At 60.0% G+C, this 57,671-nt stretch carries 48 protein-coding genes and 1 pseudogene (1 of these 49 cut by a window edge); 35 read left to right on the top strand and 14 right to left on the bottom strand.

The window, feature by feature from the left end; all coding sequences use genetic code 11:
• Together DOU54_RS28185 and DOU54_RS16340 are read left to right on the top strand one after the other, a co-directional pair.
• Positions 1–345: pseudogene (locus tag DOU54_RS28185) on the top strand (type I secretion system permease/ATPase); the annotation flags it as partial.
• On the top strand, positions 332–1,645 hold the full coding sequence (locus DOU54_RS16340) for an HlyD family type I secretion periplasmic adaptor subunit (protein WP_113731643.1): 1,314 nt from the start codon (positions 332–334) through the stop codon (positions 1,643–1,645). The pseudogene DOU54_RS28185 and the gene DOU54_RS16340, both read left to right, overlap by 14 nt.
• Positions 1,646–1,669: 24 nt before the next feature.
• On the opposite strand, the gene DOU54_RS16345 is transcribed toward DOU54_RS16340, so the two are convergent.
• Complete coding sequence (locus DOU54_RS16345) at positions 1,670–2,590, bottom strand: SMP-30/gluconolactonase/LRE family protein (RefSeq protein WP_193603378.1); 921 nt, start codon at positions 2,588–2,590, stop codon at positions 1,670–1,672.
• A gap of 33 nt (positions 2,591–2,623) precedes the next feature.
• Positions 2,624–3,337, bottom strand: coding sequence for a GntR family transcriptional regulator (locus tag DOU54_RS16350; protein WP_162701986.1), 714 nt, complete (start codon positions 3,335–3,337; stop codon positions 2,624–2,626).
• A gap of 103 nt (positions 3,338–3,440) precedes the next feature.
• Here DOU54_RS16350 and DOU54_RS16355 point away from each other — a divergent pair, with 103 nt between their 5' ends.
• From DOU54_RS16355 to DOU54_RS16400, 10 genes are read left to right on the top strand one after another with little or no spacing between them, the layout of a single operon-like run.
• Entirely contained in the window at positions 3,441–4,493 is a 1,053-nt protein-coding gene (locus tag DOU54_RS16355) for a Gfo/Idh/MocA family protein (protein ID WP_034498323.1), read from the top strand.
• Entirely contained in the window at positions 4,486–5,502 is a 1,017-nt protein-coding gene (locus tag DOU54_RS16360; protein ID WP_034498321.1) for a Gfo/Idh/MocA family protein, read from the top strand. Before DOU54_RS16355 ends, DOU54_RS16360 begins: the two co-directional genes overlap by 8 nt.
• Complete coding sequence (locus DOU54_RS16365) at positions 5,499–6,572, top strand: Gfo/Idh/MocA family protein (RefSeq protein ID WP_113731644.1); 1,074 nt, start codon at positions 5,499–5,501, stop codon at positions 6,570–6,572. Before DOU54_RS16360 ends, DOU54_RS16365 begins: the two co-directional genes overlap by 4 nt.
• Before the next feature lie 22 nt (positions 6,573–6,594).
• Positions 6,595–7,866 carry an ABC transporter substrate-binding protein gene (locus tag DOU54_RS16370; RefSeq protein WP_004438356.1) on the top strand — a complete coding sequence of 424 codons (1,272 nt, stop codon included), beginning with the start codon at positions 6,595–6,597 and terminating at the stop codon, positions 7,864–7,866.
• A gap of 57 nt (positions 7,867–7,923) precedes the next feature.
• On the top strand, positions 7,924–8,892 hold the full coding sequence (locus DOU54_RS16375) for a carbohydrate ABC transporter permease (RefSeq protein WP_004438359.1): 969 nt from the start codon (positions 7,924–7,926) through the stop codon (positions 8,890–8,892).
• Positions 8,885–9,928, top strand: coding sequence for a carbohydrate ABC transporter permease (locus DOU54_RS16380; RefSeq protein ID WP_035208507.1), 1,044 nt, complete (start codon positions 8,885–8,887; stop codon positions 9,926–9,928). The genes DOU54_RS16375 and DOU54_RS16380 overlap by 8 nt, the downstream gene beginning before the upstream one ends.
• A gap of 22 nt (positions 9,929–9,950) precedes the next feature.
• Positions 9,951–11,030, top strand: coding sequence for an ABC transporter ATP-binding protein (locus DOU54_RS16385; RefSeq protein WP_113731645.1), 1,080 nt, complete (start codon positions 9,951–9,953; stop codon positions 11,028–11,030).
• A gap of 37 nt (positions 11,031–11,067) precedes the next feature.
• Positions 11,068–12,792: an L-arabinonate dehydratase gene (gene araD, locus DOU54_RS16390; RefSeq protein ID WP_113731646.1), complete on the top strand. Its 1,725-nt coding sequence runs from the start codon at positions 11,068–11,070 to the stop codon at positions 12,790–12,792.
• 11 nt (positions 12,793–12,803) lie between these two features.
• Positions 12,804–13,601, top strand: coding sequence for an NAD-dependent epimerase/dehydratase family protein (locus DOU54_RS16395; RefSeq protein WP_113731647.1), 798 nt, complete (start codon positions 12,804–12,806; stop codon positions 13,599–13,601).
• Between the two features lie 34 nt (positions 13,602–13,635).
• On the top strand, positions 13,636–14,346 hold the full coding sequence (locus DOU54_RS16400) for a ribonuclease activity regulator RraA (RefSeq protein ID WP_113731648.1): 711 nt from the start codon (positions 13,636–13,638) through the stop codon (positions 14,344–14,346).
• Positions 14,347–14,349: 3 nt separating this feature from the next.
• Here DOU54_RS16400 and DOU54_RS16405 read toward each other — a convergent pair whose 3' ends face one another.
• Positions 14,350–16,701 (bottom strand): helix-turn-helix transcriptional regulator, encoded by a 2,352-nt coding sequence (locus DOU54_RS16405; RefSeq protein WP_193603386.1) that lies wholly within the window; start codon positions 16,699–16,701, stop codon positions 14,350–14,352.
• A 135-nt stretch (positions 16,702–16,836) separates the two neighbouring features.
• Here DOU54_RS16405 and DOU54_RS16410 point away from each other — a divergent pair, with 135 nt between their 5' ends.
• The 19 genes from DOU54_RS16410 to DOU54_RS16505 all read left to right on the top strand — a co-directional run bounded on the left by DOU54_RS16410 (position 16,837) and on the right by DOU54_RS16505 (position 41,311).
• Entirely contained in the window at positions 16,837–17,865 is a 1,029-nt protein-coding gene (locus DOU54_RS16410) for an ABC transporter permease (protein WP_113731649.1), read from the top strand.
• Positions 17,865–18,746 (top strand): ABC transporter permease, encoded by an 882-nt coding sequence (locus DOU54_RS16415; RefSeq protein ID WP_004438385.1) that lies wholly within the window; start codon positions 17,865–17,867, stop codon positions 18,744–18,746. Before DOU54_RS16410 ends, DOU54_RS16415 begins: the two co-directional genes overlap by 1 nt.
• 4 nt (positions 18,747–18,750) lie before the next feature.
• Positions 18,751–20,397 carry an ATP-binding cassette domain-containing protein gene (locus DOU54_RS16420; protein WP_113731650.1) on the top strand — a complete coding sequence of 549 codons (1,647 nt, stop codon included), beginning with the start codon at positions 18,751–18,753 and terminating at the stop codon, positions 20,395–20,397.
• A gap of 17 nt (positions 20,398–20,414) precedes the next feature.
• Complete coding sequence (locus DOU54_RS16425; protein WP_113731696.1) at positions 20,415–21,971, top strand: hydantoinase/oxoprolinase N-terminal domain-containing protein; 1,557 nt, start codon at positions 20,415–20,417, stop codon at positions 21,969–21,971.
• A complete protein-coding gene (locus tag DOU54_RS16430) occupies positions 21,964–23,097 on the top strand; it encodes an S-methyl thiohydantoin desulfurase family protein (protein WP_113731651.1) in 1,134 nt (377 codons plus the stop codon). Before DOU54_RS16425 ends, DOU54_RS16430 begins: the two co-directional genes overlap by 8 nt.
• A 43-nt stretch (positions 23,098–23,140) precedes the next feature.
• A complete protein-coding gene (locus DOU54_RS16435; protein WP_193603379.1) occupies positions 23,141–24,736 on the top strand; it encodes an ABC transporter substrate-binding protein in 1,596 nt (531 codons plus the stop codon).
• Positions 24,737–24,853: 117 nt separating this feature from the next.
• On the top strand, positions 24,854–25,930 hold the full coding sequence (locus DOU54_RS16440) for an S-methyl thiohydantoin desulfurase family protein (RefSeq protein ID WP_113731653.1): 1,077 nt from the start codon (positions 24,854–24,856) through the stop codon (positions 25,928–25,930).
• Positions 25,927–27,465, top strand: coding sequence for a hydantoinase/oxoprolinase N-terminal domain-containing protein (locus DOU54_RS16445; protein WP_113731654.1), 1,539 nt, complete (start codon positions 25,927–25,929; stop codon positions 27,463–27,465). The genes DOU54_RS16440 and DOU54_RS16445 overlap by 4 nt, the downstream gene beginning before the upstream one ends.
• Positions 27,466–27,509: 44 nt before the next feature.
• Positions 27,510–28,454, top strand: a complete 945-nt coding sequence (locus DOU54_RS16450; RefSeq protein WP_113731655.1) for an isoaspartyl peptidase/L-asparaginase family protein — start codon at positions 27,510–27,512, stop codon at positions 28,452–28,454.
• Positions 28,455–28,559: 105 nt separating this feature from the next.
• Positions 28,560–29,465 carry a LysR family transcriptional regulator gene (locus DOU54_RS16455; RefSeq protein WP_004438405.1) on the top strand — a complete coding sequence of 302 codons (906 nt, stop codon included), beginning with the start codon at positions 28,560–28,562 and terminating at the stop codon, positions 29,463–29,465.
• A 178-nt stretch (positions 29,466–29,643) separates the two neighbouring features.
• Positions 29,644–30,588, top strand: a complete 945-nt coding sequence (locus DOU54_RS16460; RefSeq protein ID WP_004438407.1) for an ABC transporter permease — start codon at positions 29,644–29,646, stop codon at positions 30,586–30,588.
• On the top strand, positions 30,585–31,403 hold the full coding sequence (locus DOU54_RS16465) for an ABC transporter permease (RefSeq protein WP_004438408.1): 819 nt from the start codon (positions 30,585–30,587) through the stop codon (positions 31,401–31,403). Before DOU54_RS16460 ends, DOU54_RS16465 begins: the two co-directional genes overlap by 4 nt.
• Positions 31,400–33,034 carry an ABC transporter ATP-binding protein gene (locus tag DOU54_RS16470; RefSeq protein WP_113731656.1) on the top strand — a complete coding sequence of 545 codons (1,635 nt, stop codon included), beginning with the start codon at positions 31,400–31,402 and terminating at the stop codon, positions 33,032–33,034. Before DOU54_RS16465 ends, DOU54_RS16470 begins: the two co-directional genes overlap by 4 nt.
• Positions 33,035–33,047: 13 nt before the next feature.
• Positions 33,048–33,890, top strand: coding sequence for a serine hydrolase (locus tag DOU54_RS16475; protein ID WP_035208527.1), 843 nt, complete (start codon positions 33,048–33,050; stop codon positions 33,888–33,890).
• A gap of 29 nt (positions 33,891–33,919) precedes the next feature.
• Entirely contained in the window at positions 33,920–35,464 is a 1,545-nt protein-coding gene (locus tag DOU54_RS16480; RefSeq protein ID WP_193603380.1) for an ABC transporter substrate-binding protein, read from the top strand.
• Between the two features lie 127 nt (positions 35,465–35,591).
• On the top strand, positions 35,592–37,034 hold the full coding sequence (locus DOU54_RS16485; protein ID WP_113731657.1) for a M20 family metallopeptidase: 1,443 nt from the start codon (positions 35,592–35,594) through the stop codon (positions 37,032–37,034).
• Positions 37,035–37,538: 504 nt separating this feature from the next.
• Complete coding sequence (locus DOU54_RS16495) at positions 37,539–38,468, top strand: sugar ABC transporter substrate-binding protein (RefSeq protein ID WP_004438419.1); 930 nt, start codon at positions 37,539–37,541, stop codon at positions 38,466–38,468.
• A 237-nt stretch (positions 38,469–38,705) separates the two neighbouring features.
• On the top strand, positions 38,706–40,247 hold the full coding sequence (locus DOU54_RS16500) for a sugar ABC transporter ATP-binding protein (protein ID WP_113731658.1): 1,542 nt from the start codon (positions 38,706–38,708) through the stop codon (positions 40,245–40,247).
• 32 nt (positions 40,248–40,279) lie between these two features.
• A complete protein-coding gene (locus tag DOU54_RS16505) occupies positions 40,280–41,311 on the top strand; it encodes an ABC transporter permease (protein ID WP_022563607.1) in 1,032 nt (343 codons plus the stop codon).
• Between the two features lie 81 nt (positions 41,312–41,392).
• Here the strand turns inward: DOU54_RS16505 and DOU54_RS16510 are convergent, their stop codons facing one another.
• The gene (locus DOU54_RS16510) at positions 41,393–42,148 is read right to left on the bottom strand and encodes a gamma-glutamyl-gamma-aminobutyrate hydrolase family protein (protein WP_004438429.1); all 756 of its coding nucleotides are present in this window, start codon (positions 42,146–42,148) and stop codon (positions 41,393–41,395) included.
• Between the two features lie 293 nt (positions 42,149–42,441).
• Here DOU54_RS16510 and DOU54_RS16515 point away from each other — a divergent pair, with 293 nt between their 5' ends.
• Positions 42,442–43,539 carry a TRAP transporter substrate-binding protein gene (locus tag DOU54_RS16515; protein WP_003510333.1) on the top strand — a complete coding sequence of 366 codons (1,098 nt, stop codon included), beginning with the start codon at positions 42,442–42,444 and terminating at the stop codon, positions 43,537–43,539.
• 370 nt (positions 43,540–43,909) lie between these two features.
• On the opposite strand, the gene DOU54_RS16520 is transcribed toward DOU54_RS16515, so the two are convergent.
• Together DOU54_RS16520 and DOU54_RS16525 are read right to left on the bottom strand one after the other, a co-directional pair.
• Positions 43,910–45,391, bottom strand: a complete 1,482-nt coding sequence (locus tag DOU54_RS16520) for a TRAP transporter large permease (RefSeq protein ID WP_004438436.1) — start codon at positions 45,389–45,391, stop codon at positions 43,910–43,912.
• Between the two features lie 31 nt (positions 45,392–45,422).
• On the bottom strand, positions 45,423–45,962 hold the full coding sequence (locus tag DOU54_RS16525) for a TRAP transporter small permease subunit (protein WP_113731659.1): 540 nt from the start codon (positions 45,960–45,962) through the stop codon (positions 45,423–45,425).
• A gap of 413 nt (positions 45,963–46,375) precedes the next feature.
• Between DOU54_RS16525 and DOU54_RS16535 the strand changes: the two genes are divergently transcribed.
• Both DOU54_RS16535 and DOU54_RS16540 read left to right on the top strand, forming a co-directional pair.
• Entirely contained in the window at positions 46,376–46,600 is a 225-nt protein-coding gene (locus DOU54_RS16535; RefSeq protein ID WP_004438441.1) for an aa3-type cytochrome c oxidase subunit IV, read from the top strand.
• A 66-nt stretch (positions 46,601–46,666) separates the two neighbouring features.
• Entirely contained in the window at positions 46,667–47,200 is a 534-nt protein-coding gene (locus DOU54_RS16540) for a hypothetical protein (RefSeq protein ID WP_113731660.1), read from the top strand.
• A gap of 50 nt (positions 47,201–47,250) precedes the next feature.
• On the opposite strand, the gene DOU54_RS16545 is transcribed toward DOU54_RS16540, so the two are convergent.
• Positions 47,251–48,504, bottom strand: a complete 1,254-nt coding sequence (locus tag DOU54_RS16545; RefSeq protein WP_113731661.1) for an NAD(P)/FAD-dependent oxidoreductase — start codon at positions 48,502–48,504, stop codon at positions 47,251–47,253.
• A 317-nt stretch (positions 48,505–48,821) separates the two neighbouring features.
• Here DOU54_RS16545 and DOU54_RS16550 point away from each other — a divergent pair, with 317 nt between their 5' ends.
• Positions 48,822–50,558 (top strand): methyl-accepting chemotaxis protein, encoded by a 1,737-nt coding sequence (locus tag DOU54_RS16550; RefSeq protein WP_113731662.1) that lies wholly within the window; start codon positions 48,822–48,824, stop codon positions 50,556–50,558.
• An 80-nt stretch (positions 50,559–50,638) separates the two neighbouring features.
• Here the strand turns inward: DOU54_RS16550 and DOU54_RS16555 are convergent, their stop codons facing one another.
• The 7 genes from DOU54_RS16555 to DOU54_RS16585 all read right to left on the bottom strand — a co-directional run.
• Positions 50,639–51,958, bottom strand: coding sequence for an LLM class flavin-dependent oxidoreductase (locus tag DOU54_RS16555; protein WP_193603382.1), 1,320 nt, complete (start codon positions 51,956–51,958; stop codon positions 50,639–50,641).
• A 9-nt stretch (positions 51,959–51,967) separates the two neighbouring features.
• Positions 51,968–53,323 carry an MmgE/PrpD family protein gene (locus DOU54_RS16560; RefSeq protein WP_113731699.1) on the bottom strand — a complete coding sequence of 452 codons (1,356 nt, stop codon included), beginning with the start codon at positions 53,321–53,323 and terminating at the stop codon, positions 51,968–51,970.
• 4 nt (positions 53,324–53,327) lie between these two features.
• Complete coding sequence (locus tag DOU54_RS16565) at positions 53,328–54,125, bottom strand: amino acid ABC transporter ATP-binding protein (RefSeq protein ID WP_006698608.1); 798 nt, start codon at positions 54,123–54,125, stop codon at positions 53,328–53,330.
• A gap of 12 nt (positions 54,126–54,137) precedes the next feature.
• Positions 54,138–54,920, bottom strand: a complete 783-nt coding sequence (locus tag DOU54_RS16570) for an amino acid ABC transporter permease (protein ID WP_006698607.1) — start codon at positions 54,918–54,920, stop codon at positions 54,138–54,140.
• Positions 54,917–55,660 (bottom strand): amino acid ABC transporter permease, encoded by a 744-nt coding sequence (locus tag DOU54_RS16575; RefSeq protein WP_113731663.1) that lies wholly within the window; start codon positions 55,658–55,660, stop codon positions 54,917–54,919. Before DOU54_RS16575 ends, DOU54_RS16570 begins: the two co-directional genes overlap by 4 nt.
• Positions 55,661–55,846: 186 nt before the next feature.
• Positions 55,847–56,686, bottom strand: coding sequence for a transporter substrate-binding domain-containing protein (locus tag DOU54_RS16580; protein WP_113731664.1), 840 nt, complete (start codon positions 56,684–56,686; stop codon positions 55,847–55,849).
• A gap of 224 nt (positions 56,687–56,910) precedes the next feature.
• Positions 56,911–57,671, bottom strand: the 3' end of a protein-coding gene (locus tag DOU54_RS16585) for an NADP-dependent malic enzyme (RefSeq protein WP_034498268.1). Its footprint extends 1,528 nt past the window's final position; the window shows 761 of its 2,289 coding nt (coding positions 1,529–2,289); its start codon lies beyond the right edge, outside the window; its stop codon occupies positions 56,911–56,913.

Consider the following 57,671-nt stretch of genomic DNA (forward strand, 5'->3'; position numbering starts at 1 on the left):
GCCAATCTTGACGCGGAAGGCGAGGCGGCAGTGGTCCGGTCGATTGCCTCCGTCAAGGCGCGCGGTGGTATTGCCGTTGTCGTCGCCCATCGGCCAAGTGCCATCGGTGCGGTGGATTTCATCCTGATGATGGAAGAGGGAAGGATGAAGGCCTTTGGCCCGCGCGACGAGGTGCTTTCCAAGGTGCTGCGTGTTCCGCAGGGGCAGGGCGGCAAAGGTTTCACCGCCTCCGCGCAAACGGTCTCACCGCTGCGCGTCGTGGCCAATACCCAGGCCCGGCCCGCCGGGCTGGAAGACGGCCGTGAAGAGAACAGCCGGAAGGGAGAGACGGATGTCAAAGATTGATCAGCGCAGCAGCGTTTCCCGCTCCATCCGCAAGCATCTCTTTGCGGGACTTGCCGCAAGCATTGCGCTTCTGGCCGGTGTCGGCGGCTGGGCCGCGACGACCCGTCTTGCCGGTGCAGTCGTCGCCTCCGGTCATCTGGTTGTGGATTCGTACACGAAAAAGGTCCAGCATCCGAGCGGCGGTGTCGTCGGTGAAATTCTTGTGAATGAGGGCGAGAGGGTGAAGGCCGGCGATGTGGTCATGCGTCTCGATGCGACGCAGACCCGTGCCAATCTCGCCATCGTGACCAAGCGCCTGGACGAACTGACTGCACGCATGGCCCGACTGGAAGCCGAGCGGGACGATTTGCCTGAACTCGCCTTTCCGCGGACTCTGATCGCGCGCATGGATGACCCGAATGTCGCTTCTGCCATGCGCAGTGAAACGAAGCTGTTCGAATTCCGCAAGTCCTATCGAGAGGGCAGGAAAGCGCAGCTGTCCGAGCGCATCACCCAGTTCGAACATGAGATCGAAGGTCTGAAGGCGCAGGAAGTGGCCTATGATAACGGGCTTGCGGTGTTGCAGGCTGAAATTGCCTCGCAGAAATCGCTGCGCGAACAGGGCGTCGTCTCCGTGCAGCGGCTGAACAGCCTGCAGACTCAGGCCGCGACATTCGGCGGGGAGCGCGGCGAAAAAATCGCCTATCAGGCACAGACTGCGGGGCGCATCACCGAAACCAAGCTGCAGATCCTTCAGATCGATCAGGAATTGCGGACCGAGGTCGGGAGGGAACTGCGCGAAATACAGGCCCAGATGGGCGAATTCGTCGAGCGCAAGGTTGCCGCCGAAGATCAATTGAAACGCATTGATATCGTCGCGCCGCAATCCGGGACGGTGCATGAAATGGCTGTGCATACGGTGGGGGGCGTCGTAACGCCGGCCGATCCGATCATGCTGATCGTACCTGACGGAGATGACCTTGCGCTCGAGGTGCAGATCCTGCCGAAAGATATCGACCAGCTTCAGGTGGGGCAAAAGGCCATGCTGCGCATGACCGCCTTCAACCAGCGCGTCACGCCGGAGCTGGAAGGTCATGTCAGCCGCATTGCGGCGGATATCACGACAGATCAGCGCACCGGGCTCTCCTATTATCTGGCACGGATTTCCGTCCCGGTTACCGAGCGGAAGAAGCTGAACAATGCGCCGCTGATGCCGGGCATGCCCGCCGAGGCCTTTATCCAGACCAGCGAAAGAACGGCACTGTCCTACATCGCCAAACCGCTGACGGACCAGATCAGCCGCGCCTTCCGGGAGGATTAGGAATTCGAACCCGACCTGAGGGCGTTATCCACCTTCGCCAAAACGGAAGCCGGCGAACCCTCTCGTTTGCGTCGGGATAGCCCAGACGCCGCCCGAGAATGGCGCTTTCTCAAGCCGGTCTTCGGACATGTTGTGGCGGTGTGATGTCAGGAAAAGGATGCTGAAATCAGGCCCTCCGAAGCAGGCCATCGTGGGGTGAGGGACAGGAGCCGCGATCACGTTCGTCAGCTTGCCATCGGGCGAGAAAATGTTCAACACGCCAGCGGAAACGCCCGCGCTGTAGTAGTTGCCGCTGCTATCGAGACAGCCGCCATCGGGTCTTCCTGTTTCTTCGGTCATCCGGGCCACCTGTACGCCCTCATCGAAGGTGCCGTTCAGGCGGTCGAATTTTCGCCGGCGTATCCATTTCTGGACGGAATCGCTTTGCCACATGATTGATCCATCGGCAGAAAAAGCGAGGCCGTTCGGGCATGTCAGCCCGGTCTGCATGCGCTCGGCGCTTTTTTCGGTGATCCGCCAAAGCTCGCCATGGGGCTCCATGTCCGAAAGCGGCACATTGTGCATTGTTCCCACCCAGAAAGCGCCGTCCGGGCCGATCCGTCCGTCATTCAGCCGGCAGGGGATGCCTTCGGGTGCCGGAATGGAATGGAGGAGACGCGTTTTGCCGCTGTCCGGATCGAGGATGACGATGTCCATGCCACAAGCGACGATGAGTTCGCCGTTCTGGCAAAGGCCGAGACTTGAAACCGTCCTGGGGAACGGCCATTCTTGATAGACGCCGGGCTCAAGACCTGCGCACCGCACGGTCTTTCCGAGAATATCGCACCAGAAAAGCACCTGTCGCCGCTCGTCCCAGACAGGGGATTCCGCCAGTGTACTCATCGTGTCGCACAGAAGTTTCGTTTGCGACATGGCAAGCGCTTGTCCGGGATTTGCCGTATTCATGATGTTCGAACCGTTGAAAAAGATGCCGCAGAATTACTCGAAATAGTCCTGGTGGTTCTCGAAGACTTGCGAAAGAATGCCGAGGACACGTCTCAGATGTTTGCGCAAATTATCGGTCGCGCGGACTTCGTCTCCTGCCCTGATTGCGTCATATACCGCCTCATGTTCGGAAAGCAGGCGTGCCATATGCGCTTCGTCGGTTATGGCGAGTGCGCGCAGGCGATCCAGCCCCGCCTTCTCGCGGATCAGCAGGGATTCCAGTCTTTCAAGCCCCGTCGCGGCGGCAAGCGCGCTGTGGAATTGGTCGTCATGAACGCGGAAAGCCTTTCTGTCTCCATTGCGCATTGCTGTCCGCTGGCCGTTCAGGGCGTGTTCGATCTCCTGTTCCGCTTCCGCAGTCAGGCCGATCTGGCACAGCCTGCACACTGCCGCCACCTCAAGTGCCTCGCGGATGAATTGCGCGCTGCGGATGTTCTTTTCCGATAATCTCGAAACATAGGTGCCGCGGCTTGGAAGCGTCACGATCAAACCATCGTCGCGCAGACGGCTCAGCGCCTCCCGCACCGGGGTTCGGCTGGAATTGAACGATTGTCCGATTTCGTTTTCCGAGACTGCCTGACCGGGAAAAAGCTCCCGCGAAAGGATGGCGGATTTCAGCGCGGAATAAATCTGGTCCACGACCGGACGGTTAAGGTCCAGTCGCTCCATTGTCGGCACGGTGCCGCCTGTCACGGGAATTTTCGGCATATACCCTCCAGCGTTCTCATAACCGGTATACCGGAACACAAGTCTGTTGACAACCGGCATACCGGTATGCAAATGATTGCGCATTGGGAAGGAGGCTCCCGAAATGCAAAATATCAAGACCTGCGTCATCGTTGGTGCCGGAATGGTAGCGAAGACGCATGTGCTTGCCTGCGCGGCAAGCCCTGAAAAAATTCGCCTGAAAGGCATAGTCGACGGTGGCTCCGGCCGCGCCAAGGCGCTGGCCGCCGAAGCCTCGAAACACACCGGATATGAAGTTGCGGTTTATTCCTCAGTCGAGGAGGCGGCGCGCGATACGGATGTCGATTTCGCCATCATCGCAACACCGCCAAATGCCCGTATTGATATCGTCGGGAAACTGGCGAAAGCCGGCAAGCACATCCTGATGGAGAAGCCCGTCGCTCGCAATACGCAGGAAGCAGACGGTCTCGTTGCCCTTTGTCGCGAGGCAGGTGTTACTCTCGGCATCATCTTCCAGCACCGCATGCGGGCTGCATCGCAAAAAGCCCGTGAGCTCGTTGATGGCGGCACGCTCGGCGCGCTAGGCCTCTGCGAAATCTCCGTGCCCTGGTGGCGGGCGCAATCCTATTACGACGAACCGGGTCGCGGCACGCTGGCGCGCGATGGCGGCGGCGTCCTGATCTCCCAGGCAATTCATACGATCGATCTGGCATTGAGCCTGACGGGGCCAGTGGCCCGTGTTCAGGCCATGGCTGCGACGACGCGGTTCCATCGCATGGAAACCGAAGATTATGTTTCTGCCGGGCTGCGCTTCAAGAATGGTGCCGTTGGCTCGCTCGTTGCAAGTACCGCAAGTTTCCCCGGCGCTGCGGAATCGATCCTGCTGCATTTCGACAATGCCAGCCTTCGGCTTGCTTCGGGTCTGTTGCATCTCGACTGGCGCGATGGCCGGCAGGAGACTTTTGGCGGCGCTGCCGCTGGCACGGGCGGCGGCGCCGACCCCATGGCTTTCACGCATGAATGGCATCAGGGCGTCTTCGATGATTTCGCAGACGCCATCTCTTCAGGACGCCCGCCGGTCGTCACCGGTGAAGCGGCTCTTTTGTCTCACAGATTGATCGACGCGATCATCAACTCGGCCGACACCGGCAAGGAAGTGGAACTGCAGGATGAGTAAAGCAATCAAGTTCGTCGCTCTCGGGATTGAGCACCGGCACATTTTCGGCATGGCCCAGAACCTGCTGGATGCTGGCGCCGAATTTGCCGGCTGGTGGACGGAAGGCGAGCCCGATGTCGTGGAAGGCTTCGTCAAGCGCTTCCCGGATGTGCCGCGCGCAGCATCGAAAGAGGCGCTGCTGGCTGACGGCACCGTCGATCTCGTCGTGATCGCCGATATTCCCTCCAAGCGCGCCGATCTAGCGATCGCAGCGATGGAAGCCGGCAAGGATGTCATGTCGGACAAGCCGGGCTGCACCACCTTCGAACAGCTCGACCGCCTGCGCCAGACAGTCGCAAAGACCAAGCGCATCTGGACCGTGGATTTCTCCGAGCGCTTCGAAGTCCCAAGCGTGACCAAGGCTGCTGAACTCGTTGCGCAGGGCGCCATCGGCCGCGTCATCCAGACTGTCGGCCTTGGCCCGCACCGCCTGAACCGCCAGATTCGCCCGAAGTGGTTCTTCGAGCGCGAAGCCTACGGTGGTATCATCACCGACATTGCCAGCCACCAGATCGACCAGTTCATGTTCTTCACGGGTTCGACCGAGGTTGAGATCGTGTCCGCCACCGTTGCCAATTACGCCAACCCGCACGATCCTGGCCTTCAGGATTTTGGCGAGGTCGTGCTGCGCGGCGACAAGGGCCACGGCTATATCCGCGTCGACTGGTATACACCGGATGCGTTGCCGACCTGGGGTGACGGTCGTCTGACCATTCTCGGCACCGAGGGCTACATCGAGCTGCGTAAATATGTTGACGTCGGCAACACCGAAGGCACCGACCGCCTCGTTCTCGTGAATGGTGACCGCTGCGAGTATATCGATGCTTCCGGTGCTGGCCTGCCCTATTTCGCTCGCATCTGCGACGATATCCGCAACCGCACGGAAACGGCAATGACGCAGGAACACGTCTTCAAGGTCTGCGACCTGTCGCTGCAGGCACAGGCCAAGGCTGAGGGAGCCTCGAAATGATTGGTGTTGCCATCATCGGCGCCGGCATCGGCGCCCAGCATCTGAGCGGCTATCGGGCGCTACCCAATCGCTTCGTCGTCAAGGCGATCTGCGATCTCGATCTGGAGCGCGCCCGCTCCGTCGCCGGCGGTGATACCTCCATTCATCTCACCACCGATCTCGATGAGGTTCTGGCCGATGAGAGCATCCAGCTGATCGACGTCTGCCTGCCGCCGCACCTGCATTTTCCGGTGACGCTGAAGGCGCATGCGGCGGGCAAGGATGTGGTCTGCGAAAAGCCGCTGGTCCGCTCTCTGGAAGAAGCCAATGCGCTGATCGACTCCGTCAAGAAGACCGGTCGCGGCGTGTTTCCCGTGTTCCAGTACCGCTTCGGACACGCCATGCGGCAGATGCGCGCGCTCATCGATGCCGGTCTTGCCGGCAAGGCCTTTGTCGCGAGCTCGGAAGTCCATTGGAACCGTGGTGCCAGCTATTACGACATTCCCTGGCGCGGCACCTGGAAGGGTGAGTGCGGCGGTGCAATCCTTGGTCATGCCATTCATGCCCATGATCTTCTCTGCCACGTCCTCGGTCCGGTCGAGGAAGTTTTCGCCATGGCCGATACGCGGGTCAACAAAATCGAAACCGAAGATTGCGCAGCACTCAGCTTCCGCATGAAAAGCGGTGCGCTCGCAACAAGCTCGGTCACGCTCGGCGCGGCCGAAGACACCTCGCGCCTGCGTTTCTGCTTCGAGGGCTTCACGGCGGAAAGCGGCACCTTGCCGTATCGTCCGGCAGAAGACACCTGGCGTTTCATCGCCCGCGCCCCGACGACACAGGATCAGATCGACGCCGTTCTGGCGACCGTAGCGGATGGCGAAAACGGCTTTGCCGGTTTTGTCGAAGCCATTGCCGACGCGATGGAAGGACGCGGCGGCAAGGAAGTGACGGTTCATGACGGCTTGCAGTCCATTGAACTCGTGACAGCCATCTACCGATCGGTCCGGGAAGGAAAGCCGGTTCGTCTGTCCGACGCCGCCGAAGGTGAGTGGATCAAGGGCTGGGCTCCGAGCGCATCCGCAAAAGCATAATCATCTAACGGGAGGAAACCAGATGACCAGAAAATACAGCATGGCACTGGCGCTCGCCATTGGCGCGGCGTCCTTTGCCGGTGCCGCGCAGGCGGCCCAGGAAGTGCGCTTCACCTGCGCTTATGACGGTAACGGCTGCGAAATCCTGAAGGATATTCTTGCACGTTACGAAAAGCAGCATCCTGATGTGAAGATCGTCACCGATGTCGTGCCCTACAAGGCGCTGCTGGAAGGTCTGCCCGTGCAGCTCGCCGGCGGCAGCGGTCCTGACTTCGCAACCGTGACCGATCTTGGCGGTCTCAACCGCTATTATCTCGATCTGACGCCCTATGTGGACGCGAAATATTGGGAGGATAATTTCTCCAACGTGCTGAAATGGTACCGCAGCGGCCCTGACGACAAGGGCATCTACGGCATGCACACGCAGCTCACCATCACCGGCGCCTTCATCAATCGCACCCTTTTCGATCAGGCAAACGTCGCCGTTCCCGGCAAGGATGCGACGCTGGACGACTGGGCGAAGGCCGCCAATGCCGTCGCCAAGGCAACCGGCACGCCTTACCCGATGGCGATCGACCGTTCCGGCCACCGCATCGCCGGCCCGGCCATTTCGTACGGCGCGAAGATTTTCGACGCCGACGGCAAGCCGATCCTCGTCGATGAAGGCTTCACCACGTTCGTGAAGAAGTTCGTGGAGTGGAACAAGGACGGCACCATGGCGCGTGACGTCTGGGCTGGTCAGGGCGGCAATACCTACCGTGACGCCGCGCAGGAATTCATCAACGGCCAGCTGGTCTATTATTATTCCGGCAGCTGGCAGACGGCGCGCTTCGACAGCCAGGTCGGCGATGCCTTTGACTGGGAAGTCGTGCCGCAGCCCTGCGGTGGCGCAGCCTGCACCGGCATGCCTGGCGGCACCGGCATCGTCGGTTTCAAGCAGACCAAAAACCCGAAGATCGTCGCCGACATCCTGAACTTCCTTGCTCAGGACGAGAACTATCTCGACTTTACGGTGCGTACCCGCAACGTTCCGGCGAACAAGTCGGTGGCGGACAAGGGCGTGACCTATACCGGCGCGACGCCTGCGACGCAGAAGGCCATGAATGCCTGGCTCGACCAGATCCCCGGTCTCAGCCCGATTGCCTACGCCTACCAGGGCTACAAGAACAACCGCGCCATGTTCAACATCTCAGTCCAGCGCATCACGCAGGCTATCGTCGGTGAAAGCACCGTTGATGAGGCCATGGCCCGTGCGAAGACGGACCTTGAGGAAGCGTTGAAACAGGCGAAGTGATCCATCGCCTTCCGGCGCGGCGCATGCCGCGCCGCGCCGGATCGAAGGAGGACCCTCATGTATAAATTTCTTGCGCCCGTCATGGGCATCGTTGAATTGCCCTTTTCCTTTCTGCAGAAGGTTCTTGGCCACAGGCGGATTGCGTGGGTGTTTCTGACACCCAACCTGATCCTGTTTGCGGTCTTCGCCTTCCTGCCGATCCTGCTGAACATGGCCTACTCCGTGACCGGCAGCGAACACATATTGCTTTCCGAGCGCCCTTCGGTGGGCGGCGAAAACTTTTCGGTCCTTCTTTCCTGTCAGAATTATCTCGATCCCAATTCCTGTGCGCGCGATCTCTTCTGGCGTTCCGTCTGGAACACGCTGTTCTTCGTCGTGCTGCAGGTGGGTTTCATGGTCGGCTTTTCGCTGATCACGGCCATCGTGCTGAACCGCGATATCCGGGCGCGCGGCTTTTTCCGTGCGGTGTTCTTCTTCCCTGTTTTGCTGTCGCCTGTCGTCGTGGCCTTGATCTGGAAGTGGATACTCCAGCGTTTCGGCGTTCTCAATGCGGCGATGGAAGGCCTGGGCCTCGGTTCGGTGGACTGGTTGCTCGAAGCCAATCTTGCCTTCGGTTGGTCGGTCTTCCTGTCGGTCTGGGCGCATATGGGTTTTTACACGCTCATTCTCCTCGCCGGCCTTCAGGCGATCCCGCGCGATGTCTACGAGGCGGCGCAGCTGGACAAGGCAAGCCCATGGCGCATCTTCCGGCGCATCACCCTGCCGCTGCTTGCGCCCACCATGCTCGTCGTTCTCGTCCTGTCGGTCATCAAGGGCGTGCAAACTTTCGATGAAGTCTTTGCCTTTACCGGCGGTGGCCCGGGTTCGGCGACGACCTTCATCATTCAATTCATCTATCAGACCGGCTTTGCCGGGACGCCCCGGAATTTCGGACTTGCGGCCGCCGCTTCGCTGCTGCTCGCCGTGGTGCTCGTGGTGCTGACCGCGCTGCAATTCCGGGCAAACAGGAGCAAGGTCGATGGCTAGGATTGGCGCATTTCTGACCCGTACCCGCGGCCGTAACGGCAAGCTGCATTGGACCGACTGGCTGTCCTACGCCTATCTCGGCGTGGCCGTGCTGATGATGTTCGGTCCTGTCGTTTGGCTGGTGCTCTCGTCGTTCAAGACGGAAGCCGATCTCCAGCGCTTTCCGCCACGGCTGCTGCCCTATAGCCAGGAAACCATGGTGGTGGACGGGCAGCCAAATCCGCTGCCGGCCTATGTCGACAAGGATGGCCGCAAGCTCGGCATGATCAGGCGTATCGGCCTCGTGGCGCAGGTGGTTGATCCCGCCAAGCCGGCGGAAGTGCTGAAGATGCAGTTCAACGAGCTGAAGCCGGCTGAAAAGGTGGCGCTCGCGACGGAAAACTACACCGAGCTTTTCCAGCGCTTCAATTTCCCGCTCTATTTCTGGAACTCGACCTTCATCACGGTCACCTCGACCATCATCATGCTGATCGTCAATTCCATGGCGGCCTTCGCGCTCTCGAAATATCAGTTCAAGGGCAGGGGCGCCGTGCTGGCGCTGGTGGTCGGTACGCTTATGATCCCGCAGACCGTCGTGCTTGTGCCGCTGTTTCTCATCACCAGCCAGCTCGGTTTGATCAACAGTCTGTGGGGCGTCATCATTCCCGGTGCGGCGACACCCACGGGCGTCTTCCTGCTGCGGCAATACATGCTCACGATACCGGACGAGATCCTCGATGCGGCGCGCATGGACAAGGCCAGCGAGTGGAAAATCTACTGGCGCATCATCCTGCCGCTCTCGGCACCCGCGCTCGCGGTTCTAGCGATCCTTGCGATCATGTGGCGCTGGAACGACTTCCTCTGGCCGCTGATCGTGCTGACCCGCAACGACAACTTCACCCTACAGCTGGCGCTCAACTCCTTCCAGGGCGAGATGACGACGGAGTGGAGCAATCTTCTGGCCATGACGGTGCTGACACTCGCCCCGATCGCGCTGGTCTTCATGTTCCTGCAAAAATATATCGCCACCGGCATTGCGTCGACAGGCGGCAAATAATCCTCAGGGAGGAAATACGACAATGGCAAGTATAGAGCTTCGTCAGGTCAAAAAAACATATGGCGCCCTCGATGTGATCAAAGGCGTTGATCTCGATATCAAGCACGGCGAATTCTGCGTGTTCGTCGGCCCTTCCGGCTGTGGCAAGTCGACGCTGCTGCGCATGATCTCGGGCCTGGAAGAGTTGAGCGGCGGCGATATCGTCATCGGCGGCGATGTGGTCAATACGGTGCCCGCTGCGGATCGCGGCCTTGCAATGGTGTTCCAGTCCTACGCGCTTTATCCGCATATGACGGTCCGCGAAAACCTCTCTTTCGGTCTTGAGAACATCGGCACGCCGAAGAAGGAGATCGCCGAGAAGATCGCGCAGGTCGCCAAGATGCTGCAGATCGATCAGCTTCTCGAGCGTCGTCCCAAGGATTTGTCGGGTGGGCAGCGCCAGCGCGTCGCCATCGGCCGCGCCGTGGTGCGGGAACCTCGCGTGTTCCTCTTCGACGAACCGCTTTCCAACCTCGATGCGGAACTGCGCGTCGATATGCGCGGCGAAATTTCCAGTCTGCACCGGCGTCTCGGCAACACCATGATCTACGTCACGCATGATCAGGTGGAAGCGATGACCATGGCCGACAAGATCGCCGTTTTGCGGGCTGGTAAACTCGAACAATTTGGCGTGCCGCTCGACCTCTACAACCGCCCGGCCAATCTCTTCGTGGCAGGCTTTATCGGCTCGCCGAAAATGAACTTTTTCGCAGGCGAAGTGTCTTCGGACGCGACACCTGCGCTTAAAATCGCGACGGGCGAGACTATCCCGCTGCCACAGACCGGCTTTGCCTATAAGCCCGGCCAGAAGGTGACGCTCGGCATCCGTCCGAACCATGTGGAGCCGGGCGAGGGCGGCGCGTTGACCATGTCGGTGCGCACGGCGGAACAGCTGGGCGGCGAGTCCTATCTCTACGGTAATCTCGGTGACGGCACTCCTGTAACGCTGCATCTTTCCGGCCAGACCTCGACATCGGCGGGCGAAGTCATCCGCCTGTCGGCGCCACTTCAACACGTCCACCTTTTCGACACGACGAGCGGGCTGACGCTCCGGCAGGACTGACAGCCTTAGGCACCACCCGCAACGTAGGACCAATGACATGACCGATAAAAAACTCCGCTCCGACCGCTGGTTCGCTCCCGACGACCTGCGCAGCTTCGGCCACCGCTCGCGCATGATGCAGCTGGGCTATGCGGAGGAGGATTTTATCGGCAAACCCGTCATCGGCATCCTCAACACCTGGTCGGAGCTCAACACCTGTCATTCGCACTTTCCGGAGCGCGTGCAGGATGTGAAACGCGGCGTGTTGCAGGCTGGCGGCTTCCCCGTCGAAATGCCGTCGCTTTCCGTGGATGAGAGCTTCACCAAGCCGACATCGATGCTTTACCGCAACATGCTGGCGATGGAGACGGAAGAAATGATCCGCTCGCATCCGCTGGATGGTGTGGTGCTGATGGGCGGTTGCGACAAGACGACGCCGGGCCTCGTCATGGGTGCGATCTCGGCCGGTGTGCCGATGATCTATCTGCCCGCCGGCCCGATGCTGAGCGGAAATTACGCCGGCAAGGTGCTGGGCTCGGGTTCGGACGCCTGGAAATATTGGGATGAGCGCCGCGCAGGCAATGTTACGGACGAGGAATGGCGTGGCGTGCAGGGCGGCATCGCCCGTTCTGCCGGTGTGTGCATGACGATGGGCACGGCCTCGACCATGACGGCCATTGCCGACGCGCTCGGCATCACCCTGCCGGGGGCCTCCTCCATTCCGGCAGTCGATTCCGAACATCAGCGCATGTCCGCAGCCTGTGGCCGCCGCGTTGTCGAGATGGTGTCGGAAGACCTGACACCGAACCGCATCCTTACGGCGGCAGCTTTCCGCAACGCTGCCATCGTCGCCATGGCGACAGGTTGTTCCACCAATGCCGTCGTCCACCTCATCGCCATGGCGCGCCGCGCCGGCGTGCCGATGACGCTGGATGAGCTGGACGAACTTGGCCGCGTTACACCGCTCATCGCCAATGTCCGCCCCTCCGGCAAGAACTATCTGATGCAGGACTTCTTTTACGCCGGTGGCCTGAGGGCGCTGATGAAGCAGCTGGAAAGTCGTCTCGACTGTTCCGTGCTGACAGTGACTGGCCGCAGCATGGGCGAAAACCTTGAGGGTGCAAAGGTCTACAACGACGACGTCATCCGCTCGCTGGACAATCCCGTCTATGCGGAAGGCTCTCTTGCCGTGCTGCGCGGCAATCTCTGCCCTGACGGTGCCGTCATAAAACCCGCCGCCTGCGATCCCAAACTCCATATACATCAGGGTCCGGCGCTGGTGTTTGACAGCTACCCTGAAATGAAAGCCGCCATCGACGATGAAAATCTCGATGTGACGCCCGATCATGTGCTGGTGCTGCGCAATGCCGGTCCGCTCGGCGGCCCCGGCTTCCCGGAATGGGGCATGTTGCCCATTCCAAAGGCGCTGATCAAAAAGGGCCATCGCGATATGCTGCGCATCTCGGACGCCCGCATGTCCGGCACGTCCTACGGTGCCTGCGTACTGCATGTCGCACCGGAAAGCTTCGTTGGCGGCCCGCTGGCGCTGCTGAAAAACGGCGATATCGTCCGCCTCGACCTGCCGCAGCGTCGTCTCGACATGCTGGTCAGCGAAGAGGAAATCGCTCAGCGCCGGGCGGCATGGCAAGCGCCTGCGCCGCGTTATGAACGTGGGTACGGTTATCTCTTCTCCAAGCACGTGACGCAGGCCGACCAGGGTTGCGACTTCGACTTCTTGCAGACAGATTTCGGCCGTTCCGCCGGCGAGCCCGATATTTTCTAAGAGGCCCCATCATGTTGAAGCGATTGCTCATCACCGGTGCCGGCGGCAAGCTGGGCAGCATGTTGCGCGGGCGGCTTGGCCATGTTGCCGAAACCCTCCGTCTTTCTGATGTGGTTGATCTCGGTTCGCCAGCGCCTCATGAAGAGTTCGTCCGCTGCGCGCTGGAGGACGAGCAGGCAGTTTACGATCTGGTCAAGGATTGCGACGGTATCGTCCATCTCGGCGGCATTTCCGTCGAGAGGGCTTTTGACCCGATCGAGGCTGCCAATCTGCGTGGTGTTTACAATCTTTACGAGGCGGCCAGAGCACACGGCAATCCCCGCATCCTTTTCGCCTCCAGCAACCACACGATCGGTTATTATCCGCAGGGCCAGCAACTTAGCCCTGAGACGCCTTTTCTGCCTGATGGCCTCTATGGGGTTTCGAAGATTTTCGGCGAGGCCATGGCAAGCCTCTACCATTCCAAATTCGGACAGGAGACGGCTATCGTGCGTATCGGCTCCTGTGACGAGAAACCCACGAACTGGCGCATGTTGTCGACCTGGCTCAGCTACGGTGACTTCGTCTCTCTGATAGAGGCGACCTTCCGCGTGCCGAAACTCTGCTGCCCGGTTATCTGGGGCGTTTCAGCCAATGACGACAGCTGGTGGGATAATTCCCATGTCGATTTTCTCGGCTGGCAGCCGCGCGACAATGCCGCGCGTTACCGGGCGGAAATCGAGCGCGACGTCCCGCGCCCCGGCCCCGAGGCAGCGATCGCAAAATATCAGGGCGGCATTTTTATCGATGAGCCCATTCACAGGACTTGAAACACATCCATCCGGCCATTGCGAGGAAACAGACATGAATAATGAAACGCGCGAAAAACTGATGACGATTTCCGTCGCCACGCTAGCGACAGCGCTTTACAAGCGCGGCTTGCGAAACCAGGTCATTCAGGGCGTTCGCCCGCTGGGCTACAAGGGCAAGAACATGGTGGGCCCGGCCTTTACCCTGCGCTACATGCCGGCCCGCGAGGATCGCAACCAGCTCGTAGAATTCCGCAATCCCGCCCATCCGCAGCGTGTTGCCATCGAAACCTGCCCGCCGGGCCACGTGCTTGTCATGGACAGCCGCAAGGACGCCTCTGCCGCCTCGGCCGGCGATATTCTGGTGACGCGTCTGATGGTTCGCGGTGGTGCGGGCATCGTTTCCGATGGCGGTTTCCGGGATGCGGCCACCATTGCCGAACTGGAGATTCCGGCCTACCACACCCGCCCTTCGAGCCCCACCAATCTGACCAAACACGAGGCCATCGAGATCAACGGCCCCATCGGCTGCGGCGATGCACCGGTGTTTCCCGGCGACATCATCGTGGGTGATGCCGATTGCGTCATCGTCATCCCCGCCGGCATTGCTGATGAAGTGGCGACGGAGGCGGTTGAAATGACAGCCTATGAGGATTTCGTGGTAGAGCAGGTCAAGGCCGGCCAGACGATCATCGGCCTTTACCCCTGCACCAAGGAAGAGCACCAGACGGCCTTTGCCGAATGGCGCAAGAAGAATAACCGCTGAGCCTCATAACCAGCCCAGTGCTTTCGCCGCGCGGATCGCCTCCGCGCGGCGTTTGCAATCCAGCTTGCGGAACAGGTTGCCAAGGTGAAACTTCACCGTCACTTCCGAGATGTTGAGCGTCTGAGCAATCTTCTTGTTCGACATGCCGCTGGCCAATAGTTGCAGCATCTGTGCTTCCCGTTGAGAAAGGCCGCCATGCAGCGCCCGAGCCTGCGGTGAGTTCACCGAGGCGGCGAAAATAGACAGCGCGGTGCGGACATCGGATGAGGTTTCGATGAAACTGCGGATGCGGCGATTGTTGAGAAGCGGCGAAAGGAAGACGCGCTCTTCCGACAGCACACCGTTGCAGCCAAGGCGGGTCGCCGATTCGAGCGCGGTGATTATATGCGCGCGGGCGGCGGCGTTGTCACGGCGCTGGTGCGCGGCATAGCTCTGCCAGATTCTCAATGCGACCTTCTCGCGATTGGTGACCTTTGGATTGGCGATCATCGCATCGATCTGCCGGGAGAGATAGGCGCGGGGTGTGAACAGGTGCACCGCATCGCGCAGCCAGGCCATGACATAGGCGATTTCATCACGACGTGTCAGGCGGGAGAGGTCTTCGTGGGCGCTCTCCACCCAGTTACGGCCCATGGGCATGCGAACTGCTGAAAGCGTCGCTGCGGCATCTGCCCAACGGTTGGCGTTCTGATAGGCGATGGCCGTTCTGATCTCCATCATCGCATGAAACTGCAACCCCTCCGACAGATGAATCCAGAGTCCGTCCAGAAAACCCGGGCGAACGGTCATCGGAAAATGGTCGATCAGCACCTGCGAGGCGTAATGCAGTGCAAACTGCATCAGACTCGGCCAGATTTCGGCGGCGGCGAAATGATCAAAATCATGTTCGACGAAATGCAGCAGGTCGCGCGGTTTTCCGGCCTCATAGGCAAGGCAGGCTTCCGCCAGTCGCAGCATCCGGAACTCCTGCATGGCATCATGCGGCACCTGTTCCAGCCGTGCGCGCGCCTCCTGCGCCGCCCGGCGCGCCAGAAGCACATCGCCGCTCATCAGCCGCAGCACGATCTGGTGCAGATGGATGAAGAATTCGAGCAGAGGCTGCCCGCCCATCTTGCGCAGATAGATAAGCGCGCGGGCGGCGGCCGCCTCTGCCTCGCGGAAATTGCGACGGCGGATTTCGAATTCAAGCAGCGCATTGTAATAGGCCGCCCATTTCCCGTGATCGTCCATGGGGTAATCCGCCATGAACTCGCCAAGCCGCGTTATCACCGCGTCATTGGGCGTCAGGTCCTCGGCGATCATCAGGTTCAGCCGGAAGGTGCGGGCTGCGAAGGAAAACCGCGAGCCGCGGGCTAGCACCTTCAGCGGGTCAAGGTAATCCGAGCCGAGGCTTTTGCCGAGCAGATGGCGCACGCGCTGCAATTCGCCCTGTTTCAGCAAGGCGCGGGTAACCGCGAAAAGGACGGTTTCATTGGAGGTGATCATATCCTGCGAAAACCGCATGATGATTTCGCGAAACCTGTCGACGCTGCTTCGGTAGATCAGTTCCCGCCCATGGGCGCGTTCGAGGATTTGCGCGGCATGGGTCTCGTAACCGCGATCGAGCAGCATCGCCATGGCTGCGAGCGAATGCCCTGCCTTTTCGAAGGCCGAGGCGACCTCCACCACGGCGCTGCCGGCCTGCAAGGTGGCGAGGCGTTCTCTTGCCGCGACCGTTAGGAGCCGTATCAGTGTGTGGTGATTGTCGGGTTTTCCCGTCAGAAAGGGCGGCAGAAGCATGGCCCAGTCAGCATCTGGGGCGGCGGAAGGGTTTTCGAGCCAAAAGGAAAGTTCGACGGTCTGGGCGGGCGTGAGATGGGGCAGATAGCTTTCGCGCAGATAGTCGGCGCATAACGTGTCATCCGGCAGGCGCGCCAGCGAAAGAAAGGCCGGCCATCCCGCGTAATCCTCGAGTGCCAGCCGTCGTTGCCCGGGTGGAAGGTCGTCCACCTCATCTGGCCGCAAGGCGAGTTCTTCCGGTCCTATGGTGAGCGAGCCGTGATGCAGGATGTGACGCGCCATGCCGCTGATCCTCTGGTCTGGCCGGCAGGCGATGACGACGAAACGCACCGACTCCAGAATGGGGGCTGGCATGCGTACCGCCCTTGCAAAAACTGGAATGTCCCACAGCAGGTTGCCACTGACCGCGTCATCGCTTTGCGGCTGGTGCGTGCGGCATATCTGAGCTCCGAGCTCCTTTGCCAGCGTCTCCAGCAATACGCTTTTTCCCGCACCCGCCGGTGCGCGCAGAAACACGACGCCCGCGGTTTCGCTGGCGATGCGATTGCAGAGGTGGGTCCGGGGCAGAAGCGTCATAGGAAAGGGATAGGATATCAGTTTCAAAAAACCTATACTCATTCTTTAAAAAACTATACCTTTCAGCGATTGTTCGAATGGCCATGTGGTGAAAACTTGTGCTCAGGCAACCGATGCACAAGGAACGTTCCACCGATGCAGCAACATCCGCTGGTCGCGATTTTGAACAGGCTCGGCACCTTCGTGCTGGTCATGATCGCCCTGTCCATCATGATTTTCGTGCTGGCCCGCGTGGTGCCGGGAGATCCCGCCCGCATGGCGCTGGGGCCGGCGGCAACGCAGGAGCAGGTGGATGCGTTGCGCGGGCAGATGGGCCTCGACAAGCCGCTCGCCGTTCAATATCTCGATTATATCGGCAATGCATTGCATGGTGATCTGGGCTTCTCGCTGGTTTCGCAGCGCCCCGTTACAACCGATCTGGCGCAGACTGTTCCTGCGACCGTCGAACTGGTGCTGGTCTCGGTCATTTTCATGTTCCTCGTCGCCATCCCGCTCGGCGTCATCACGGCGCATTATCGCAACCGGCCGCTGGATCACATCGGTCGCATCCTGTCGCTTACCGGGGTCACGATCCCAAGCTTTCTCTTCGCCATCACGCTGCAATTGCTGGCAGCGCGCTTTCTCTCCGGCTGGCCGATCATCGGCAGGCTCGATCATTCGCTTGGTTGGCAGGGCGGCCCCACCGGTTTCATCCTTGTCGACGGCATGCTGGCCGGACGTTTCGACGTCGTGCTCGATGCGTTGAAGCATCTCGCGCTTCCGGCCTTTGCGCTTTCCATGGCCGGCATCGGCCAGATCACCCGCATCACGCGCTCCTCTATGATCGAGAACCAGCGCAAGGACCATGTGCTGACCCTGCAAAGCTTCGGCGTGCCGGAGCGGGTCATCATCTTCCGTTACCTGCTGAAGCTCTCTTCCATCGCGCCGCTGACGATCATGGGTCTCGAATTCGCGTCGCTGATCGGCAATGCCTTCGTGATCGAGATGGTCTTCGCCTGGGGTGGTTTTGCTTCCTACGGGCTCAACGCCATCCTGCAGAAAGACCTCAACGCCGTGACCGCCGTGGTGCTGGTGGCCGGCCTGTTCTTCATCGTTGCGAACCTGATCGTGGATGTTCTGATCTCGATCATCGACCCGCGTCTGCGCCGCAAGGAGGCTCGCTGATGGCCGATATGAAAATGCTCGAACCCACCGATCGGGGCTTAAGCGCCGGTTACATGATGTGGTATCGCTTCAGTCGCAATCCGGCGGCGGTCATCGGCTCGTTGATCCTTCTGTCGGTGCTTATACTGGCGGTCTTCGCACCCTGGCTTACGCCCTATCCGAAACATATCGGCGCGGTTGTCGATTTCCGCGCCCGCCATATGCCGCCGGATCTGGAACACTGGTTCGGCACCGACAAGGCCGGTCGCGATATCTTTTCCCGTACCATCTTCGGGCTGCGTGTCTCGCTGCTTCTCGTCATCGGCGTGCTCGGTATTTCGGTTCCAGTCGGAACTGTGCTCGGCCTGATCGCCGGTTATTTCGGCGGCTGGACGGAAAAACTCATCAGCGGCCTGACGAATGTGATGCTGGCCATGCCGCCACTCGTCATGGCGCTCGCGGTCTCCAACCTGCTGGAACCGACACTGATGAACGCCATGATCGCGATCACGCTGCTATGGTGGACCTGGCATGCGCGGCTGATCTATTCGGTATCGAAGTCCATCGCTTCGGAAGATTACATCGAGGCGGCGCGTCTTGCCGGTGCCGGCCCGTTGCACATCCTCTTCCGCGAAATACTGCCCAACTGCGTTTCGGTCATTTCGGTCAAGACGACGCTCGATGCCGCCTTCGTCATTCTGTTCGGCGCGACGCTGAGCTTCCTGGGTTTCGGCGTCAAGCCGCCCACGCCTGACCTTGGATCGATGGTCGCCGACGGGCGCCAGTTCATGCCGGATTTCTGGTGGGAAGTGCTCTGCCCCGGCGCGGCCGTGCTTTACGTGACGCTGGGTTTCAATCTGCTGGGCGACGGCCTGCGCGACATGTTCGACGTGGAAAGCTAAGGCCATGACTGAACCGCTTCTCAAGGTCGAAAACCTCAACGTCACCTTCACCAATTACGGCCGCACCCGGCAGGTGCTGCGCGATGTCGCCTTCACGGTTGCCGCCGGCGAACGCGTGGCGTTGATCGGCGAAACCGGGTCGGGCAAATCCGTCACGGCGAAGGCAATCATCGGTACCCTGCCGAAAAACGCCGCGATCACATCAGGTGCCATCGTCATCGATGGCCGGGATGTGCTGTCCATGCCACGCAGGGAGCGTGAGGCCCTGAAGGGGACCGCGTTTTCACTGATCATGCAGGACCCGCTCTCCTCCTTCAATCCGGTCTTCAAGATCGGCACGCATCTGGATGATGTCATGCGCTTCGCCGACAAGCGCGATGGAATCAACTCGTCCAAGGCCGGGCGTCGCAATCGCATTGCTGCCGTTCTGCGCCGGGTGCAGCTTGCCGACACCGAGCGGGTGATGAACGCCTATCCGTCCGAACTTTCGGGCGGCATGCGCCAGCGCGTGTTGATCGGGCTTGCCTTGCTGCATCAGCCGAAGCTCCTGATCGCGGACGAGCCGGGCACGGCGCTAGACGTGACCACGCAGGATGAAATCCTCAATCTCATCAACCAGCTGGTCGCCGAAGAAAACATGGCGCTCTTGATGATCACCCACAATCTCGGCGTCGTGCGCAAGGTGGCGGATCGGGTCGTGGTTATGCATCACGGCGATATCGTCGAGACCGGACCCTGCGCGCAAATCCTCCATAGCCCTGCCAAGGATTATACGCGCTCGCTTCTGGATGCCGTGCCTCCGCTTTATGGCCCGCGCGTCACCGATCTGGCGCAGAGCACACGTTCGCCCATCGTCACCATCGAAGGGCTGAACAAGATTTATGGTCGGCGCAACGGTTATCACGCCGTGCGGGATGTGAATCTGACGCTGAAGGAAGGCGAGGTATTCGGCCTGGCCGGTGAATCCGGCTCCGGCAAAACTTCCGTCGCCCGTATGATCATGGGCCTTTCGCGCCCTACCTCCGGCAATCTTGTCATTGACGCTCCCGCGCCTGCGCGCGGCAAGCGATTGACGCAGATCGTCTATCAAAACCCGGGCACCTCGCTTAATCCGAAGCGCACGGTGAAACAGACGCTTGCCCTGCCGCTGAAATCCATCGGCATGGATGGGCAGGCGCGGGAAAACCGCATGCAGGAACTGATGGGGCTGGTGCGGCTGCCGCAATCCTATCTCGGCAAATATCCGCATGAGCTGTCCGGCGGCCAGAAGCAGCGTGTGGCGATTGCCCGGGCGTTGGCGGCCGAGCCGAAAATTCTCATCCTCGATGAGCCAACGGCCGCACTCGATGTGTCCGTGCAGAAGACGGTTATCGACCTTCTGCTGCAGCTGCGTGAGGAGCTTGGCCTGACCTATCTGATGATCTCGCACGACCTGTCGCTGATGCGCAATTTCTGTTCGCGCATCGCCATCATGCTGCGGGGCGAGATTGTCGAAGAGGGCGTGACGTCGGCGGTCTTTGCCGAACCGGCCCATCCCTATACCCGCGCCCTGATCGCGGCCATCCCCGTCGTCACCGACGAGGAAGAACGTCTCAAACCCACGGTGACCGAGGAGGAGCGCATGCGCTTCCTCGTCAAAACGACCGATTGATGAAAGAGGAGCCTGACGTGTATCGCGTTGGAATTGACGTCGGCGGCACGAATACCGATGCCGTTGTGTTGCAGGATAAGACCGTTCTGGCGGGGGTGAAGGCCTCCACGACAGAGGATGTGACGTCAGGCGTCATCGAAGCCCTTGAAAAGGTCATCGAGGCATCGGGCATAGACAGGGCGCGCATCGGTGCCGTGATGATCGGCACCACGCATTTCACCAATGCGGTGATCGAGCGCCGGCATATGGACGAGGTTGCAGCCATCCGGCTCGGCCTGCCGTCCGGTGCCGGCCTGCCGCCCATGGTCGACTGGCCGGATGATCTCAAAGAAATCGTCGGCAACCACGGTTATCAGGTGCGCGGCGGTTATGAATTCGACGGCCGCGAAATTTCACCGCTCGATGAGGACGAAATCGTCCGCATCGCCGCCGATATTCGTGCCAAGGGCCTGAAGGCCGCCGCCGTGACCTGCGTTTTCAGCGGCATCAACGATGCGATGGAACTTCGGGCGAAGGAAATCCTGCAGGAACGCTGCCCCGGTCTGCCGGTGGTGATGTCCAAGGATATCGGCCGCCATGGCCTGCTTGCACGGGAAAGTGCGGCAATCATGAATGCCAGCCTGCTGTCGCTCGCCGACCGCACGGTTGCGGCTTTCGGCGAAGCGCTGAAGGCTGCGGGCATCGCCTGCCCTTTCTATATTACTCAGAACGACGGTACGCTGATGGCGGCTGATGTGGTGCGCGGTTTCCCCGTGCTCACCTTTGCCTCCGGTCCGACGAACTCCATGCGTGGTGCTGCCTTCCTCACCGGCCTCAAGGATGCCGTGGTCGTGGATGTCGGCGGCACCACGTCGGACGTCGGCTCGCTTTCACACGGCTTCCCGCGTCAGGCCTCGACCACGGTGGATATTGGCGGCGTGCGCACCAATTTCCGCATGCCTGACGTTTTCTCCATCGGTCTCGGCGGCGGTTCCCTCGTGGTCAATGGCGACCATGGCCTGACTGTCGGGCCGAAATCCGTTGGTTACCGCGTCCGCCGCGAGGCGCTCTGCTTCGGTGGCTCGACCCTGACGGCGACGGATATCGCGGTTGCCTCCGGCAAGGCGGATGTTGGCGAGAAAAAGCTGGTTTCCAGCCTCGACAAAAAGCTCGTGGATGCGGCCGTCAACAAGATCAACGACATGCTTGAAGCCTGCGTGGAGCGCAGCCGCATCTCATCGTCACCAGTGCCGGTTATCGCCGTTGGCGGCGGTTCCATCCTGATGCCGGACCGCATCGGTGATCTTGAGGTTATCCGGCCTGAGAATTTCGCGGTGGCCAATGCCGTTGGCGCGGCCATTGCGCAGATCAGCGGTGAGACCGACCGGGTCTTCTCACTCGTCGATGGACGCACGCGCGAGAGCGCACTGGCCGAGGCAGAAGCGGAGGCCCGCGAAAAGGCGGTTGCCGCCGGCGCGATTGCCGCGACGCTCGAAGTAATCGAGCGCGAGGATATGCCGCTGGCTTACCTGCCCGGCAACGCCACCCGCATTCATGTGAAAGTTGTTGGAGAAATGGGAGCCAATCATGGCTGAGACACGCAAGCTGAAATATGACGAGGCGGCATTGCGGACGCTGACGCGTGAAGATCTCGACGCACTGGAAATCGGCGCAGGCATTCTCGGCACGGGCGGCGGCGGCAATCCGTATCTCGGGAAGCTTCTGGCGCTGGAGGCCATGAAGGCCGGCTATGAGATGAAGATTCTCGCAACCGACGCGATCGAGCCGGACGCGCTCTGCATGTCCATCGGCGGTATCGGCGCGCCTGTCGTCGGCGTCGAGCGCATTCGAGAAGGTCGCGAAGGCCTGCGCTGCCTGCGCGCGATGGAAGAGCTGATCCGCACGCCCGTCGACGCGATCGTCTGCGAGGAAATCGGCGGTTCCAATTCCATGAACCCGCTGGTGACGGCGGCGCTCGGCGGCCTGCCGATCCTCGATTGCGATGGGATGGGTCGAGCATTCCCGGAAATGCAGATGACCACCTTCTCCATCTATGGCCATAGTTCCACGCCGTCGGTGATGTGCGATCTGCACGGTAATGCCGTCATCTTCAGCCACGCCGTTTCCGAGGTCTGGCACGAGCGCATGGCGCGCGCCTGCGTCGTCTCGCAGGGCGGCGGCGCGATGCTGGCGACCGCGCCGATGCAGGCGCACTACGTGCACCAGTATAGCATTCCGAAAACCTACACCAAGGCCATTGCCATCGGTGAGGCGGTGATCCGTGCCCGCAAGCAGCAGGAAGACCCTATTGCTGCAGTCTGCGCGCTCGAAGGCGGGCGGCGCATCTTCAACGGCAAGATCACCGATCTGAAGCGCCATCTTCGCGGCGGTTTCGCCGTCGGCGATCTTACGCTCTCCGGCTTCGACGATTGCGCCGGCCAGACGGCGGGCGTCGCCATCCAGAACGAATTCCTGCTGTTTTCCCGTGACGGCAAGGTGGAAGTGACGGTTCCCGATCTGATCGTCCTGCTCGATGTCGACACCGGTTATCCGATCACCACCGAAGTGCTGCGCTACGGCCAGCGCGTGGCCGTCATCGCCATTCCCTGTCACGACCTGCTGCGCAGCGCCCGCGCGCTTGAGGTCGTTGGCCCGGCGGCCTTCGGCTATCCGGACATTCCTTTCTCACCGCTGCCCGTTCCGGTCAGCAAGGCTGCCTAACCATAAGCGGGCCCGATGACCCGCAATAAAGAGGAGAACGATAATGAAAATGCCTGTAGTTTCTTCCCGTCTCGCCGCACTGGCGCTCGGCACGGCGCTCGCGTTGCCGGTCCTGTCTTCTGCGGCCCTTGCGGAAGACAAGGTGTCGGTCGCGGTCAACACCATGCAGATATTCAGCTCGCTCGACCCGGCGAAAGTGACTGACTACACCGGCTACATGGCCATCGTGAACATGTATGACGGACTTACCACGGTGAACGCCAAGGGCGAAATCGTGCCGCATCTGGCGAAATCCTGGGAGATTTCCGCGGACGGCCTGACCTACACCTTCCACCTGCGCGACGATGCGAAGTTCCAGGACGGTACGGCAGTGAAGGCGGCCGATCTTGCCTGGTCGATCCAGCGCCTGCTCGGCATCAACAAGGGCCCGTCGAACCTCATCGTCGGCGTGCTGAAGCCCGAAAACGTTACCGCGCCTGACGATGCCACGCTGGTCATGAAGATCGAACGCCAGTTCTCGCCCTTCATGGCGGCGACGCCGCTGATGATGGCAATGAACAAGACGCTGATCGAAGCCAATGCCAAGCCCGAAGACAAATGGGGTGAGGCTTATGTCGGCGAACATTCCGCCGGTTCCGGCCCCTACAAGTTGGTCAGCTACAACCGCTCGGCCGACATGGTCATCGCCCGTAACGCCGATTATTTCCTCGGCTGGACCAAGGGCAAGCCGATCGATGAGGTACGCTTCGTGCAGACCAGCGACGACGCCACCGTCAAGGCGTTGGCGGAAAAGGGCGAGCTCGGCCTTTCCTCGCACGGGCTCGGCAACGACACCTATGAATCCATCGGCCGGATGAAGGGTTACAAGCTGATCCAGACCCGCACCGCCGGCGGTTTCGTCATCAAGCTCAACACCAAGGTCTATCCGACCGACGACGTCCACGTTCGTCGCGCCATCGCCTATGCGACCGACTACAAGACGATCCAGGAAGTGATCTATCCGGGCTTCGATATGAAGGGACCGCTCTCTGACGCGTTCAAGGACGCGCATAATGGTGATATCCAGCCCGGTATCTACGATCTGGAAAAAGCCAAGGAAGAGCTGGCGAAGTCGAAATATGCCGGCCAGAAGATCACGCTCGTCAACAGCTATGTCGCGTCGCTCGCCTTTGAGGCGGAAGTGGCGCTGCTTCTGCAGTCGAGCCTCGAGCAGATCGGCATCACGCTCGATATCAAGCCTGAGCCGTGGAACCGTATCGTCGAGCTTTCTTCCAAGCCCGAAACAACGCCGGCATCGACGCAGGTGAACATCTCGCCGACCTATCCGTCGCCGGATTCGATGTTCTACAACCAGTATCATTCCAAGGCATCCGGCACCTGGATGTCGATGGAATGGCTGCAGAACGCGGAAATCGACGGCTTGATCGACAAGGTTCGCTCCACCACCGACGTCAACGAGCAGAACGCCACCTACAAGGAACTGCAGACGAAGATCGTCGATCTTCAGCCTGACGTCTGGGCGGTTGCGCCGAACCGCCGTTATGCGGCGAACAAGTGCCTTCAGGGTTACGAATTCATTCCCATGCAGAGCTGGGATCTGAACTTTTCAAACTTCCATTGGGACTGCAAAGCGGAGTGATCTTCACTTCATGAAAACCGGCCCCGCCACAAAGGCGGGGCCTGCCAGACTTGGAACTTCAAAGGGAAGGAGCATCGCCTGCGGCCGGAAAGGCTGCGGCATGCCCGAGGATGACGCATGATCCAGGAATTTTCCGAAGACGATATCGAACCTCTGGCCACCGGCGCCTGGATCCTGGGAACGGGTGGCGGCGGCAATCCCTATATCTCGACGCTCAATCTGCGGCGTCTCTATGCCGAGGGGCGACGGGTCAAGGTCATGGATCCCATGGCGCTTGCCGATGACGACATGGTCGCCGTCGTGTCCAAGATGGGTGCCCCGCTTGTCGGTCAGGAACGGCTGGGAGACCCCGTGCATCTTGCCCGCGCTGTCGAGGTCATGGAGGATTATCTCGGCAAGCCGTTCCGGGCGATCATGAGTGTGGAGATCGGCGGCTCCAACGCGCTCTCGTCTTTCCTCGCTGCCGCCGTCCTCGACCGGCCGGTCGTCAATGCCGACGCCATGGGACGTGCCTATCCGGAAGCGCAGATGACATCCTTCGCCATCGGCAACCTGCCGATGTTTCCGCTGTCGCTGGTCGATGTGCGCGACAATGAGGTGATCGTAACGCGGGCTGCCTCATGGAAATGGATGGAGCGTATCTCGCGTAAGGTCTGCACCGAAGTGGGCTCCACCGCCGCCACCTGCAAGGCGCCGCGCACCGGCAAGGAAGTGAAGGAGTGGGGTATTCATTACACCGTCACCAAGGCGACCGAACTCGGGCGCGCCGTGATGGAGGCGCGTGCGCGCCATGACGATCCCGTTCAGGCGGTTCTCGACCACGAAGGCGGCAAGCAGCTGTTTCGCGGCAAGGTGGTGGACGTGGCCCGCGAGACCACGGGTGGTTTCCTGCGCGGCAGCACCACCATTGAAGGCATTGATGCCGACCGTGGCTCGCGCATGGAGCTCGCATTCCAGAATGAGTGGGCCGTTGCCTTCCGCGATGGCCAGCCAGTCGCCATGACGCCGGACCTTCTTTGCCTTCTCGATACGGTTTCCGGCGGCGCCATCGGTACGGAATCGGTGCGTTACGGCCAGCGCGTGACGGTTGTCGCCCTGCCGGCACCCGAGCTTTTGAGGACGCCTGCCGGCATCGCCGCCGTCGGCCCGCGCGCCTTCGGTTATGACATTGACTTCAGATCGGTATTCCCATGAAACGCATCGGTATTGACGTTGGCGGCACCAATACGGATGCCGTTTTGATCGATGGAGACACCATTGTCGCTTCCATCAAGGTTCCGACCACGCAGGATGTCCTGTCGGGCGTAAAAGCAGCGCTCGCCCATGTGTCCGGCCATGTCGGCGCGACGGATCGACCGATCGACGCGGTGATGATCGGCACCACCCATTTCACCAATGCAGTGGTGGAGCGCGCCCGGCTGGAACGGGTTGCAGCCATCCGCATCGCTCTGCCGACCGGTTCTTCGCTGCCGCCCATGTGCGACTGGCCAAAAGATTTGTACGATGCTGTCGATCCGTTGATTTTCATGGTCCATGGTGGCCATGAATATGATGGCAGCCCGCTGGTGCCGATGATTCCCGATGAAATTCGGGAGGCGGCGATGAAAATCCGCGATGCGGGCATCACTTCCATCGCCATTTCGGCAACCTTCTCGCCGTTGACAACGGAATGCGAAGTGCGGGCGGCGGAAATCGTCCGTTCGGTCATTCCCGATGCACGCATCACGCTTTCCCATACGCTTGGCCGCATCGGGCTTCTGGAGCGGGAAAACGTCGCCCTGCTGAACGCGGCACTGCAAACCCTTGGCAGGACAACCGTTCAGGCATTTTCGGATGCGTTGCGCGAAGCAGGTGTGAAGGCGCCATTCTATCTGACCCAGAATGACGGCACGGTGGCGCTCGCGGATGTCGCCGCTGCCAACCCGGTGCACAGCTTCGCTTCCGGCCCGACGAACTCAATGCGGGGTGCTGCCTTCCTCACCGGGCTAACCGATGCCATGGTGGTGGATGTCGGCGGCACGACTTCCGATATTGGCTGCCTTGTCGGCGGTTTTCCGCGGGAAGCGAACAATATCGTCCATATTGGCGGGGTGCGCACGCTCTTCCGCATGCCCGATCTTCTGCCGATTGCGCTCGGCGGCGGCACGATCGTTGATCCTGAGACGGGCAAGATCGGTCCACGCTCGGTCGGTTATCGCATCCTGACGCAGGCCCGTGTTTTCGGCGGCGATACGCTCACGACCTCGGATATTGCCGTTGCCGCGGGGCTGATCGAGATGGGTGACCGCGACCGTGTCAAAGGCCTCGATCCGGCTTTCGTGCAGGCCACACTCCAACGCATCCGTGACATGGTGGCCGACAGTTTCGACCAGATGAAGACCTCGGCGGAAGATGTGCCGCTCGTTGCCGTCGGCGGCGGGGCGTTTTTGATTCCCGAGACGGTTCCGGGTGCGTCGGAAGTGCTGCGTGTGGAAAATGCCGGCGTTGCCAATGCGCTGGGCGCGGCGATGGCGCAGGTTTCCGGCGAGGTTGACCAGGTCTTTTCCGGCCTGAGCCGCGAGGAGGCCCTTGCGAAAGCAGAGACCGAGGCGCAGAACGCGGCGATTGCTTCTGGAGCGGATCGAGCGAGCCTGAAGACGCTTGAGGTGGAAGATATCCCGATTGCCTATCTGCCTGGCGGCGCGCGGCGGGTTCACGTGCGGGTCATCGGCGATATCGCCTTTCATTGATGGTAAGAGGCCCTGCGGTGAGCGGGGCGACGAGGGGAGAGAACATGACGAAGATCGCACTGGCCATTCACGGTGGTTGCGGCGTTATGCCGGAAGACAGCATGACTTCAGAGGAGTGGACCGCTGCGCGCGATGATCTGGCAGCGGCGCTGCGTGCCGGTTATGGCGTATTGAAGGCTGGCGGAACCGCGCTTGAGGCGGTCGAGGCGGCGGTCGTTGTCATGGAGGACAGCCCGCATTTTAACGCAGGGCATGGTGCCGCACTGAACGAGAACGGCATCCACGAACTCGATGCCTCGATCATGGATGGTGCCACATTGGCAGCGGGCGCGATCAGCGCGTCCCGCGCCATTCGCAATCCGGTGAAAGCCGCCCGCGCACTGATGGCGGATGATCGTGCCGTCTATCTGACGGGGGAGGCGGCCGACCGCTTTGCGGAGGAAAAGGGGCTCGCGACCGAGCCGCAATCCTATTTCACGACTCAAAAGCGCCGTGAAGCACTGGCGGCGATGAAGCGCCATGCCGCCGCTGGCACGGAAGCGACGGAAAACGAGAAACACGGAACCGTGGGTGCGGTGGCGCTCGATGGGGCGGGCCATCTTGCCGCGGCCACCTCGACAGGTGGCTACACCAACAAGCCCGATGGCCGGGTGGGTGACAGCCCAGTGATCGGGGCAGGCACCTATGCACGGGATGGGGCCTGCGCGGTTTCCGGCACCGGCAAGGGCGAATTTTTCATCCGCTACGTCGTTGGTCACGAGATCGCATCCCGCGTCGCCTATCTCGGGCAGGATCTGGAGACGGCTGCTGGCAATCTCGTCCATAAGGATCTGGCGCCCTACGATATTGGCGCGGGTCTTGTGGCTATCGATGCCGAAGGCGAGATTGCAGCGCCCTACAATACCCCCGGCATGTTCCGCGGTTGGGTTACCTCCACGGGTGATGCTTGCGTGGCCACCCATGACACCGTGTATTCGGTGGAACTGTAGGCAGTTGCCGCGTGCGAGATAAAAAAACCGGTGACATGAAGCGTTATCGGCGGCAAAACCTCAGAACCGAAACCGGCTTGTCTCTTCATCCATGGTGATGGCCTCATGAACATCAAGCAGCTCGAAGTTCTTCGCACGCTTCTTTCCACCGGCTCGACCATCGCCACGGCCAAGGCAATGGGGCTTAGCCAATCCGGCATCAGCCGGCTTCTGGCGCAGCTTGAGGCCGACCTGTCTCTGACGCTGTTTGCCCGCGACAAAGGGCGGCTCATTCCGACACCGGAGGCGGTGCTGCTTGCGCGGGATGCGGAAAACGTGCTGCTTGCGGTCGACCGCATGTCCGGTCATGCGGAAGATTTGCGGAATGGTGCGGCTGGTCCGGAAATCGTGCGCATCGGGCTGCCGAGCAGTATGTGGGAAAATTTCGCGCCCGCCATGCTGATCGACTATGTCCGGGATTTTCCCGGCGTTCGCATCGAGACTTTTTTCGAGACGACGACCGCCATCAACAAGCTTGTCGGCGAGCGGGTGATTGATCTCGGTTTCCTGCGGATGGAAGGTGAGATCGGGCCGGGCATCGACGTCGAGCGTGTCGCGACCGGCAAGAGTGTGTGCGTGGTCCGGGAGGATCATCCGCTGGCAGCGCTTGACGAAATTACCGTGAAGGACCTGCGCAACATTCCGCTCATCCTGATCGGCCGCCAGCGGCCAAATCGCATGGCGCTCGATCAGGTGTTCAAAAAGGCTGGCGTCAAACCGATGGTGAAGATCGAGACTCACACCAACAGTTCCGCCTGCGCCTATGTGGCGCACGGGTTGGGGGTAACGATCATCAGCAGTTTTTATGCCAACCTCTATCGGCACCTGCCCGTTGTCGCGCGGCCGTTCGTCCCGCAGGCGACGCAGGAGTTCGGTCTTGCCCGCGCCTCCGGGGCACCGCTCTCCATCGCTGCGCAGGCGCTGAGCGATGCCTTGAAGCGGGAAATCCAGCTCTCGCAAAAGATCGTCTGAAGCGGGATTTTGGGCGGAAGATATCCTTGTCCTCATCAGGATGACCGCGCCGTCATTCTGCATAGATGTATGACGTTTATGCATAATATTGCGCGATATTTCTCAATCCGTCATAGTCGCCAGCAATGAAACCGATAGAGGCGGGCTGTCATTACCTGCCATCAATCGTGGGGAACCGATGATAAGATTCATACTGAGCCGTCTTTTGATGGCGCTGCCGACGATCGCATTCGTGTCGATCACGGTGTTCGCGCTCATCCGCTTCATTCCCGGCGATCCGGCCGCCCTGATGCTGGGCGACATGGCGCAACCGGAACAGATCGAAGCCATGAGGACCGAGCTCGGCCTCGACAAGTCCATGCCGCAACAGTTCGTCATCTGGGCCGGCAATGTGGTGCAGGGCGATTTCGGTCGCTCCATCGTCAATGACGAGCCGGTGCTGCCGCTGGTCGTCTCGCGCTTTCTCGTCAGCGCCGAGATCGTCGTGGTCGCGGTGCTTCTCGCCAGCCTGATTGCGGTTCCGGCAGGCGTGATCGCCGCCTGGAAACAGAACAGCCTGACTGATCTCGCGCTGGTCGGAACGGCGACGCTGCTTCTGTCCATTCCCACGTTCTGGCTTGGCCTTCTGCTCCTTCTGTTTTTCGGCCTGAAACTCGGCTGGCTGCCGGTGCTCGGATATGTGTCGATCAGCGACAATCTCGTCGGCGGCATGCTTTATCTCGTCCTGCCCGTCATGACGCTGGTAATCCACGAAATGGGTGTTCTGATCCGCATGGCGCGCGCCTCGACGCTGGAGGTTCTGCGGCTGGATTACATCACCCACGCCCGCGCCAAGGGCCTTTCGGAAAGCGCCGTTCTCTGGCGGCACGCCTTCAAGAATGCCTTCGGTCCGACCTGGACAATGATCGGCCTCATCCTTGGCAATCTTCTCGGCGGCATCGCCGTCATCGAAACGGTGTTCACCATTCCGGGTCTCGGACGGTTGATGGTCGACAGTATTTTTGCCCGCGACTATCCGGTCATACAGGGCTGTCTGCTGTTCGTCTCGCTCTCCTATGTTCTGGTCAACCTGTTCGTCGACCTTCTCTATCCCCTCTTCGATCCGCGCGTGGTTGCCGAATGAAAAAGTTCACACTCAACGGGCTTATCGGCGGCTTTCTCATCGCCCTCCTGCTCATTACCGCCGCAACCGGCCTGTTCTGGACACCTTATGATCCAATGAAGCTCGGTTTCGCCTCGCGTCTGGCCAGTCCAAGCGCCAGCCATCTTCTCGGCACCGACGAATTCGGGCGCGATGTTTTGAGCCGCCTGATGGTCGGCGCACGTGCCAGCGTCTGGATCGGCTTCCTGACGGTCAGCTTCGCGACGATCTGCGGCACGCTGATCGGCCTTGTCAGCGGTTATGCGCGGGGCTGGGTGGATGGCGTCATCATGGCCATCAACAATGCGCTTCTCGCCTTTCCCGGCATTCTGCTGGCGCTGGGCCTGCTCGCGGTGTTCGGCGCAAACCAGTATGGCATCATCTTCGCTCTAGGTATCGCTTATACGCCATCCATGGCCCGCGTGGTGCGCGGTGCCGTGCTTTCTCTGCGTGAGCGTGAATTCATCGAGGCGTCGCTGGTGATGGGCAATGGTGAAATCTACACCATGTTCCGCCACATCCTGCCCAATTGCATCGCGCCGATCACGGTTCTTGCCACTTCCATGTTTGGCTGGGCCATTCTGTCGGAAAGCGCGCTCTCCTTCCTTGGCCTTGGTGTGCCGCCGCCGGCCCCCACCTGGGGCAACATGCTGGCCGCCGGCCGACCCTTCATCCAGCAGGCCGTGTGGCTGGGTCTTTTCCCCGGTCTCTGCATCGCGCTGACGCTGCTCGGCATCAATCTTTTGGGCGATGCCCTCCGCGACAGGCTTGACCCGCGCATGAGAGGTCTCAAATGACTGGTAATACACTTCTCACCGTCCGGGGCCTTTCGCTCGAAGTCGCCAGAACCGGCCATCGGGTGGTCAAGGATGTTTCCTTCGATATAGCCGCGGGCGAAATCTTCGGCATCGTCGGTGAAAGCGGTTCGGGTAAAACGCTCGCCACCCGCGCGCTCATCTCGCTTCTGCCACCGGCCATCGCTGTCACCGGCGGATCGATCGTCTACAAGGGGCAGGATGTGATGTCCCTGCCGGTGAAGGCGCTTCGAAATCTGCGCGGCGCGGAGATCGGCGTGGTGTTTCAGGAGCCGATGACCTCCCTCAATCCATCAATGACGATAGGCCGGCAGCTGGAAGAGGGGCTGATCCTTCACACGAAACTGTCGGGAGAAGACCGCCGCGCGAGAATTCTCGACATGCTGAGCCGGGTCGGCATCCGCGATCCCGAAGGCGCGTTGACGGCCTATCCGCATGAGTTTTCCGGCGGCATGCGCCAGCGCATCATGCTGGCCTCGGTCATGCTGTTGAAACCCGCATTGCTGATTGCCGACGAGCCGACGACGGCACTTGACGCTGTCATCCAGCGCGATGTCATGGAACTGATGGTGGAGCTGACACGTGCGGAAGGCACCGCCGTTTTGCTCATCAGCCATGATCTGCCGATGGTGGCGCGTTATACCAGCCGCATCGTGGTCATGGAAAAAGGCGCGATTGTCGAGCAGGGCCGTACCGAGGACCTGCTGGACGCGCCGCAGCACCCATATACCAAGAAGCTGCTTTCCTCTCTGCCGTTCCGTGGCGAGCCGCGCCGTATCGCCACCTCCAAGGCGCCGATGGTTTCGGCCCGCGATATCGTTGTGGATTATGCCGGTCGCAAATCCCTGCTGAAGAAAGCCAAGCCAAAGCGCGCGCTGCATGGCGTCAGCATCGATATTCATGAGGGAGAGGTCGTGGCGCTGGTTGGCGGCTCCGGTTCCGGCAAGACGACGCTCGGCCGCACCATCGCCGGTCTCGTCAAGGAAAGCGAAGGGCATATCCGCTTTCAGGGCCGCGAGCGCAACGAGGACTGGAAGGATTATCGCCTGAACTGCCAGATGGTGTTTCAGGATCCCTATTCCTCGCTTGATCCGCGCATGACCATTCAGGCGCTGGTGGAGGAGGCATTGCGCCTCGTGCCTGACCTCGATCAGGCCGCCAAGCGCAAGCGGGCGCTGGAAACACTGGAGGAAGTGGGGCTCGGCGCTGACTACGCCGCCCGTTATCCGCACGAACTCTCCGGCGGCCAGCGCCAGCGCGTGGCGATTGCCCGCGCCATTGCCCGCCGTCCGCGGTTCCTGATCGCCGACGAACCGGTCTCGGCACTCGACGTGACGGTGCGGGCGCAGGTGCTCGATCTCTTTTCCGAGTTGCAGAAACGTTACGGCTTTTCCTGCCTGTTCATCAGCCACGATCTCGGTGTGGTGGAGCAGGTGGCCGACCGTGTCGTCGTCATGCAGGACGGTCGCATCATCGAAGAGGGTGACCGCGACACGATTTTCGACAGTCCGAAGGAAGCCTATACGCGCCGGCTGCTCTCGGCCATTCCCGCCCTCGACCAGAATGAAAAGGGCGGCGTGACACTGAAATGGCGTCTGGAAGATGAAGTTTAACAGGAAGATGACAATGACAGTGGCTGCCCAATTAAATGCGATCTGTGATGCACAGCCTTTCGTGACGCGCTTCATGGTGCGCAATCTCCTGACCGGTGAAGAGATCGGCCGGGGAGAAAACGAGGAGACGCCATCGGGCAGCACCCGCAAGACGTCGATCATGATGGCAGTGCTCAAGGCCGCCAGCGAAGGGCGGATCGATCTCGACCAGCCCGTCATCTACGAAAAGCGGCTGGCGGAAGAGGTGGCGAGCGGCATGTTCCGCTACATGACCCCGGGCATCGTGATTTCGCTACGCGATGCCGTCGCCGGCATGATGGTGCTGAGCGATAATGTCTGCACCAAGATGGTGCTGGAGAGGCTGACGCTGGAAGAGGTGGACGGCTATTGCAAATCGCTCGGTATGTCCAACACCCATCATCGTTTTCTCATTCCGCCATTGGCACTGGCGGCGGACCATCCGCTTAAAACCGTCACCACAACGTCGGCGGCGGACCAGGTGTTGCTGTTGCAGACCATTCTCGATGCCCAGTCCTCGCGGCAAGCGCAGGCGAAGCTCGGATGCAGTCCGCAATTGTGCGAATGGGCGATGCAGACGCTGAAGAACCAGATTTTGCGTTATGGAATTCGCTCCCGCCTGCCGTTCGAGGCCGTGGTGGCGAGCAAGAGCGGTCGCGGCAAACGTGGTCGCATGGATGCGGGCATCGTCTACAGAAACGGCGCGCCGTCCTTCATCATCACCGCCTATACCGATGAGGTGCCGCAAACCATGCCTGACGGCACGCCGGGATACACCATCGCGCTCGAAACGATCGGCCGGCTGGCGCAGGCGTGCTGGGATGGCTTTCATCAATAACAATCAACGACAACAAAGAGGGTAGAACAGTGAAAAAACTTCTTCTCGCAGGCGTTGCCCTGCTCGTAACGGCCAACATAACCGCAGCGCGCGACATCACCATTGCGCAGAGCTCGGATCTGCGCAGCAACAACCCGGGGGTGAACCGCGATGGCAATACGGATGGGGTCATCCTGCATATCGTTGAGGGTCTCGTCGGCTATAACAATGCCGGTGAGGTGAAGCCGCTTCTCGCAGAAAGCGTCGAGGTTGCCCCTGATGGCCTGACCTATACGTTCAAGCTGCGCAAGGACGTGAAATTCCACAACGGCAAGCCGCTCACCGCAGAGGATGTCGTCTGGAACTGGACGCGTTACCTGAAGCCGGAAACCAAATGGGCCTGCCTCAACGATTTCGTCGAGGGCGGCGCAGCACACGTCACTGGCGTCAAGGCCACGGATGCTTCCACTGTCGAGATCACCCTGGAAAAACCATCCGGCGTTTTCCTGGGCCTCATGTCACGGCCGGAATGCGGTTATACGGGCATGATCTCACAGGAATCGGTTGCCTCCGATGGCAGTTTCGTCAAGCCGATCGGCACGGGGCCCTTTCAGTGGGACGAGTGGAAGAAGGGCGAGTATATCCGTCTCGCCAAGTTTGCCGACTACGTTTCGCCGGCAAATGACGGCAAGCCTGACGGCATGGTCGGCTCCAAGCGGCCGCTGGCCGATGGCGTCAAGTTCATGGTCATCCCTGATGCCTCGACCGTGAAGGCGGGTCTTGAATCCGGCGTGCTCGATACGGCCGAGATTTCCCCCGATCTCATTCCGGAGTTCAAGACCAACGAAAAGATGCAGCTCATTGTTTCCCGCAACAACGGCAAGAACCTGTTCTACATCCAGACCCGTGACAAGGTGCTGAGCAATCCCGGCGTGCGTCGCGCCATGGCGATGGCACTCGATCTTGATGAACTGGTTGCCGCCGCATCCAACGGCACGGGCGAGGCCAACGGTTCGATGGTTTCGCAGGATTCTGTCTATTATGGTGAGACCCAGAAGAAGCGTCCGGCCTATGACGTCGAGGCCGCCAAGAAGGAGCTTGAGGCGGCCGGTTACAAGGGCGAACCAATCTCGATCATCGCCAACAAGCGTGGCAACGTGCCGAGCTTCCCGGCCGCCGTCATGGCGCAGGCGATGATGCAGCAGGCGGGCCTCAACGTGCAGATCGAGGTGCTGGACTATGCCACCCAGGTGGATCGCCGCCGCTCCGGCAATTATCAGGTGATCTCGCAGTCGGTCGCTCCGCGCCTCGACCCGGCGCTGATGTATGCCTTTTATGTCGGCAACAAGGACAAGAACGCTTCCCTGATGTGGGATGATCCGAAGGCGATCGAGCTGATGAAGGCCGCCTATGTTGAGGCCGACCAGACGAAACGCCAGAAGATTTTCGATGAGTTCCATGAGCTGATGCTGAAGGAAATGCCGGGTATCTTCCTCTATGACATGGTCGATGTCTGGGGCGCGACGAAGAAGCTGAAGGGCCAGCCTGTCTGGCAGTCGAACGCTCGCCTCTGGGAGGTCTCGGTCGACAACTGACCCACCCTTGCCCGCGCCGGCGGCTGACCCTGGCGCGGGCTTTCCATTATTAAGCGCGGTAATTTGGCGGTGCCTCTGCCGAAGCGCCTGCGCGTGCCCGAAAAGGGCGGAAATGCGAGGAAAAGCCATGAACCGTGATGCCGTGATGTCGATTGCCGCCGAAATCGAGGCGATGAAGCCTGATTTCACCACTTTGAGCGACAGCATCTGGGATTTTGCCGAACTCAAATTTGAAGAACGGCAATCTGCCGGCGTTCTGGCCGCCGCGCTTGAGGAAAATGGGTTTGCGGTTCGGCGCGGTGTGGCGGGCATGGAAACCGCCTTCATCGGCGAATTTGGCAGGGGCAAGCCCGTTATCGCCTTCCTCGGTGAATTCGATGCGCTGGCCGGCATGAGCCAGGTGGCCGATGTGGCGAAGGTGCAGCCGCGAGAGGAGGGCGCCACCGGCCATGGCTGTGGCCATAATCTGCTCGGCGTCGGCTCATTGATGGCCGCTATTGCGCTCGCCCGGCATCTGAAGGCGAATAATATGCCCGGCACCGTCCGTTATTACGGCTGCCCCGGCGAGGAGGGCGGTTCCGGTAAGACCTTCATGGTGCGTGCCGGCCTGTTTGACGATGTTGATGCTGCGCTGACCTGGCACCCGGCACCGTTCAACGGGGTACGCTCGACCAATAATCTGGCCGTGCTGGAATATTTTTACCGTTTCAAGGGCGTTGCGGCCCACGCTTCCAATGCAGCCCATCTCGGCCGCTCGGCGCTCGATGCCGTCGAACTCATGAATGTCGGCGTCAATTTCCTGCGCGAACACATGCCGCAGGATTGCCGGGTACATTATGCAATCACTGACACTGGCGGCAAGGCGGCCAATGTGGTGCAGGCCAAGGCGGAAGTCCTTTATCTGATCCGCGCCCCGGAAATGCGTCAGGCGCTTGATCTCGCCGCGCGGGTCGACAAGGTGGCGCGCGGTGCGGCACTGATGACCGAGACCGAGGTGGAGATCGTCTTTGATACCGCCTCCACCAATCTCCTGCCCAACATCGCGCTGGAAACGGCGATGCATGAAAACATGGTGGCGCTTGGCCCCGTCGCTTTCGACGAAGCGGATATCGCTTTTGCCAAACGCATCCAGGATACTTTTACTGACGAGGCGATCAAAAGCAGCATCCGGCTCTACCAGATAAAGGGTGATGTCTTTTCCAACCGTAAGATCGACGGCTCGACGCCCCTGCATCTCGGCCTGCGGGATTTCGAGGGGCATTCGCATTTTCGGGCCGGCTCCACCGATGTCGGTGACGTCAGCTGGGTGACACCGACGGCACAATGCTGGACACCCGCCTGGGCGATCGGGACCAATCCGCATACCTGGCAGGTGGTGGCACAAGGCAAAACTCCTGCCGCCCACAAGGCCATGGTGCATGCCGCCAAAACGCTTGCAGCGACAGGTCTTTCACTGATGACATCGCCGGAACTGCTCGCCAGCGCCAGGAAGGAATGGCAGGAAAAGACGGAAGGCAGCAAATATGTCTGCCCGATTCCCGCCGATGTCATGCCGGGCTCCCACCGGTAAGGCGCTACGCACCTCCTTTTGTCGCCGTCCCCGTGCCGCCATATTTCCACAGGCGGCACGGGAGATCCCCTGACTGTTTCGAGCGGAAGAAAAGCTGATGCGCGGCCGGCCTTCTCCAAGGAGAGTCGGTGGATGCCGGTTTGGAATAAATCTTCCATCCCGGCCGAGTTCTCCCGATTTCGAGCCGTAAACCATAATTTCAACGGCTTATGGACCCGGCCTTCCGGTTGGGAACGAGGCCGAGCGAGCCTCTGCATCTTCCACGGCTATGCGATCCGGAAGGCGCTTTCTCCGCAATTTCCCATCATCACAGCCTTGTGCACCACGCCGCTGCGGGGCTGCGAAGAAAACATTGACGTTCGAACCAAAAATGGAATAAATATATCGAACAGGCAGAAAATCGGTTTCATTATTCCGTTTTCTGATGTGAGGAGGTTGCGGCGGGCTTTCGGGTTCGCCTCCGGCTGGGAGAGGCGGCGCCGGACGCCACGGAGGAGAAAAACAATGAAGAAATTTATCATCGGCGCAGCTATGTCTGTGCTTCTCGGCACGGCGGCCCATGCGGAGACCGTAGGTGTCTCGATGGCGCTGTTTGACGACAACTTCCTGACCGTGCTGCGCAATGGCATGCAGGATTATTCCAAGGAGCTGAAGGGCGTCACCCTGCAGGTCGAGGATGCGCAGAACGACGTCGCCAAGCAGCAGAGCCAGATCCAGAACTTCATCGCTTCCAAGGTCGACGCGATCATCGTCAACCCTGTGGACACGGATGCGACAGCGGCCATGTCCAAGCTCGCAGCCGACGCCAAGATTCCGCTCGTTTACGTCAACCGCCAGCCGGTGAACGTCGACAGCCTGCCGGACGGACAGGCGTTTGTCGCCTCCGACGAAACGGTGGCTGGTACGCTTGAGGCGAAAGAGGTTTGCCGCCTCCTCGGTGGCAAGGGCAATGCCGTCATCATGATGGGCGAGCTCTCGAACCAGGCGGCGCGCATGCGCACGCAGTCTGCGAAGGATGTCTTGAAGACCGACGAATGCAAAGGCATTTCCGTGGTTGAAGAGCAGACCGCCAACTGGCAGCGCACGCAGGGTTCCGACCTCGTGACCAACTGGCTGTCGAGCGGCATCGAGTTCAACGCCGTCATCGCCAATAACGACGAAATGGCGATCGGCGCGATTCAGTCTCTGAAGGCTGCTGGCAAGGACATGAAGGATTATGTCGTCGCCGGTGTAGACGCCACGCAGGATGCTCTCGCCGCCATGCAGGCGGGCGATCTCGACGCCACGGTCTTCCAGGATGCGGCAGGCCAGGGCAAGGGCGCACTTGATGCCGCGCTGAAGCTCGTCAAGGGCGAGAAGGTCGAGAAGAAGGTTTACATCCCCTTCCAGCTCGTCACGCCTGAAAACGTCAAGGACTACGTGGCCAAGAACTAATGGCCGCCTTCCGGCATCTGCGCCCGTTCAGATTGATATTGGAGGCAGATGCCGGTTCCCGACGGCGCCGAACAAGCTTCGGCGCATGAGCGGATCGTGATTGAATTCCAGTGAATTCAAAGTGTTGCAGCGCCCTGCATGTTGTGGTCGACATGGCGCTGTAAGCCTCCCCGGAGGCAAGGTGCGCCATTGGGCGAAGCCTGTTTCCGGTCAATTTTGTCTATTGTGGAGGATGAGATGGTCGTCAGTCCATCGACAATGGCCGCCGTGCGCGCCAGCGGCGCCGTTCCGAATGCGGAATACCTTCTCGCCGTCGAAGGCGTACGCAAGGAATTTCCCGGCGTGGTGGCGCTCGATGATGTGCAGTTCAAGCTAAAGCGCGGCACCGTGCACGCGCTGATGGGCGAGAACGGCGCTGGAAAATCGACGCTGATGAAGATTCTGGCTGGCATCTACCAGCCAGACAGCGGCGAAATCCGCCTGAAAGGCGCCGACATTCGTCTCGATTCCCCGCTTGATGCGTTGGAAAACGGCATTGCCATGATCCATCAGGAATTGAACCTGATGGCTTACATGACGGTCGCGGAAAATATCTGGATCAGACGGGAACCCAAGAACCGGCTGGGCCTTATCGACCATGGCGAGATGTACCGCCGTACCGAAGCCCTGCTGGATCGCCTCGGTATCGATCTCGATCCGGAAACGCGGGTCGGTGAGCTTTCCGTCGCCAGCCGTCAGATGGTCGAGATCGCCAAGGCGGTTTCCTACGATTCCGACGTTCTCATTATGGATGAGCCGACATCCGCGCTGACGGAGCGCGAGGTGGCGCATCTCTTCCGCATCATTCGCGATCTCAGGGCACGCGGTATCGGCATCGTCTACATCACCCACAAGATGAACGAGCTGTTCGAAATCGCCGACGAGTTCTCTGTTTTCCGAGACGGGAAATATATCGGCACGCATGCCTCTACCGATGTAACGCGTGACGACATCATCCGCATGATGGTGGGCCGCGAGATCACGCAGATGTTCCCGAAGGAAGAGGTTCCTATCGGCGACGTTGTCCTGTCGGTCAAAAACCTGACGCTTGATGGCGTGTTCCACGATATTTCCTTCGACGTTCGCGCCGGTGAAATTCTCGGCGTCGCGGGCCTGGTCGGTTCCGGTCGTTCCAATGTTGCAGAGACAGTCTTCGGTGTGACGCCCGCGTCTTCCGGGACGATCAGCATCGATGGCAAACCCGTTTCAGTCACCAGCCCGACGGAAGCCATTCGTCATCGCATGGCGTTTCTGACCGAGGATCGCAAGGACACGGGATGTCTGCTGATCCTGAATATTCTGGAAAATATGCAGATCGCCGTTCTGCAGGACAAATATGTCGCCAATGGTTTCGTGCAGGAAAACGCGTTGTCGGACGCCTGCGAGGAAATGTGCCGCAAGCTGAGGGTGAAAACTCCGCATCTTTACGAGCGCATCGAAAATCTTTCGGGCGGCAACCAGCAGAAAGTGTTGATCGGTCGCTGGATGCTGACCAAGCCGCGCATTCTGATCCTCGATGAGCCGACGCGCGGCATCGATGTGGGCGCCAAGGCGGAAATACACAAGCTCGTTTGTGAGATGGCGCGCCAGGGCGTCGCCGTCATCATGATTTCCTCCGAAATGCCGGAGGTTCTGGGAATGAGCGACCGCATCATGGTCATGCATGAAGGTCGGGTGACCGGCTTCCTTGATAGAAGTGAAGCCACGCAGGTTAAGGTGATGGATCTCGCATCGCGGTGAGGCGCGCCGGGATTTCTCGAGGAGGAACAGATATGAATAGCAACGCCGCCGCCACTCCGGAGCTGGATGCCAAATCCGGACGCAAACCGCACCGGCGCATACCGCCGGAAGCCAATATTTTCTTCATTCTGATCGGCATAGCGCTGATTTACGAGATTCTCGGCTGGATATTCATCGGCCAGAGCTTCCTGATGAACCAGCAGCGACTGACCATCATGATCCTGCAGGTCTCCGTGATCGGCATCATAGCGGTAGGTGTGACGCAGGTCATCATTACCGGCGGCATCGATCTGTCCTCCGGGTCGGTCGTCGGCCTCACGGCGATGTTGTCCGCCAGCATGGCCCAGTCCTCAACCTGGCCGCGGGCACTTTATCCCGGGCTCACCGACCTGCCGTTCATCATCCCGCTTGCTGTCGGCATTCTCGCCGGCATGTTGGCCGGTTTCATCAATGGGCAGCTCATCGCCCGCACGAAAATCCCGCCCTTCATTGCCACTCTCGGCATGATGGTGACCGCGCGCGGCATTTCCAAGTGGTATACGAAGGGGCAGCCGATCTCCGGCCTGACCGACGGTTTCAATTTCATTGGCACAGGCATCTGGCCAGTCGTGGTGTTCCTGCTCGTGGCAATCATTTTCCACGTCGCGCTGCGTTACACCCGCTATGGCAAGTTCACATATGCAATCGGTGCCAATGAGCAGGCTGCACGTGTATCCGGTATCAATATCGAGGCACATCTGATCAAGGTCTATGCCATTGCCGGAATGCTCGCCGGTCTTGCCGGTGTTGTCACCGCTGCCCGCGCTCAGACCGCGCAGGCCGGCATGGGCGTCATGTATGAACTTGACGCCATCGCTGCGGCCGTCATCGGCGGCACCTCGCTATCCGGCGGCGCCGGCCGCATCACCGGAACGGTAATCGGTACGATCATTCTCGGCGTCATGACATCGGGCTTCACCTTCCTCCGAGTGGACGCCTACTATCAGGAGATCGTCAAAGGTCTCATCATCGTGGCGGCCGTCGTCGCCGACGTCTACCGGCAGAAGAAACGCGCCAAGCGTTAAATCCTCCTCCCAGACCTTGGGGCAGGCCTTCAGGCTTGCCCCTTTTTTGTGCCCTCATGCGGCGAGGGGATCAGCAGCGGCTCATGCTTTGCTGTTTCGATAGTCGTGGACGGCTTTGCCGAAGGCCTCGAACAGGGCGCGGGAGGGCGCGTCCGTCTCGGCCCAGTATTCTGGATGCCATTGCACCCCGACAGCAAATCCTTTTGCGTCAATGACAGACACCGCCTCTATTGTACCATCGGCGGCCGTCGCCTCCACCTGCAGGCGCGGCGCGGTTTCGGCAATGGCCTGCCTGTGCAGCGAGTTGATCTGGATTTCGCCCGACATGCCGAGATGCTGTGCAATGCAGGAGCCTTCGCGCACATGCACTGGCTGGCGGATGGCAAAGGCGACGTCGCGGTCGTCATGTTCTGGCTTGCGGTGGTCCCATATGCCCGGCTGCTCCTGAATTTCGGACGCCAGCGTTCCGCCCAGCGCCACATTCAGTTCCTGTATTCCTCGGCAGATGGCCAGCATCGGAATGCCGCGCTCGATCGCACGGCGGATGAGCGGCAGGCTGGTGGCATCGCGGGCCTGGTCGAACGGGCCGTCGCTCTCCCGCGCCTCCTTTCCGTAGAGGGAAGGGTGCACATTGGTGGCGGAGCCGGAGACGAGCAGGCCATCCACCCGGTCGAGAATGGCGTCCACGTCGTTTCCGTCCTCAAAGGCCGGCACGATGAAGGACATGACACCAGCCACTTTCAGGGCGGCGGAAACATACTGGTTCTGCGCGGCGTGCCAGTCGGCTCCGGTAAAATGCCTTATGTCGGCGGGGACGGCGATGATGGGTTTTGGCATGGCGGCTCCGGAACGAATCTTCGAAATATGTGCGACCGCCGGCGAACCAAGTCAAGCATGCCTTTGCCTCCTGCTGATCCGGCATGCGCCTAAAGTATAAGGCGATGCCGAGATATTTCAGTTGAATATAAAATGCGAAGAAAATTCCCGAAAACACCGCGTTTTTCCGCGATTAATTCTTGGTGCGGGTGCTTGTCAGTCGGGCGATAACCGTGCTTACTTCGCTACAATGCCTGAACAGCAAAGAGGGGAATTCAAAGCTGCAGGCAGCGTTCATATCTGGGAGGATATAGATGGATCGCCGTTCCTTCATGAAAAAAGGTGCGCTCGCGGGAGCTGCCACTGCAGCCCTTGCCGCGCCCGCCATTGCGCAGCAGAATACCAAGATCAACTGGCGCCTGACGTCGTCATTTCCGAAATCGCTTGATACGATCTATGGCGGTGCCGAGGATATTGCGAAGCACGTCGCTGCCGCCACCGACGGCAATTTTACCATCCAGCCCTTTGCCGCCGGGGAAATCGTTCCCGGCTTGCAGGCGGCCGATGCCGTATCGTCAGGCACTGTGGAAATGTGCCATACCTGCTCCTATTATTATGTCGGCAAGGATCCGACCTTTGCGATCGGGACGGCGATACCCTTTGGCCTGAATGCTCGCCTGACCAATTCGTGGTTCTATGAAGGCAACGGCAACAAACTGCTCAATGAATTCTACGCCAAACATAACCTCTACGGCATGATTTCGGGCAATACCGGCGCGCAGATGGGAGGCTGGTTCCGTAAGGAGATCAACACGGTTGACGATTTCAAAGGCGTCAAGATGCGCATTGCCGGCCTTGCCGGCAAAGTGGTTGAAAAGCTTGGTGTCGTGCCGCAGCAGATCGCCGGCGGTGATATCTATCCGGCGCTGGAAAAGGGCACCATCGACGCCGCCGAGTGGGTCGGCCCTTATGACGACCACAAGCTCGGTTTTCAGAAAGTCGCAAAGTACTATTATTATCCGGCCTTCTGGGAAGGCGGCCCGGTCATTCACTCCTTTGTCAATCTGGACAAGTGGAACAGCCTGCCCAAGAACTATCAGACGGCGCTGCAGGACGCCTGCGCCTTCGCCAATACCAGCATGATGGCGAAATACGACGCCAAAAACCCGATTGCCATCAAGCAGCTCGTTTCTGAAGGCGCGGTACTCAGACCCTTCAGCCAGGAAATTCTGGAAGCGTGCTATAAGGCGGCCCTTGAGGTATACGCCAATATTTCGGCTTCCAATCCGGACTTCAAGAAGATTTACGAGGACCAGGTCGCCTTCAAGCGCGAAGGCTATCTGTGGATGCAGCTGGCGGAATACACCTTCGATACTTTCATGATGATCCAGCAGCGAAACGGCAAGCTCTGATTATTCAGTAACGGCGGCGGACCGGGCAAAGGCCTCGGAGATTTCGGTCTCCGGGGTTTTTGTTGTGCGCGTACCCTCATGCATTCGACAACAAAGGATGGTTTATGATCGGGTCCTTCGGAGCACAATCGCAGGATGGGCGACCAGCCGGAGTGCCGGCTGAGATCGGCGCCCCCCAGCCCCGACCATTGGTCTCAATTGTGGACGTGACGCGATGTGGAAAATGCTGAGCGTTGCATTCGTCATCAAGAAGAACTGGACAGGCAGTATAGTGACTGCCCGGGTCCGTTTCTAAAGAGAATAAACGGAAGGCGGGGGCGTGCCCCGTCTTCGCAATCACAGGCGTTTCCGCTCCCTTACAGGATGCCTGTCAAGGCCCGATCTTCGGCGGCTCGCCCAGATTTGGCATGCCCGGCATTCCTCCTGGCTGGCCTCCTGGCAAGCCGAAATTGGGCATGGTGTTGCCACCCTGATTACCGAAGGCGGGCACCTCGATCTTGATGGAGTTCAGATCGACGTCGGGAGCCTTGTCTATCCAGTAGGTGACGGATTCCGGCCAGAATATCACGATGGCGACGAGGATGAGCTGCATGCCAAGCCAGGGAATGGCGCCCATGTAGATATCCGATGTCTTGACGGTGCGCGGCGCGATGGAACGCAGGTAGAACAATGCAAATCCGAAGGGCGGGTGCATGAAGCTCGTCTGCATGTTGATGCAGATCAGCACGCCGAACCAGATGAGGTCAATGCCGAGCGACTGGGCTATCGGCGCCAGCATTGGAATGACGATGAAGGCGATTTCGAAGAAATCCAGGAAGAAGGCGAGGAAAAAGATGAAGATGTTGACGAAGATCAGGAAGCCGATAGGACCGCCCGGAATGCCCGACAACATGTGCTCGATCCAAAGCGAACCATCCATGCCTTGGAAAACGAGCGAAAAGCAGGTCGCGCCGACCAGGATGAACACCACCATCGACGTGATGTGCATGGTGGAATGCATTCCCTGCTTGACGAGGTCCCAGCTGAGCCGCCGATGTGCCGCCGCCAGCGCCATCGCGCCGACAACGCCGAGCGCTCCGGCTTCCGTCGGTGTTGCGAGGCCGAGAAAGATGGTGCCGAGCACGAGGAAGATGAGCACGATGGAGGGGATCATGCCCGCCAGCACACGCAACACCAGCGCCCGGTTAAGCTCACCGCGTGCCTCCGGCGGCAAAGCCGGAAGGTCCTTGGGCCGCACTATCGACATCAGCAGGATGAAGAGCATGAAGATCGCCACCTGCAGGATCGACGGACCGATCGCGCCGAGATACATGTCGCCCACGGATTTACCGAGCTGGTCGGCAAGGACGATCAGCACCAGCGAGGGCGGAATGACCTGTGTGATCGTGCCCGAGGCGGCGATGACGCCGGTGGCAAGTCGCGGATTATAGCCGTATTTCAGCATGATGGGCAGCGAGATGACGCCCATGGTGATGACCGAGGCCGCAACCGTGCCGGTGATCGCGCCCAGGATCGCGCCGACAATGATGACGGCATAGGCAAGTCCGCCCGGTATAGCGCCGAAAAGCTTCCCCGTTCCTTCGAGCAGGTCTTCCGCAAGGCCGCAACGCTCCAGAATAGCGCCCATGAAGGTGAAGAAGGGAATGGCCAGCAGAAGGTCGTTCGAAACGATGCCGAAGATGCGCAGGGGCAGGGCCTGAAGAAAAGCCGGTGAAAAGTGCTCGGTGAAGATGCCGATGACGCCAAAAACGAGGCCGACGGTGGCAAGCGAGAAAGCCACCGGAAATCCGTAAAGCATGAAGATAATCATGCCGATGAACATCAGTGGCGGAAGAATACCGTATTCAAACATGGGAATATCCTGAAGGTTCAGATCGGCGCGATCATTGCAGGGGTTTTTCGTACTTCGTATCGAGCGCATAAAGCCCGTTGAGGGCGCCTATGCGCTTGATGAGTTCGGAAAACCCCTGAAGAACCAGAAGGGCGAAACCGGCGAAGATGATGAGTTTCACGGGCCAGCGGATCAGGCCGCCGGCATTGGAAGACATTTCGCCCTGATTCCAGGACAGGGTGAACATGGGCCAGGACAGCCAGGCTAGATAAAGGCAGCCGGGCAGCAGGAACAGCACAATGCCGATAATATCCACCCAGATGCGGCTGCGTGGCGAAATCGCACCATAGATGATGTCGACCCGAACATGCTCGTTCATGCGCAGCGTATAGGAAGCGCCGATCAGCACGATGAAGGCGAACATGTACCACTGGATTTCGAGCCAGCCGTTGGAGCTGTAGTTCAAGGCGTAACGGACCATCGCGTTACCGGCGCTGACGAGGCAGCAGATGAGCACGAGATAACCGGCGATCTTGCCCAGGACCTCGCTCGCAGAATCTATCAGCGCACTTATTTTTAAAAGCGATTTCATGACTTTCCCCTCTTCCCTTGCCGGGCCCTTTGCGGGTTTATGGCGGAGAGCAAAGCCCGATACCCCTGCAACGGCCGCGCCTCCACGCGCGTCCGCACCCATCGGTTCCGGAGTTCCTCCCCACAGAATCCGTGTATGGGTAGGCGGTTCGAAAAGCAACCGAAACCGCACGCAAAGAGCAAGAACGGTGGCCCTTTTCAACTATTAACGAAAGAATGTTGCCGGAAGGCAAGTATTGTCCTTGAGAGCCGGTCCGACGGATGGCGGCGTGACACTTTCGTGCGGAACGCATTGCGCTTTTCGATCACTTTATGTTACCTCTGGCACCGGAGAATCCGGCATGGCCCGTGATCGTCCGCGGGGCAGATTTCCCCGCAGGACGGGAATGACGGATGGAGCAAAGGGGAAGTGGAATGAGCGAACACCATACAGGTCCGGTCGAACTTGGCGCTGAAATGAACTACGCCGAACACGAAAAGACCTATAACGGTTTTCTGGCCTTGACCAAATACGGCACGATGATGCTGTGCGTGCTGATGCTGGCCATGGTTGCCGGTTTTTTCACATCCGCGGGCTTCCTTGGCGGTCTCGTTGTCTTTCTCGTTCTGTCGGCGGCCGGGTTCGTTCTGCTGCGCTGATCGAACCGTTTGCGGGCTGTTGCCCTTACGGGTAAGGGTTCTGCCGGACAACCGGGACGGCCGGGCATGAAACGCCTTTTATCCTGTCTGTTTCTGTTGATTGCGGTTGCATGTCCCGTCTCCGCGCGTGATATCTCTCCTGCCGAGCAGGAGAGGCTGCGTGCCCAGATCGAGCGTTTCAGCATCGCCCTGAATGCGCAGGATTTCGAAACGGTCGGCAAGACTGTGCCGCCGAAAATCTTCGAGTTCATCGCCAGTGATGCGGGTGTCACCGTGGAGCAGTTGCGGAGTGCCTTGACGGCGCAGATGCAGATGGCGCTCGCGGCGGTCAAGATAACCGAATTCACCATGGACGCGCGGGCGATCAGCCTGGCTGAGACGCCGGATGGCACGCCCTATGCGCTCATTCCGACAAAAACCGTGATGGAAACCGGCGGTCAGACCATAGAGGCGAAGTCCCACACGCTGGCGCTGATCGACGGTTCGGACTGGTATTTGCTCCGGGTGAGCGATCAGCAGCAGGTGACCATCCTGCGAAAGGTCTACCCGTCCTTCGCGACAGTGGAATTCCCTAACGATTCCACGCAGACGGTGAAATAACCCGTATTGCTGGCGAGGCCGGGCCCTGGCGCCGCCAATGCTACCCCATTTCAGGAAAACCGTCCCGGGCGGAAGGGATCGACCGAGATGGACGTTTCGTCGCCGTTTGCCATCTGCGTCACCAGCCGGGCTGTGGCTGCCGACTGGGTCAACCCCAGATGACCGTGGCCGAAGGCGTAGATAACGGAGGGTGTCGTCCGCGCGGTGCCAATGACGGGAAGACAGTCCGGCATGGAGGGGCGGAACCCCATCCATTGCCGTCCGCCTTCCAGTTTGAGGCCGGGAAGGAAACGTTCCGCTTTTTTCAACATGGCTTCCGCGCGGCGGAAGTTCGGCTTCAGTTCCAGCCCGCCGAGTTCGACGGCGCCGCCGACGCGGATGCCAGTCGACAAGGGGGTCACAACGAAGCCGTGGTCGTTGAAATAAAGCTGGCGTGTCAGGTTGAAAGCACCGACAGGCAGGGTCGTGTTGTATCCTCGTTCCGTTTCCAGCGGCACGATGTTGCCAAGCGTCGCCGCAAGTTTTTTGGACCATGCTCCACAGGCGATCACCACTTTGTCGGCGTCGATCTTGTCGCCGTTCTCCAGCGTGACGATCGTACTTTCGCCCACTGCGTCGATACGCTGAGCTTCGCCTTTGCGAAGGCTGGCTCCGCGTGAGATCACAAGATCAAATATGGCGCGGGTGAAATCATAGGGATCGGAGACCTGCAGGCCATCCGCCGAAAACACCGCATGGCGGAACTGCGGCGCCAGGCCCGGCTGCAGCTCTTCGATTTCGTTGCGGTCAACGCGCTGGAATGCGAAGCCGGCTTTTTCCTTTTCGTCCCAATCCTTACTGGCGGCGTTGAGGCTCGCCTCGCTATCATAGATATCAAGCGTGCCGGTTTTTGAGATGAAGGGCGAGAGCTCGGGCATGGCAGCGATTTGGGCCATTTCGATGGCCGCCAGCCGGTTGATTTCCATGAGTGATTTCAGCCCATGACGGAAACTGCGTTCGGCGCTGGCGCGCCAGAAACGCCAAAGCCACGGGGCGATCTTCGGTGCATAGGCCGGCGGCACGCTGAGAGGTCCGAGCGGATCAAAAAGCCAGCGCGGGGCTTTTTTCATGATACCGGGCGCGGGAATGGGGATGATTTCCGGAAAGGCCAATATGCCGGCATTACCGGAACTCGCACCGCGGGAGATATCGCCACGCTCAAGAAGCACGACATCACGCCCGGCATTCTGCAGATAAAGCGCTGCCATGGAACCGATAATGCCGGTGCCGACCACCAGCACGTCGCATTTCAGGGTTTTGGTCATCGGCGCTCCTGCAATACAAATCTCTCAAGCCCGCCATAACAATGAATGCAGAGGGTATGAAAGGTCGCATCACGCTGCGGCGATAGAAATATCAGCACTGTGGCAAATAAGCGGTTCCGCGGTGGGGAGGCCGCCATGCACATCAGTGCGTTTTGCCCATCGGCCAGGTCGCGGCTTAGATAGTTATGAGTCATTATTAATCGCTATTTAACAGTGTCTGGCTAGTTTCGCGTGCAGTCAGGCCCATCCATGTTCATCCCTTCTCATTCGGAGGGGCAGTGGGTCTGCACAGCGGTTAATTTGGGGGTTTTAAAGGCATGTCTCACTTTTCCAAACTCGGTCTGGATGCATCTGCGGTACTTGACGCCCTGAACCGTTCGCAGGCCATCATCGAATTCGATCTGACCGGGAAAATTCTGAAGGCGAACGACAATTTCTGCAAAGCGGTGGGTTATCAGCAGTCCGAAATCATCGGACGGCACCACAGCATGTTTGTTGCTCCCGAAGATACTGCCAATGCGGAATACAAGGCGTTCTGGGCGAAACTCTCGCGCGGCGAATATGATCAGGGTCAATATCGGCGCCGGGCAAAAAACGGCGACGAAATCTGGATCGAAGCTTCCTATAATCCCGTCTTTCGTTTCGGCAAACCTTACAAGATCGTCAAGGTTGCAACCGATATCACCGCGATCAAGCGCAAGAGCATGGAAGATGACGGCAAGCTGGCCGCTCTCTCCCGCGCGCAGGCCATGATCGAATTTACACCAGATGGGAAGATCCTCAGCGCCAACGAGAATTTCCTCGCGGCGCTTGGTTACACGGCGCAGGAAATTGTAGGCAAGCATCATTCGATGTTCTGTGAGCCAGCTTATGCCCAGTCCCACGAATATCGCGATTTCTGGCAGGAGCTAAGGAGCGGCCGTTTCTCTGCCGGGCAGTTCATGCGGCTCGGCAAGGACGGCAAACGCGTTTTCATCCAGGCCTCCTATAATCCGATACTGGATGAGCAGGGCCGTGTCTTGAAGGTGGCGAAGTTTGCCTTTGACGTGACGGACCGCATGTATGCGGTGGAGGAGCTTGGCGCGGCGCTTGAGCGGCTCTCCCAATGCAACATCCGCGTCACGCTGGACAAACCCTTCGTGGGTGAATTTGAGAGCCTGCGGCGCGATTTCAACAAGTCTATCGCGGAATTCCAGAAGACGCTGGAGAATGTTCTCGGCCAGACGGGCGATCTGACCCGCAGCAGCCAGGAAGTCAGCGAGGCTTCCGTCAATCTGGCCGAACGTTCGCGCGAGCAGGCCGTAGCGCTGGAAGAAACCTCTGCGGCACTGGAGGAAATCACGGCGACGGTTCGTTCATCCACGGAAAACATGAAAGAGACCCGCAAGCTGGTTCAGAGTGCACGCACATCCACCGCGGCCTCGACCGAGGTCGTTGAGCGCACGGTCAATGCCATGCAGCGCATCGAGACAGCATCGCGGGAAATCAGTCAGATCATCGGTGTTATCGATGAGATCGCCTTCCAGACCAACCTGCTGGCGCTGAATGCGGGCGTGGAAGCCGCCCGCGCGGGTGAAGCCGGCAAGGGCTTTGCCGTGGTAGCGCAGGAGGTCCGCGAGCTTGCGCAGCGTTCCGCTGGTGCCGCCAAGGAAATCAAGGCGCTGATCAACAATTCCGGCAGCGAGGTCCTCGAAGGGGTAAGGCTCGTGGGTGAAACGGGCGAAGCGCTGAAGCAGATCGACGCGCTGGTCAGACATATTGACGGCAACGTTGACATGATCGCAAAGGCAGCGGACGAGCAGGCTGTCGGCATCAGTGAGATCAACAAGGCGGTCAACCGGCTGGACCGGATGACGCAGGAAAACGCCGCCATGAGCGCACGCACCACCGTAATCAGCACCACGCTCGCGCAGGGTGCGGATGCATTGGCCCAGCTTGTCAGCCTGTTCAAACTGAACCGCCGCACGGTTCAGCGTGAGGATGGTGCCTCAATACGGTCTGATTTTTCGACTGCTGCTCGGCACGATCAGGAGGTCGGGCGCGCAGCAGCATGAAGGGAGCCGGCTTTCGCCGGCCCCGCTTATTGCTGATCATCAATTGATGCGGATGCCTATGATAGGGCATCTGCGCGCGGTTAACCCCGCAAGGCCGGGCGCGTGATGCCGAGGTGGTCGCGCAATGTGGAGCCCTCATATTCCCGGCGGAATAGGCCGCGTTCCTGCAAGAGCGGTACCACCTCGCGATTAAACTCCTCCAGCCCGCCGGGGAAGAAGGGCGGCATGACGTTGAAGCCATCGGCTGCGCCGTTCTCGAACCATTGCTGCATCCTGTCGGCAACATCGCTCGCCGTTCCCATGACGATATGGTGGCCACGGCCGGCCGCGACGCGCAGCGCCAGTTCTCGGATCGTGAGCTTTTCGCGCCGTGCCAGCTCGGTCAGCAACTCGGCCCGGCTGCGCAACTGGTCGGAGATGGGAAGTTCGGGCAACGGCCCGTCGAGATCATAGTCGGCCAGGATGTGGCCGATACGCTCTTCGAGCAGCGGCATCGCGCTCTTGATGTCCGTCCAGCGGTTCAGTTCCTTCAGCTTTTCACTCGCCTCCTCGAAACTCCTGCCGATGATCGGCATGAAGCCGGGCATCACGGCAACGCTGGCGGGATCGCGGCCGAATTTTTCGACGCGCGCCTTGAGGCTCGTGTAGAAAGCCTGCGCTTCGGAAATCGCCTGTTGGGCGGTGAAGACGATATCGGCGGTGCGTGCGGCGAGATCCTGACCCGGCCCGGAGGAACCGGCCTGGATGAGAACCGGATGGCCCTGCGGCGAGCGCGGAATGTTGAGCGGTCCCTTGACGGTGAAATATTTGCCTTCGTGGTTGAGAACATGGACTTTCTCGGGATCGACGTAGCGGCCCGCCTGCTTGTCCTTGATGAAGGCATCGTCATCCCAGCTGTCCCAAAGGCCGCGAACGACGTTCACATATTCTTCCGCCACCGCATAACGCTCGTCATGCTCGGGGTGGTCCTTGGAGAAATTCGCTGCCGTCCGTGCGTAAGAGGTGGTGACAATGTTCCAGGCCGCTCGACCATGGCTTAAATGGTCTATGGAGGCGAAGGCGCGAGCGGTGTGATAGGGCTCGCCATAGGTGGTGGAGGCGGTTGCTGCCAGCCCGATCTTCTCGGTCACCATTGCCAGCGCGGCAAGCAGGGTCAACGGCTCGAAACGTGCGATCATCGAAGGATGGGCGTCGACGCCGCTGGTCAGGCCGTCAGCCAGGAAAACCATGTCAAATTTTGCCGCTTCGGCCATTTTTGTTACGCGGGTGAGCAGATCGAGGTTTTCGCTGCCGGCCTCCGCATCGGGGTGACGCCAGCCGGAAACGTGGTGTCCGGCACCCTGCAGGAAAAGGCCGAGATGCATCTGTCTTTTGCGGGTCGTGGTGGTCATGGGAATCATGCCTTCATGTCAGTCGAGTAATATTGGCGATACCAGAAGCATTTCGAGCTTCCTGAGGTCGGCTGCGGTTTTCATGGTCCGCACCAAGGCCGGGATACCGGCGAATTTTTCATTGCCGCCGGTCGCGTCGGCAAATTTTTCGGCCGGGTCATCAATGCCGGGAAGCCCGTCGACGCGGCGCGATAGCACCGTACCATCCTTCTTCGTGACATCTATCACCACGAAACGGGTAGTTGGGTCTGGCGACAGGCGGCGAGCGGTCTCGTCATGCCGGCGCGAGACTTTCGCGGAAAGGCCGAGCAGGTCGGCGCGTGCCGGGCGTTCGTCGAAATGGCTGATCCCCAGTGACCCATCCGTCAGCGCCGCAGCGAAGACATATTCGGGGCTGAAGCGCGCGTCTATGCCGGTTGCGGGCGTGGCAGGGCCGACAAGCGCGGCATCGCCGCCGGGCGGGAAGGTGATGGTGACCGCCTCGATTTCTTCCGGCTGCAGCTCATGGGTGCTGCGCAGCGCCAGCGCGCCCACGGCGACGGGGTGTGCCGCGGTACAACACGGGAAGGCCTTGAGGGTCAGGCCCGGCGAGACGATCTGCCAGGGTGCGCCCCAGCCGGAGAGAACACGCTTCGGCTGCTCGGCGCCGAAGGCGAAGGCCGAATAAAAGCCGATGGAATTTTCCAGAAAATCCGGCGCGCCCTGAAAGCCGGATCGTGCCAGCCGTGCTGCGGTGAGGCCGGCACGCGTGGCAAGCCCCGCATGGAGCGGCTTGGCGTCATAACCGAATTGCAGGCGAAGCCCGGCCGATTGCGTGGCGGCGAGGCCGAGCGCCACGGCCGTTGTCTGCGGATCGAATTTCAGGAGATGAGCGATCGCCGCCGCGGCACCCATGGGGCCAAGTGTGGCGGTGGCGTGGAAACCATTTTCGTAATGTCTGGTGCCGAGCGACAGGCCAATGCGGGCCATGGTTTCCAGCCCGACGATATAGGCGGCGATGAATGCATCCGCCGTCGAGCCTTCCTCGACCGCAACAGCCAGCAGGGCTGGAACAATGGCGACGGTGGGGTGGCCGCGCACACTGCCATGGACGTCGTCGTAATCAAGCACGTGACCGGCATGGCCGTTGATAAGGGCGGCAGTGAAAGCATCCGTACGCAGATCGTGGCCGACGATGCCGGCTGCGCCTTGCGTGCCTGACGTGAAGGTGTCGATCAGGATTTTCGTGCTCCTGTCGGCAGCGCCGCCCAGCACGCAGGCAAAGAAATCGATCAGTGCCGTGCGGGCAATGGTGACCGCCTCTTCATCGTGTAGCGGGTCGGAAGCGGCAATGGCTCCGGCAAGAAGAAGTGTGAGTTTTTCCTCCGCGACCATGGCATCAGATCCCTTCGCCGTCATTCACGCGCGCGCCCTGTCCGCCGAGACCCTTGACGAAGGCGTTGATGCGCGGATTGGTCGACTTGTAGAATATGTGCTCCGGCGTGCCCTGATCGACGATCAGGCCGTTTTCGGTGAAGACGATTTTGTCGCTGATTTCTTCGGCAAAGCGCATTTCGTGGGTAACGAGAATGCTCGTCATGCCGTCGTTGACGAGGTCGCGGATGACGGCGAGCACTTCCCCAACCGTTTCGGGATCGAGTGCCGAGGTGACTTCATCGAACAGCACCAGCTCCGGCCGCATGGCGAGCGCGCGGGCGATCGCCACGCGCTGCTGCTGGCCGCCGGAAAGCTGGCCGGGATAGGCGTCGACCTTCTGGGACAGGCGGACCTTTTCCAGCAATTCGCGGGCATGGCGCTCCGCTTCCGTTTTTGGCGTACCAAGTATTTTGATCGGCGCGATGGTGATGTTTTCCATCACCGTCAGATGCGGGAAGAGGTTGAACTGCTGGAACACGATGCCGATCCGCTTGCGCAGCGCGATGCGCTCGGCCTCGGTTTTAAGCTGGTCTACTCGCGTGCCGCCAACGGTGATCTTGCCCGATTGCGGAATGAGCAGCCCGTTGATGCAGCGCAGGATGGTGGATTTGCCGGAGCCGGAAGGGCCGATGATGGAGACGGCGTCCCCCTTGTTGACGCTGAGATCAATGCCTTTCAGGACCTGGTTGTCACCAAAAGCAAGATGGATTGCTTCGAGTTCAACAAGCGGCTGGGCGTTTTGGGCGATGGATGCGGACATGGCTTGTTCCAATCAGCGGGAAGCGAAGCGCCGCTCGAGGCGCTGCGTGAAACGGGAGACGGGATAGCAGAACAGGAAGAACGCCATCAGAACGGTGAGATAGACCACCACGGTGAAATCGTTGCGCTGCACGGCGGTGCTGGCGTCGGTCGCGGCGTGAAGAAGCTCATGCACGCCGACCAGCGAGGCGAGCGCCGTGCCCATGGTGATCGACGCATAGAGGTTCATCCACGGCGGCAGGGAGCGTTTTATGCATTGCGGCAGGATTATCCAGCGCAGGGTCTGGTTGCGCGAAAAGCCCAGCCCCTGAGCGGCTTCCCATTGCGCTGTCGGAATGGACTGGATGGCGCCGCGGGTGATTTCGGCGATATGGGCGCTGGCGGGAATGGCAAGGCCCACAACCGCCTTGATCCAGTCCGGAAAAGGAATGTAGTTGCCAAAGGCCACGATCTCGAAGGGGAAGATGTAAGTCGCGGCAAAGATCAGCACCAGATGCGGGGCATTGCGGAAAATCTGCACATAGGTCAGTGCCGGTGCGCGAACCAGACGGTAGGGCGCAAGCTCCATGATGCCGAGAAGAACGCCGATAAATGTGCCGATGGCGATCGCCAGAATGCTTATCAGCACATTCATGGCGAAGCCCTTGGCGAGATAGGGCAGCCATTCCAGCAGCACCTGGCCGAGCGACGGATCGAGGACCAGCCACAGGATGACGGCAACCAGGACGCCCAGCAGCAGAATGGTGCCGAAAGGCGGCTTCTTCACCGCACGTGTTGGAGAAACCACCGCACTCATTGACCGAACCCCGGAACCGCAAGACGCCGTTCAAGCCAGAGACCGGCCCTTGCGACGATGAAATTGATGACGCTGAAGAAAACGAGGATAACGATCATCAGCTCGACCACATTGTCGCGCTGCGTCCAGATCAGGATGGAGGCATAGGTGATCTCACCCACGGCGATTGCAGAGCCGACCGTGGTGAGCTTCACCAGATTGACGAGATTGTTGATGATGGAGGGCAGCGCTGTGCGGATCGCCAGCGGAAACTCCACATAACGCAGAATCTCGAAGGAACTGAAACCGATTGCACGCGCTGCCTCGATTGTGGTGCCGGGCACCGCCTCGATGCCGCCGCGCAGCGCTTCGGCATGGAAGGCGGCAATGTGCAGTCCCGTGACCGCAACGACCCAGAAAAACGGCGTCAGCGGATTGTTCTGCGCGCCACCCAGCGCATTGGAAATCAGCATGTTGAGCACGAGGAAACCGCACATCAGCTGTACCAGCGTCGGCGTGTTGCGCGTCAGTTCCACATAGGCGCGCACGGGACCGGCGAGCCAGGCCTTCCCGGAAGTGAGCATTGCCGCGAAAATGAAGCCGAAGACGAGGCTGAGCGGCAAGGTGACGGCAACGAGGATCAGCGTCATCTTCATGCCGTCGAGCCAGATCTGAACCTCATAGCCGCTGTTCAGAAAATCATAGTTAAGGCCAAGATGCGCGGCCAGTTCTATGAAGCGCGCTGTAAATGAATCCTGCATTGGAAATCCATGCTGTTATTGCGGTGCCGCCACGCGGGCGGCGCCAGAATGGCCTGCCATTATAAAGCAGAAAAGAACGGCAGGTGAACCGGCCGTTCCTGATGATCATGGGAACCATCTCTATGCCATCGTCCTCACCACGTTGCGGCGTGACGGGGGATGACAGGAAAGCCCTGCGCCTGACCTTTACTGCGCGGCGGACAGCTTCTTCTGCTGTTCTTCCATATAGCCGATGCTCGGCAGACGGTTTGCCTTAGCGAATTCCAGCATCTTGCCGGAAGCGTGCAATTCCTTGACGATCTTGTCGAGAGCCGCCTGCGTGTCGCTTTCACCCTTTCGCAGCCAGATCACGGAATCCGACGGTATGAGATCTGTGGGGATGAGGATGCCGTAATCCTTCCACTCATCAGCTCGGTCCTGAAGCATCAGGCTCAGCGTGCCGTTGACGTGAACGGACACATCGCAATTGCCACCCTTCAGCGCCAGCAGCGATTCCGGCTGGCTGGGCAGAGCCTTTACCTGCGCGCCATATTGCTCGATCAGCGGCTGAGTGTAGTTGGAACCTTGAGACACGCAGGCGATCTTGCCTTTCAGGTCGGACCAGTCCTTGATGCCAGAGTCTTTTCGACCGATGGCGGCGCCGCCCTGACGGTCGTAGGGGGTGGGCACGTAGTCGAGCGTTTTCGCACGTTCTTCGGTGTACTGCATGTTGGCGATAAGAATATCGACCTTCCCCTGCTGCAGGAACTGCACGCGGTTTGGCGGGGTCACGGTCTCAGTCACCAGTTCAACGCCGAGACCTGCGGCCAGCGCCTTGGCGACGTCGATGTTGAGGCCCTTCTGCTCCTGCGTTTTTGGATCAATAAAGCCGAAAGGAGCGCCGGAAAGAATGACGCCGACGGTGAGCTTGCCGCGACCCTTGATGCGGTCAAGCGTTGCATCCGCATGAGCGGTGGTTGCCAGCGAGGCGATGATAACGGTTCCGGCGATGAGTTTCGCGGCAAACTTGGGGAGGGAGAAGGCCATGGGTATTTCCTTTTGCTTGTGGCTGGAACCTACATGACGGACTTGCAGAGGGCGAGAATTGGCATTGCGCAAAAAATACTATGAATAGAAACGAGTTCCAATAATGTTGTCAGGCAGAAAAAATATCCTAATAATTTAAAATCGTAGAATCTTGTTCTTTAGGTTTTAGTGGTGTGCGGCTTGTTTCAACCAAGAGGCGAGAAGCAAGCCGCACCGCCTTTCAATTATCGTCCGGCATTATAGGCCGCGATTGCTGCCATGTTGACGATATCGCTGTCCTTGGCCCCCATCGAGGTTATCTGTACCGACTTGTCGAGGCCGACGAGGAGAGGGCCGATGACGGTCGCACCGCCCAATTCCTGCAGCATCTTGGTGGAGATGGAGGCAGAATGGATGGCGGGCATGACCAGCACATTGGCGGGGCCGGAAAGGCGCGCGAAGGGATACTGGCTCTGCATGCGGTGATGGTTCAGCGCCACATCCGCCGACATTTCGCCATCGACCTCGAAATTGACGTTGCGCTTGTCGAGAATTTTCACCGCCTCGCGCACCTTGTCGGAGCGTTCGCCGACCGGCTGGCCGAAGGTGGAATAAGCGAGCATGGCAACGCGCGGCTCGTAACCGAAACGGCGGGCGAGGCCGGCTGCCTCCTCGGCGATATCGGCGAGGTCCTCGGCATTCGGCATGTCGTGCACGGCCGTGTCGGCCACGAAGACGGTGCGGTTGCGCGAGACAACGAGGGACACGCCGATGACGCGATGGCCTGGCTTGGTGTTGATGCAACGGCGGATATCTTCCAGCGCCGTCGAATAATTGCGCGTCACGCCCGTCACCACCGCGTCCGCATCGCCCATCGCGACCATGCAGGCGGCGAAGTGGTTGCGGTCGTTGTGGATCAGGCGCTGCACGTCGCGCAGCAGGAAGCCGCCGCGCTGCAGCCGCGCATAGAGGTAATCGATATAGGCATCGACCCGGCTGGAGAGGC

The sequence above is a fragment of the Agrobacterium sp. MS2 genome, from assembly GCF_003261015.1.
Taxonomy (GTDB): domain Bacteria; phylum Pseudomonadota; class Alphaproteobacteria; order Rhizobiales; family Rhizobiaceae; genus Agrobacterium; species Agrobacterium pusense.

Bases quoted from the DNA above. Each gene is read 5' to 3' on its own strand.
- DOU54_RS16370 (WP_004438356.1), top strand. From the start codon at position 6,595: ATGACCAGAAAATACAGCATGGCACTGGCGCTCGCCATTGGCGCGGCG.
- DOU54_RS16460 (WP_004438407.1), top strand. From the start codon at position 29,644: ATGATAAGATTCATACTGAGCCGTCTTTTGATGGCGCTGCCGACGATC.
- araD (WP_113731646.1), top strand. From the start codon at position 11,068: ATGACCGATAAAAAACTCCGCTCCGACCGCTGGTTCGCTCCCGACGAC.
- DOU54_RS16525 (WP_113731659.1), bottom strand. From the start codon at position 45,962: ATGAAATCGCTTTTAAAAATAAGTGCGCTGATAGATTCTGCGAGCGAG.
- DOU54_RS16535 (WP_004438441.1), top strand. From the start codon at position 46,376: ATGAGCGAACACCATACAGGTCCGGTCGAACTTGGCGCTGAAATGAAC.
- DOU54_RS16485 (WP_113731657.1), top strand. From the start codon at position 35,592: ATGAACCGTGATGCCGTGATGTCGATTGCCGCCGAAATCGAGGCGATG.
- DOU54_RS16400 (WP_113731648.1), top strand. From the start codon at position 13,636: ATGAATAATGAAACGCGCGAAAAACTGATGACGATTTCCGTCGCCACG.
- DOU54_RS16560 (WP_113731699.1), bottom strand. From the start codon at position 53,323: ATGGTCGCGGAGGAAAAACTCACACTTCTTCTTGCCGGAGCCATTGCC.
- DOU54_RS16475 (WP_035208527.1), top strand. From the start codon at position 33,048: ATGACAGTGGCTGCCCAATTAAATGCGATCTGTGATGCACAGCCTTTC.
- DOU54_RS16415 (WP_004438385.1), top strand. From the start codon at position 17,865: ATGGCCGATATGAAAATGCTCGAACCCACCGATCGGGGCTTAAGCGCC.
- DOU54_RS16350 (WP_162701986.1), bottom strand. From the start codon at position 3,337: ATGCCGAAAATTCCCGTGACAGGCGGCACCGTGCCGACAATGGAGCGA.
- DOU54_RS16440 (WP_113731653.1), top strand. From the start codon at position 24,854: ATGATCCAGGAATTTTCCGAAGACGATATCGAACCTCTGGCCACCGGC.
- DOU54_RS16430 (WP_113731651.1), top strand. From the start codon at position 21,964: ATGGCTGAGACACGCAAGCTGAAATATGACGAGGCGGCATTGCGGACG.
- DOU54_RS16340 (WP_113731643.1), top strand. From the start codon at position 332: ATGTCAAAGATTGATCAGCGCAGCAGCGTTTCCCGCTCCATCCGCAAG.
- DOU54_RS16435 (WP_193603379.1), top strand. From the start codon at position 23,141: ATGAAAATGCCTGTAGTTTCTTCCCGTCTCGCCGCACTGGCGCTCGGC.
- DOU54_RS16580 (WP_113731664.1), bottom strand. From the start codon at position 56,686: ATGGCCTTCTCCCTCCCCAAGTTTGCCGCGAAACTCATCGCCGGAACC.
- DOU54_RS16380 (WP_035208507.1), top strand. From the start codon at position 8,885: ATGGCTAGGATTGGCGCATTTCTGACCCGTACCCGCGGCCGTAACGGC.
- DOU54_RS16495 (WP_004438419.1), top strand. From the start codon at position 37,539: ATGAAGAAATTTATCATCGGCGCAGCTATGTCTGTGCTTCTCGGCACG.
- DOU54_RS16540 (WP_113731660.1), top strand. From the start codon at position 46,667: ATGAAACGCCTTTTATCCTGTCTGTTTCTGTTGATTGCGGTTGCATGT.
- DOU54_RS16520 (WP_004438436.1), bottom strand. From the start codon at position 45,391: ATGTTTGAATACGGTATTCTTCCGCCACTGATGTTCATCGGCATGATT.
- DOU54_RS16385 (WP_113731645.1), top strand. From the start codon at position 9,951: ATGGCAAGTATAGAGCTTCGTCAGGTCAAAAAAACATATGGCGCCCTC.
- DOU54_RS16545 (WP_113731661.1), bottom strand. From the start codon at position 48,504: ATGACCAAAACCCTGAAATGCGACGTGCTGGTGGTCGGCACCGGCATT.
- DOU54_RS16345 (WP_193603378.1), bottom strand. From the start codon at position 2,590: ATGAATACGGCAAATCCCGGACAAGCGCTTGCCATGTCGCAAACGAAA.
- DOU54_RS16355 (WP_034498323.1), top strand. From the start codon at position 3,441: ATGCAAAATATCAAGACCTGCGTCATCGTTGGTGCCGGAATGGTAGCG.
- DOU54_RS16450 (WP_113731655.1), top strand. From the start codon at position 27,510: ATGACGAAGATCGCACTGGCCATTCACGGTGGTTGCGGCGTTATGCCG.
- DOU54_RS16465 (WP_004438408.1), top strand. From the start codon at position 30,585: ATGAAAAAGTTCACACTCAACGGGCTTATCGGCGGCTTTCTCATCGCC.
- DOU54_RS16505 (WP_022563607.1), top strand. From the start codon at position 40,280: ATGAATAGCAACGCCGCCGCCACTCCGGAGCTGGATGCCAAATCCGGA.
- DOU54_RS16405 (WP_193603386.1), bottom strand. From the start codon at position 16,701: ATGACGCTTCTGCCCCGGACCCACCTCTGCAATCGCATCGCCAGCGAA.
- DOU54_RS16420 (WP_113731650.1), top strand. From the start codon at position 18,751: ATGACTGAACCGCTTCTCAAGGTCGAAAACCTCAACGTCACCTTCACC.
- DOU54_RS16510 (WP_004438429.1), bottom strand. From the start codon at position 42,148: ATGCCAAAACCCATCATCGCCGTCCCCGCCGACATAAGGCATTTTACC.
- DOU54_RS16410 (WP_113731649.1), top strand. From the start codon at position 16,837: ATGCAGCAACATCCGCTGGTCGCGATTTTGAACAGGCTCGGCACCTTC.
- DOU54_RS16455 (WP_004438405.1), top strand. From the start codon at position 28,560: ATGAACATCAAGCAGCTCGAAGTTCTTCGCACGCTTCTTTCCACCGGC.
- DOU54_RS16515 (WP_003510333.1), top strand. From the start codon at position 42,442: ATGGATCGCCGTTCCTTCATGAAAAAAGGTGCGCTCGCGGGAGCTGCC.
- DOU54_RS16575 (WP_113731663.1), bottom strand. From the start codon at position 55,660: ATGCAGGATTCATTTACAGCGCGCTTCATAGAACTGGCCGCGCATCTT.
- DOU54_RS16570 (WP_006698607.1), bottom strand. From the start codon at position 54,920: ATGAGTGCGGTGGTTTCTCCAACACGTGCGGTGAAGAAGCCGCCTTTC.
- DOU54_RS16360 (WP_034498321.1), top strand. From the start codon at position 4,486: ATGAGTAAAGCAATCAAGTTCGTCGCTCTCGGGATTGAGCACCGGCAC.
- DOU54_RS16365 (WP_113731644.1), top strand. From the start codon at position 5,499: ATGATTGGTGTTGCCATCATCGGCGCCGGCATCGGCGCCCAGCATCTG.
- DOU54_RS16500 (WP_113731658.1), top strand. From the start codon at position 38,706: ATGGTCGTCAGTCCATCGACAATGGCCGCCGTGCGCGCCAGCGGCGCC.
- DOU54_RS16375 (WP_004438359.1), top strand. From the start codon at position 7,924: ATGTATAAATTTCTTGCGCCCGTCATGGGCATCGTTGAATTGCCCTTT.
- DOU54_RS16445 (WP_113731654.1), top strand. From the start codon at position 25,927: ATGAAACGCATCGGTATTGACGTTGGCGGCACCAATACGGATGCCGTT.
- DOU54_RS16395 (WP_113731647.1), top strand. From the start codon at position 12,804: ATGTTGAAGCGATTGCTCATCACCGGTGCCGGCGGCAAGCTGGGCAGC.
- DOU54_RS16565 (WP_006698608.1), bottom strand. From the start codon at position 54,125: ATGTCCGCATCCATCGCCCAAAACGCCCAGCCGCTTGTTGAACTCGAA.
- DOU54_RS16470 (WP_113731656.1), top strand. From the start codon at position 31,400: ATGACTGGTAATACACTTCTCACCGTCCGGGGCCTTTCGCTCGAAGTC.
- DOU54_RS16555 (WP_193603382.1), bottom strand. From the start codon at position 51,958: ATGATTCCCATGACCACCACGACCCGCAAAAGACAGATGCATCTCGGC.
- DOU54_RS16550 (WP_113731662.1), top strand. From the start codon at position 48,822: ATGTCTCACTTTTCCAAACTCGGTCTGGATGCATCTGCGGTACTTGAC.